Annotated in this window: 62 protein-coding genes (2 of these 62 cut by a window edge); 28 read left to right on the top strand and 34 right to left on the bottom strand. The window is 72.0% G+C overall.

Features of this window, described 5'->3' with window-relative positions; all coding sequences use genetic code 11:
• From ACIOD2_RS45735 to ACIOD2_RS45700, 8 genes are all read right to left on the bottom strand, one after another.
• A protein-coding gene (locus tag ACIOD2_RS45735) for a carbohydrate kinase family protein (RefSeq protein ID WP_400551921.1) crosses the window boundary here: on the bottom strand, window positions 1-55 show its 5' end (the start). The gene continues 884 nt to the left of window position 1, outside the view; only the first 55 of its 939 coding nucleotides appear in the window; the start codon lies at window positions 53-55; its stop codon lies beyond the left edge, outside the window.
• Window positions 56-61: 6 nt separating this feature from the next.
• Entirely contained in the window at window positions 62-934 is an 873-nt protein-coding gene (locus ACIOD2_RS45730) for a carbohydrate ABC transporter permease (RefSeq protein WP_400551920.1), read from the bottom strand.
• On the bottom strand, window positions 931-1,857 hold the full coding sequence (locus ACIOD2_RS45725) for a carbohydrate ABC transporter permease (RefSeq protein WP_400551919.1): 927 nt from the start codon (window positions 1,855-1,857) through the stop codon (window positions 931-933). Before ACIOD2_RS45725 ends, ACIOD2_RS45730 begins: the two co-directional genes overlap by 4 nt.
• A gap of 9 nt (window positions 1,858-1,866) precedes the next feature.
• Window positions 1,867-3,135 (bottom strand): ABC transporter substrate-binding protein, encoded by a 1,269-nt coding sequence (locus tag ACIOD2_RS45720; protein ID WP_400551918.1) that lies wholly within the window; start codon window positions 3,133-3,135, stop codon window positions 1,867-1,869.
• On the bottom strand, window positions 3,135-3,959 hold the full coding sequence (locus ACIOD2_RS45715; RefSeq protein WP_400551917.1) for an endo alpha-1,4 polygalactosaminidase: 825 nt from the start codon (window positions 3,957-3,959) through the stop codon (window positions 3,135-3,137). Before ACIOD2_RS45715 ends, ACIOD2_RS45720 begins: the two co-directional genes overlap by 1 nt.
• Window positions 3,960-4,285: 326 nt before the next feature.
• The gene (locus ACIOD2_RS45710; RefSeq protein WP_400551916.1) at window positions 4,286-4,822 is read right to left on the bottom strand and encodes a TetR/AcrR family transcriptional regulator; all 537 of its coding nucleotides are present in this window, start codon (window positions 4,820-4,822) and stop codon (window positions 4,286-4,288) included.
• A gap of 13 nt (window positions 4,823-4,835) precedes the next feature.
• Entirely contained in the window at window positions 4,836-5,381 is a 546-nt protein-coding gene (locus ACIOD2_RS45705; protein WP_400551915.1) for a pyridoxamine 5'-phosphate oxidase family protein, read from the bottom strand.
• Between the two features lie 30 nt (window positions 5,382-5,411).
• Window positions 5,412-5,912: a winged helix-turn-helix transcriptional regulator gene (locus ACIOD2_RS45700; protein ID WP_400551914.1), complete on the bottom strand. Its 501-nt coding sequence runs from the start codon at window positions 5,910-5,912 to the stop codon at window positions 5,412-5,414.
• Window positions 5,913-6,044: 132 nt separating this feature from the next.
• On the opposite strand from ACIOD2_RS45700, the gene ACIOD2_RS45695 reads away from it, so the two are divergent.
• On the top strand, window positions 6,045-6,650 hold the full coding sequence (locus ACIOD2_RS45695) for a VOC family protein (protein ID WP_400551913.1): 606 nt from the start codon (window positions 6,045-6,047) through the stop codon (window positions 6,648-6,650).
• Window positions 6,643-7,377, top strand: a complete 735-nt coding sequence (locus tag ACIOD2_RS45690) for an SDR family oxidoreductase (protein ID WP_400551912.1) — start codon at window positions 6,643-6,645, stop codon at window positions 7,375-7,377. Before ACIOD2_RS45695 ends, ACIOD2_RS45690 begins: the two co-directional genes overlap by 8 nt.
• Here the strand turns inward: ACIOD2_RS45690 and ACIOD2_RS45685 are convergent.
• On the bottom strand, window positions 7,368-8,501 hold the full coding sequence (locus ACIOD2_RS45685; protein ID WP_400551911.1) for an epoxide hydrolase family protein: 1,134 nt from the start codon (window positions 8,499-8,501) through the stop codon (window positions 7,368-7,370). The genes ACIOD2_RS45690 and ACIOD2_RS45685 overlap by 10 nt on opposite strands.
• Window positions 8,502-8,584: 83 nt before the next feature.
• On the opposite strand from ACIOD2_RS45685, the gene ACIOD2_RS45680 reads away from it, so the two are divergent.
• From ACIOD2_RS45680 to ACIOD2_RS45670, 3 genes are all read left to right on the top strand, one after another.
• Window positions 8,585-9,394: a metalloregulator ArsR/SmtB family transcription factor gene (locus tag ACIOD2_RS45680; protein WP_400551910.1), complete on the top strand. Its 810-nt coding sequence runs from the start codon at window positions 8,585-8,587 to the stop codon at window positions 9,392-9,394.
• Window positions 9,391-9,990, top strand: a complete 600-nt coding sequence (locus ACIOD2_RS45675) for a dihydrofolate reductase family protein (protein ID WP_400551909.1) — start codon at window positions 9,391-9,393, stop codon at window positions 9,988-9,990. The genes ACIOD2_RS45680 and ACIOD2_RS45675 overlap by 4 nt, the downstream gene beginning before the upstream one ends.
• Before the next feature lie 156 nt (window positions 9,991-10,146).
• Entirely contained in the window at window positions 10,147-10,437 is a 291-nt protein-coding gene (locus tag ACIOD2_RS45670; protein WP_400551908.1) for a DUF1540 domain-containing protein, read from the top strand.
• A 42-nt stretch (window positions 10,438-10,479) separates the two neighbouring features.
• Here ACIOD2_RS45670 and ACIOD2_RS45665 read toward each other — a convergent pair whose 3' ends face one another.
• From ACIOD2_RS45665 to ACIOD2_RS45650, 4 genes are all read right to left on the bottom strand, one after another.
• Window positions 10,480-12,213, bottom strand: coding sequence for an L-aspartate oxidase (locus tag ACIOD2_RS45665; protein ID WP_400551907.1), 1,734 nt, complete (start codon window positions 12,211-12,213; stop codon window positions 10,480-10,482).
• Window positions 12,210-12,950 carry an SDR family oxidoreductase gene (locus ACIOD2_RS45660; RefSeq protein WP_400551906.1) on the bottom strand — a complete coding sequence of 247 codons (741 nt, stop codon included), beginning with the start codon at window positions 12,948-12,950 and terminating at the stop codon, window positions 12,210-12,212. Before ACIOD2_RS45660 ends, ACIOD2_RS45665 begins: the two co-directional genes overlap by 4 nt.
• 96 nt (window positions 12,951-13,046) lie before the next feature.
• Window positions 13,047-13,601 (bottom strand): hypothetical protein, encoded by a 555-nt coding sequence (locus ACIOD2_RS45655; protein ID WP_400551905.1) that lies wholly within the window; start codon window positions 13,599-13,601, stop codon window positions 13,047-13,049.
• Window positions 13,598-14,911 carry an NAD(P)/FAD-dependent oxidoreductase gene (locus ACIOD2_RS45650; protein ID WP_400551904.1) on the bottom strand — a complete coding sequence of 438 codons (1,314 nt, stop codon included), beginning with the start codon at window positions 14,909-14,911 and terminating at the stop codon, window positions 13,598-13,600. Before ACIOD2_RS45650 ends, ACIOD2_RS45655 begins: the two co-directional genes overlap by 4 nt.
• Window positions 14,912-15,052: 141 nt before the next feature.
• On the opposite strand from ACIOD2_RS45650, the gene ACIOD2_RS45645 reads away from it, so the two are divergent.
• Both ACIOD2_RS45645 and ACIOD2_RS45640 read left to right on the top strand, forming a co-directional pair.
• Window positions 15,053-15,460 (top strand): cupin domain-containing protein, encoded by a 408-nt coding sequence (locus ACIOD2_RS45645; protein WP_400551903.1) that lies wholly within the window; start codon window positions 15,053-15,055, stop codon window positions 15,458-15,460.
• Between the two features lie 28 nt (window positions 15,461-15,488).
• Window positions 15,489-16,361: an RNA polymerase sigma-70 factor gene (locus ACIOD2_RS45640; RefSeq protein WP_400551902.1), complete on the top strand. Its 873-nt coding sequence runs from the start codon at window positions 15,489-15,491 to the stop codon at window positions 16,359-16,361.
• 130 nt (window positions 16,362-16,491) lie between these two features.
• Here ACIOD2_RS45640 and ACIOD2_RS45635 read toward each other — a convergent pair whose 3' ends face one another.
• Together ACIOD2_RS45635 and ACIOD2_RS45630 are read right to left on the bottom strand one after the other, a co-directional pair.
• Window positions 16,492-17,310 (bottom strand): family 1 encapsulin nanocompartment shell protein, encoded by an 819-nt coding sequence (locus tag ACIOD2_RS45635; RefSeq protein WP_400551901.1) that lies wholly within the window; start codon window positions 17,308-17,310, stop codon window positions 16,492-16,494.
• A gap of 2 nt (window positions 17,311-17,312) precedes the next feature.
• Complete coding sequence (locus ACIOD2_RS45630) at window positions 17,313-17,864, bottom strand: hemerythrin domain-containing protein (protein WP_400551900.1); 552 nt, start codon at window positions 17,862-17,864, stop codon at window positions 17,313-17,315.
• A 243-nt stretch (window positions 17,865-18,107) separates the two neighbouring features.
• On the opposite strand from ACIOD2_RS45630, the gene ACIOD2_RS45625 reads away from it, so the two are divergent.
• On the top strand, window positions 18,108-18,905 hold the full coding sequence (locus tag ACIOD2_RS45625; RefSeq protein ID WP_400551899.1) for an IclR family transcriptional regulator: 798 nt from the start codon (window positions 18,108-18,110) through the stop codon (window positions 18,903-18,905).
• On the opposite strand, the gene ACIOD2_RS45620 is transcribed toward ACIOD2_RS45625, so the two are convergent.
• Window positions 18,869-19,828 (bottom strand): hypothetical protein, encoded by a 960-nt coding sequence (locus ACIOD2_RS45620; protein ID WP_400551898.1) that lies wholly within the window; start codon window positions 19,826-19,828, stop codon window positions 18,869-18,871. The two genes, ACIOD2_RS45625 and ACIOD2_RS45620, sit on opposite strands and share 37 nt — an antisense overlap.
• A gap of 62 nt (window positions 19,829-19,890) precedes the next feature.
• Window positions 19,891-21,258: an MFS transporter gene (locus tag ACIOD2_RS45615; protein WP_400551897.1), complete on the bottom strand. Its 1,368-nt coding sequence runs from the start codon at window positions 21,256-21,258 to the stop codon at window positions 19,891-19,893.
• 320 nt (window positions 21,259-21,578) lie between these two features.
• On the opposite strand from ACIOD2_RS45615, the gene ACIOD2_RS45610 reads away from it, so the two are divergent.
• The 8 genes from ACIOD2_RS45610 (at window position 21,579) to ACIOD2_RS45575 (ending at window position 28,811) form a co-directional block, all read left to right on the top strand.
• Window positions 21,579-22,469 carry a DUF6282 family protein gene (locus ACIOD2_RS45610; RefSeq protein ID WP_400551895.1) on the top strand — a complete coding sequence of 297 codons (891 nt, stop codon included), beginning with the start codon at window positions 21,579-21,581 and terminating at the stop codon, window positions 22,467-22,469.
• A 15-nt stretch (window positions 22,470-22,484) separates the two neighbouring features.
• Window positions 22,485-23,351, top strand: coding sequence for a hypothetical protein (locus tag ACIOD2_RS45605; protein ID WP_400551894.1), 867 nt, complete (start codon window positions 22,485-22,487; stop codon window positions 23,349-23,351).
• Window positions 23,348-24,118, top strand: a complete 771-nt coding sequence (locus ACIOD2_RS45600; protein WP_400551893.1) for an HpcH/HpaI aldolase/citrate lyase family protein — start codon at window positions 23,348-23,350, stop codon at window positions 24,116-24,118. The genes ACIOD2_RS45605 and ACIOD2_RS45600 overlap by 4 nt, the downstream gene beginning before the upstream one ends.
• Complete coding sequence (locus tag ACIOD2_RS45595) at window positions 24,115-24,960, top strand: LLM class flavin-dependent oxidoreductase (RefSeq protein WP_400551892.1); 846 nt, start codon at window positions 24,115-24,117, stop codon at window positions 24,958-24,960. The genes ACIOD2_RS45600 and ACIOD2_RS45595 overlap by 4 nt, the downstream gene beginning before the upstream one ends.
• Entirely contained in the window at window positions 24,960-25,889 is a 930-nt protein-coding gene (locus ACIOD2_RS45590; protein WP_400551891.1) for a 3-keto-5-aminohexanoate cleavage protein, read from the top strand. Before ACIOD2_RS45595 ends, ACIOD2_RS45590 begins: the two co-directional genes overlap by 1 nt.
• Entirely contained in the window at window positions 25,886-26,644 is a 759-nt protein-coding gene (locus ACIOD2_RS45585; protein ID WP_400551890.1) for an SDR family NAD(P)-dependent oxidoreductase, read from the top strand. The genes ACIOD2_RS45590 and ACIOD2_RS45585 overlap by 4 nt, the downstream gene beginning before the upstream one ends.
• A complete protein-coding gene (locus ACIOD2_RS45580; RefSeq protein ID WP_400551889.1) occupies window positions 26,637-27,857 on the top strand; it encodes an iron-containing alcohol dehydrogenase in 1,221 nt (406 codons plus the stop codon). Before ACIOD2_RS45585 ends, ACIOD2_RS45580 begins: the two co-directional genes overlap by 8 nt.
• Window positions 27,858-27,989: 132 nt before the next feature.
• Entirely contained in the window at window positions 27,990-28,811 is an 822-nt protein-coding gene (locus ACIOD2_RS45575; protein WP_400551888.1) for a lysostaphin resistance A-like protein, read from the top strand.
• Here the strand turns inward: ACIOD2_RS45575 and ACIOD2_RS45570 are convergent.
• Window positions 28,795-29,469, bottom strand: coding sequence for a response regulator (locus tag ACIOD2_RS45570; protein ID WP_400551887.1), 675 nt, complete (start codon window positions 29,467-29,469; stop codon window positions 28,795-28,797). The genes ACIOD2_RS45575 and ACIOD2_RS45570 overlap by 17 nt on opposite strands.
• Complete coding sequence (locus tag ACIOD2_RS45565) at window positions 29,466-30,596, bottom strand: sensor histidine kinase (RefSeq protein WP_400551886.1); 1,131 nt, start codon at window positions 30,594-30,596, stop codon at window positions 29,466-29,468. The genes ACIOD2_RS45570 and ACIOD2_RS45565 overlap by 4 nt, the downstream gene beginning before the upstream one ends.
• A gap of 83 nt (window positions 30,597-30,679) precedes the next feature.
• Between ACIOD2_RS45565 and ACIOD2_RS45560 the strand changes: the two genes are divergently transcribed.
• Both ACIOD2_RS45560 and ACIOD2_RS45555 read left to right on the top strand, forming a co-directional pair.
• Entirely contained in the window at window positions 30,680-31,723 is a 1,044-nt protein-coding gene (locus ACIOD2_RS45560; RefSeq protein ID WP_400551884.1) for a methyltransferase, read from the top strand.
• A gap of 166 nt (window positions 31,724-31,889) precedes the next feature.
• Complete coding sequence (locus ACIOD2_RS45555; RefSeq protein ID WP_323326974.1) at window positions 31,890-32,018, top strand: hypothetical protein; 129 nt, start codon at window positions 31,890-31,892, stop codon at window positions 32,016-32,018.
• Here the strand turns inward: ACIOD2_RS45555 and ACIOD2_RS45550 are convergent.
• The 3 genes from ACIOD2_RS45550 to ACIOD2_RS45540 are packed head-to-tail and all read right to left on the bottom strand — an operon-like array spanning window position 32,015 to window position 33,546.
• Window positions 32,015-32,311 (bottom strand): hypothetical protein, encoded by a 297-nt coding sequence (locus ACIOD2_RS45550; protein WP_400551883.1) that lies wholly within the window; start codon window positions 32,309-32,311, stop codon window positions 32,015-32,017. The genes ACIOD2_RS45555 and ACIOD2_RS45550 overlap by 4 nt on opposite strands.
• Window positions 32,283-33,242 carry an alpha/beta hydrolase gene (locus tag ACIOD2_RS45545; protein ID WP_400551882.1) on the bottom strand — a complete coding sequence of 320 codons (960 nt, stop codon included), beginning with the start codon at window positions 33,240-33,242 and terminating at the stop codon, window positions 32,283-32,285. Before ACIOD2_RS45545 ends, ACIOD2_RS45550 begins: the two co-directional genes overlap by 29 nt.
• Before the next feature lie 40 nt (window positions 33,243-33,282).
• Complete coding sequence (locus ACIOD2_RS45540; protein WP_323326970.1) at window positions 33,283-33,546, bottom strand: GlsB/YeaQ/YmgE family stress response membrane protein; 264 nt, start codon at window positions 33,544-33,546, stop codon at window positions 33,283-33,285.
• A 124-nt stretch (window positions 33,547-33,670) separates the two neighbouring features.
• Between ACIOD2_RS45540 and ACIOD2_RS45535 the strand changes: the two genes are divergently transcribed.
• Entirely contained in the window at window positions 33,671-34,387 is a 717-nt protein-coding gene (locus ACIOD2_RS45535; RefSeq protein WP_400551881.1) for a transporter substrate-binding domain-containing protein, read from the top strand.
• A gap of 1 nt (window position 34,388) precedes the next feature.
• Here ACIOD2_RS45535 and sigJ read toward each other — a convergent pair whose 3' ends face one another.
• Complete coding sequence (gene sigJ / locus ACIOD2_RS45530; protein ID WP_400552078.1) at window positions 34,389-35,243, bottom strand: RNA polymerase sigma factor SigJ; 855 nt, start codon at window positions 35,241-35,243, stop codon at window positions 34,389-34,391.
• A gap of 115 nt (window positions 35,244-35,358) precedes the next feature.
• Here sigJ and ACIOD2_RS45525 point away from each other — a divergent pair, with 115 nt between their 5' ends.
• The gene (locus ACIOD2_RS45525) at window positions 35,359-35,964 is read left to right on the top strand and encodes an LUD domain-containing protein (RefSeq protein WP_400551880.1); all 606 of its coding nucleotides are present in this window, start codon (window positions 35,359-35,361) and stop codon (window positions 35,962-35,964) included.
• On the opposite strand, the gene ACIOD2_RS45520 is transcribed toward ACIOD2_RS45525, so the two are convergent.
• Both ACIOD2_RS45520 and ACIOD2_RS45515 read right to left on the bottom strand, forming a co-directional pair.
• Window positions 35,961-36,956, bottom strand: coding sequence for a hypothetical protein (locus tag ACIOD2_RS45520; protein ID WP_400551878.1), 996 nt, complete (start codon window positions 36,954-36,956; stop codon window positions 35,961-35,963). The genes ACIOD2_RS45525 and ACIOD2_RS45520 overlap by 4 nt on opposite strands.
• On the bottom strand, window positions 36,953-37,273 hold the full coding sequence (locus ACIOD2_RS45515) for a hypothetical protein (RefSeq protein ID WP_400551876.1): 321 nt from the start codon (window positions 37,271-37,273) through the stop codon (window positions 36,953-36,955). Before ACIOD2_RS45515 ends, ACIOD2_RS45520 begins: the two co-directional genes overlap by 4 nt.
• A gap of 315 nt (window positions 37,274-37,588) precedes the next feature.
• On the opposite strand from ACIOD2_RS45515, the gene ACIOD2_RS45510 reads away from it, so the two are divergent.
• On the top strand, window positions 37,589-38,722 hold the full coding sequence (locus ACIOD2_RS45510; protein WP_400551874.1) for a S1 family peptidase: 1,134 nt from the start codon (window positions 37,589-37,591) through the stop codon (window positions 38,720-38,722).
• Here ACIOD2_RS45510 and ACIOD2_RS45505 read toward each other — a convergent pair.
• Window positions 38,703-39,818 (bottom strand): Dyp-type peroxidase, encoded by a 1,116-nt coding sequence (locus ACIOD2_RS45505; protein WP_400551872.1) that lies wholly within the window; start codon window positions 39,816-39,818, stop codon window positions 38,703-38,705. The two genes, ACIOD2_RS45510 and ACIOD2_RS45505, sit on opposite strands and share 20 nt — an antisense overlap.
• Window positions 39,819-39,868: 50 nt before the next feature.
• Between ACIOD2_RS45505 and ACIOD2_RS45500 the strand changes: the two genes are divergently transcribed.
• Together ACIOD2_RS45500 and ACIOD2_RS45495 are read left to right on the top strand one after the other, a co-directional pair.
• Window positions 39,869-40,642, top strand: coding sequence for an isocitrate lyase/phosphoenolpyruvate mutase family protein (locus ACIOD2_RS45500; protein WP_400551870.1), 774 nt, complete (start codon window positions 39,869-39,871; stop codon window positions 40,640-40,642).
• 80 nt (window positions 40,643-40,722) lie between these two features.
• The gene (locus ACIOD2_RS45495; protein WP_400551868.1) at window positions 40,723-41,166 is read left to right on the top strand and encodes an SRPBCC domain-containing protein; all 444 of its coding nucleotides are present in this window, start codon (window positions 40,723-40,725) and stop codon (window positions 41,164-41,166) included.
• A gap of 3 nt (window positions 41,167-41,169) precedes the next feature.
• Here the strand turns inward: ACIOD2_RS45495 and ACIOD2_RS45490 are convergent, their stop codons facing one another.
• From ACIOD2_RS45490 to ACIOD2_RS45480, 3 genes are all read right to left on the bottom strand, one after another.
• A complete protein-coding gene (locus tag ACIOD2_RS45490) occupies window positions 41,170-42,339 on the bottom strand; it encodes an LLM class flavin-dependent oxidoreductase (protein WP_400551866.1) in 1,170 nt (389 codons plus the stop codon).
• Between the two features lie 94 nt (window positions 42,340-42,433).
• Entirely contained in the window at window positions 42,434-43,993 is a 1,560-nt protein-coding gene (locus ACIOD2_RS45485; RefSeq protein WP_400551864.1) for a carboxylesterase/lipase family protein, read from the bottom strand.
• Window positions 43,990-44,589: a TetR/AcrR family transcriptional regulator gene (locus ACIOD2_RS45480; RefSeq protein ID WP_400551862.1), complete on the bottom strand. Its 600-nt coding sequence runs from the start codon at window positions 44,587-44,589 to the stop codon at window positions 43,990-43,992. The genes ACIOD2_RS45485 and ACIOD2_RS45480 overlap by 4 nt, the downstream gene beginning before the upstream one ends.
• Window positions 44,590-44,875: 286 nt before the next feature.
• Between ACIOD2_RS45480 and ACIOD2_RS45475 the strand changes: the two genes are divergently transcribed.
• Window positions 44,876-45,181 carry a hypothetical protein gene (locus ACIOD2_RS45475; RefSeq protein WP_400551860.1) on the top strand — a complete coding sequence of 102 codons (306 nt, stop codon included), beginning with the start codon at window positions 44,876-44,878 and terminating at the stop codon, window positions 45,179-45,181.
• A gap of 125 nt (window positions 45,182-45,306) precedes the next feature.
• Here the strand turns inward: ACIOD2_RS45475 and ACIOD2_RS45470 are convergent, their stop codons facing one another.
• From ACIOD2_RS45470 to ACIOD2_RS45455, 4 genes are all read right to left on the bottom strand, one after another.
• Window positions 45,307-45,855, bottom strand: a complete 549-nt coding sequence (locus ACIOD2_RS45470; protein WP_400552077.1) for a hypothetical protein — start codon at window positions 45,853-45,855, stop codon at window positions 45,307-45,309.
• A 92-nt stretch (window positions 45,856-45,947) separates the two neighbouring features.
• Complete coding sequence (locus tag ACIOD2_RS45465; RefSeq protein WP_400551858.1) at window positions 45,948-47,072, bottom strand: hypothetical protein; 1,125 nt, start codon at window positions 47,070-47,072, stop codon at window positions 45,948-45,950.
• Complete coding sequence (locus ACIOD2_RS45460; RefSeq protein ID WP_400551856.1) at window positions 47,069-47,407, bottom strand: hypothetical protein; 339 nt, start codon at window positions 47,405-47,407, stop codon at window positions 47,069-47,071. Before ACIOD2_RS45460 ends, ACIOD2_RS45465 begins: the two co-directional genes overlap by 4 nt.
• Window positions 47,408-47,430: 23 nt before the next feature.
• A complete protein-coding gene (locus tag ACIOD2_RS45455; protein WP_400551854.1) occupies window positions 47,431-47,931 on the bottom strand; it encodes a YbaB/EbfC family nucleoid-associated protein in 501 nt (166 codons plus the stop codon).
• 134 nt (window positions 47,932-48,065) lie between these two features.
• On the opposite strand from ACIOD2_RS45455, the gene ACIOD2_RS45450 reads away from it, so the two are divergent.
• From ACIOD2_RS45450 to ACIOD2_RS45435, 4 genes are all read left to right on the top strand, one after another.
• Window positions 48,066-48,428 (top strand): VOC family protein, encoded by a 363-nt coding sequence (locus tag ACIOD2_RS45450; RefSeq protein WP_400551852.1) that lies wholly within the window; start codon window positions 48,066-48,068, stop codon window positions 48,426-48,428.
• Window positions 48,429-48,494: 66 nt separating this feature from the next.
• Window positions 48,495-48,671, top strand: coding sequence for a CsbD family protein (locus tag ACIOD2_RS45445; protein ID WP_328453738.1), 177 nt, complete (start codon window positions 48,495-48,497; stop codon window positions 48,669-48,671).
• A gap of 179 nt (window positions 48,672-48,850) precedes the next feature.
• Window positions 48,851-50,056: an LLM class flavin-dependent oxidoreductase gene (locus ACIOD2_RS45440; RefSeq protein ID WP_400551849.1), complete on the top strand. Its 1,206-nt coding sequence runs from the start codon at window positions 48,851-48,853 to the stop codon at window positions 50,054-50,056.
• A gap of 11 nt (window positions 50,057-50,067) precedes the next feature.
• Window positions 50,068-51,408, top strand: a complete 1,341-nt coding sequence (locus ACIOD2_RS45435; protein ID WP_400551847.1) for an NtaA/DmoA family FMN-dependent monooxygenase — start codon at window positions 50,068-50,070, stop codon at window positions 51,406-51,408.
• A gap of 42 nt (window positions 51,409-51,450) precedes the next feature.
• On the opposite strand, the gene ACIOD2_RS45430 is transcribed toward ACIOD2_RS45435, so the two are convergent.
• On the bottom strand, window positions 51,451-52,876 hold the 3' portion of the coding sequence (locus ACIOD2_RS45430) for a carboxylesterase/lipase family protein (RefSeq protein WP_400551845.1). It continues 137 nt past the right edge of the window; 1,426 of the gene's 1,563 nt are visible here — the last part of the coding sequence; its start codon lies beyond the right edge, outside the window; the stop codon is at window positions 51,451-51,453.

The following is a 52,876-nucleotide window of genomic DNA, read 5'->3' as shown; positions in this document are numbered from 1 at the left end:
CGACGATGACGTCGGGGTTGGCGTCACCGACCACGAGCAGGTCGAAGTGGGGCATGGCGGCCTAGCCCTTGAGGCCGCTGGAGGTGATGGACTGGATGAACGTCTTCTGCGCGCCGAGGAAGGCGAGCAGCACCGGCAGCACGGTGATCACGTTGCCCGCCATCACCGCGGCCCAGTTCGTGTGGTGCTGGCCCTGGAACGTCGTCAGGCCCAGCTGCAGCGTGTAGACGGTGTCGTGGTTGACCGCGATCAGCGGCCACGTCAGGTCGTTCCACGTGCTCAGGAACGTCAGCACGGCCACCGTGCTCAGCGCGGGCCGCGACAGCGGCAGCACGATCGTGAACAGCACACGCAGCCGCGAGCAGCCGTCGATCCACGCCGCTTCTTCGAGTTCCCGGGGCAGGGAAAGGAAGAACTGGCGCAGCAGGAACACCGCGAACGGCGTCACCAGCGACGGCACGATGAGCGCGCCCAGGGTGTCGATCAGGCCGAGCTTCTTCATCACCAGGAACGTCGGGATCATGGTCAGCTGGAACGGGATCGCCATCGTCGCGATCATCAGCCCGAGCAGCGCCCGCGAGCCGGTGAACCGCATCCGCGCGAACGCGTACCCGCCCAGCGTGCCGAACAGCAGGTTCGACACCACGGTCACCGCCGACACGATCAGCGAGTTCGAGAACCAGCGCACGAAGAGCGCGTTGTCGAGCACGTAGCGGTAGCCCGAGAAGTCCACATGGGACGGCCACAGCGCGGGCGGGAACCGGTTGATCTCGGCGTTGCTCATCACCGAGCTGAGCAGCAGCCACACCAGCGGCGCGGCGAACACGAGCGCCAGCGGCACGAGCAGCAGGTGCCACGGGCTGAACGGCAGCCGCGGGCGGCGCAGCACGGGCAGGACGCGCGGCGCGGGCACGCCGTCGAGCCGGGCCGTCATCGCAGCACCTTCCGGGGACGGCGGAGCAGGCGGACGGCGATCACGAGGACGAGCAGGGCCAGCGCGAGCACGTACGCCGACGCCGCGCCGTAGCCGGCGGTGAAGTTCTTGAACGCCTGCTCCCAGACGAAGTAGACGATCACCGTGGTGGAGCCGAGCGGGCCACCCTTGGTCGTCACGTACACCAGGTCGAACACCTGCAGCGACGTGATCAGCTGCCACACCACCAGGAACGCCGTCACCGGCATGATCGCCGGCAGCGTCACGTGCCGCAGCACCCGCCAAGCGCCCGCGCCGTCCAGCCGCGCGGCCTCGACCAGCGACGGCGGGACGTCCTGCAGCGCGGCGAGGTACACCACGACGCAGAACCCGGTGCCGCTCCACAACGTGATACCCACGAGCACCAGCAACGCCTGCCCGGGATCGGTCAGGAACCCCTGCGGGGACACACCGAGGTGGTGCAGCAGCGAGTTGGCCGCGCCGAACTGCGGGTCGAGGATGAAGGAGAACAGCACACCCTGCGCGGTCGCCGAGAGCACGAACGGCACGAAGACCAGCGTCCGGTAGACGCCGATCAGCCGGATGCGCCGGTTCAGCGCCTGCGCCAGCAGGAAGCCGAACAGGATGCTCAGCGGGACGTAGAGCACCGTGTACAGCACGGTGTTCCCGACCGCCTGGGCGAAGTGCGGGTCCTGGGCGAGCGCCGCGTAGTTGTCCCCGCCGACCCACCGGCTGGGCGTCACCAGGTCGTCGACCTGGAACGACAGCAGCAGCGACCAGGCCACGGGCACCACGCCGAGCCCGAGGATGATGAGCACGGCGGGTGAGACGTAGGCCCACGCGGCCGCGCTCTCACGGCGACGGCGGCTCTTGGCGTGCTGGTGGGCGGGCGGGACGGTGATGGGCCTCGGCAGTCCGGGCATGGCGGCTCCCTATCGCGGAATGATCAGGGCGGCGTTCGCGGCCGCGGCGCAGTCGCGCAGCGCGTCGGCCGGGGACGCCTGGCCGAGCAGCACGGCGACGATCGCGGTGCCCAGCGCCGCCGACACCTGCGGGTAGGCCGGGTGCACCGGCCGGACCCTGGCGTTCTCAAGCGCGTCGACGAACACCGGCAGGCCCGGCGTTTCGGCGGTCTTCTCCTGCCACGCGGGCAGTTGCTGCGTCCCCCGGCTCAGCGGGAGGCTGCCCGCGCCGTCGTCCCAGCGGACGTCCTGGGCCGGGGCCGCCAGCCAGGCCAGGAACGTGCGCGCCGCCCGGACCCGCTCCTCGCCGTTGTCGAAGAGCGTCCAGGTGTCCGGCCCGGAGATCGTCAGCGGACGGCCGCTGAAGCTGGGCAGCGGCACCACGGCGTAGTCGACCCCGGCGTCGGCGATGTCGGGCAGCTGCCACGGCCCGGTGACGACCATGCCGATGTTGCCGCTCTCGAACGCCTGGTACATCTGCTCGCTGCCGGTTTTCGGGTCGAGGTAGACGGCCTTCGCCGCGGCGAGGTCGCGCACGACTTCGAGCGCGCGCACGCCCTGGTCGGCGAACCCGATGCCGCGGCCGCCCGGCCCGATCACGTCACCGCCGAGGTCCCACAGCATCGGCCAGAGCCGCCAGACGGTGTCCTCGTCGCCGGTGGCCGGCCAGGCGGTGCCGAAGACCCCGCCGCCCGGATCGGTGAGTTTCCTTGCGGTGGCGACGAAGTCGGCCCACGTCCAGCCCGCGACGGGCGGCGGGGTGCCGGTCTTCTCGAACAACGCCTTGTTGTAGACGACGGCCAGCGAGTCGAGCAGCGCCGGGACCGCGCGGACGCGGCCGTTCACGGTGACCGCCTCCCGGGCCGGGGCCCAGAAGCCGGGGCCCGCGTCGACGAGGTCGGTGACGTCGACGACGCTCGGGCTGCGCGCGACGCTGGCGAGGTCCGAGCCGAAGACGTAGGCGATGTCGGGGAAGGACCCCGACGCGAGCGCCGCGGTGATCTTCTGCAGCATCGCGTCGGCGAGCACACCGCCGCCGAGGTCGATCCGGATGCCGGGGTGGGTCCGCTGGAAGTCTTCGACGAGGGTGTCGAGGACCTTCTTGCCCGTGTCGGTCTGGCCGTGCCAGACCTCGACCGTCACCGGCCCGCCGCCGCTGTTCGTGGCCGCGCCGCAGCCGGCCAGCGCGGTGCCGACGGTGAGACCGCCGACACCGCGCAGGAAACCCCGCCGGTCCATCAGCAGGTTTTGCGGACGTAGCCGGACTCGCCCTTGGGGACGACGTCGAGGTCACGGCGGACGATGCTCAGCGAGCTCCACCGGCTGCAGGCGGTCTTGAGGCCACCGTCGGTGTACTCGATGACGATCACGTGGTCGCCGAACGCGGGGGTGAACTCGTCGCAGTTCTTCTGCTGCCCGCACTCTTCGGCGATGGCGAAGTCCAGCCCGTTGGCCTGGCGCTGGCCGGCCAGCTCGGAGGTGTTCTTCTGCGCGATCGCCAGGCCCTTCGCGTGGGCGTGGGCGGAAAGCAGGCGGATGTAGGCCTGCGCGTCGCTGTCGGAGAGGAGACCGCGGGAGCGCGTGAAGCTGTCGTAGTTGTCCGGCTCGATCGCCTGGTAGCCCTTGGCCGCGCAGTCGTCGATCCAGGCGTTCACCTTGGCCGCGACGCGCGTGCGCTTGTCCGCGGTGTGCAGGTCGAGCAGGGCCTCGTCCCAGTCCTCGTCGACGACGGCGTTGCCGTTCGCGTCACGCAGCAGCAGGTCGCCCCACTCCCCCTCGGAGCCGGGCTGGGCCTGGAAAGCGTTGACGTAGCAGATGTTGTAGAGCCCGGCGGCCGGGGCGTCGCCGTGGTCGCGGCTGACGACCTGGACGCCCGCGGGCGGGGTGTAGGCGCCGCCGATCTGGTAGTCGAAGCCCGCCTTGACCGGCGGCGGGGTGACGGCGGCCGGGGCCGCCGAAGCCGTGCACGCGGAGCCGCCGAGGACGGCGGCCGCGAGCGCGGCACTGGCGAGGAACCGAACGCGGGAGAAGGGCATCATCGAACTCCGGATGATGGTGGGCACGACCCCGCCTCGGACCACGTGCGCGTCCTGGCGACTCAGTCCGGGCTCGCGGCGGAGGCCGACATACCGGCTGGGCGTACCTCTCACGTCGGGGCGTCCGTTCCGACGTGCCCAGAAGTAAAGCGAGCAAGACCGGGCATGTCAAGTGCTCGATACTGGGGTTTCTTCGTCGTTAATGGACAGTTTCGAGCATTGCTTCAGGCCCCGGTCAGCTGCGTTGGCTGTACGGTCCAGGGAGTCCCCCAAAGTTCGTCGATGGAGGAATCCGGACACTCAGCGGCCCGAATCCTCCATCGACACAGCGATGTCGCCGTTCGAGCATGCCTTCAGGCCGTGCCGACTCCGTGCAGCAGCGTGCCGACCAACAGGTCCGCCGCCTCCGAGGCGCTCGACGGCTGCCGCGACGCCAGGTGCTGCAGCTGGATCAGGAGGTGGTACACCCAGCCCTCCGGGACGTCCGCCCGGAACACGCCCTCCTCGGTGGCGCGCGCGATGAAGGCGTCCACCTCGGCGATCATCCGGCCCCGGCGGTCCTGAATGGACGGTTCGGCGATCATCCGGGTCAGCTCCACCGGCCACTTGCGGTTGACCTCGATGATGCCCTCGGCGTAGCGGTGCAGGGCCACCGGCACCGGCGCTTCCCGCAGCCGCGCGCGGTCGACGGCCTCCTCGACCGCCGACAGCCGGGCGTCGTAGACCGCGGCCAGCAACTCGTCACGCGAGGCGAAGTGCCGGTAGACCGTGCGGCGGTCGACCCCGGCTTCGGCGGCGATCGCGCCGATGCTGGCCGCCGGGTCGGCGGCCAGCATGCGCGCCCCCGTCGTCAGGACGGTTTCGAGGTTGCGCAGCGCGTCGGCTCTCATGCGGCCAAGCTAACTACACCGCCGGCCGCGCGCTGGTGTGGGTGAACTCGACCGTCGACAGCATCGACGTGTCCGAGGCGGCCGTGCGCTGCCGGCCGAACGTCAGCACCTTCGCGGGCTCCACCGCGAAGATCAGCGCGTCGTTGCCGCCCTGCCGCAGACCTTCCTCGCCCACCTCGTACTTCCAGCTGCCGTCCCACTTCTCCAGGTACGCGGCGGCGAGGCGTTCGAGCGTCGGCCGGTCGGTGACGCGCCGCGCCTCCCCCTCGACCATCACGTCGAGGCCGTCGTCCCAGGTGTTGCGGCCGGTGGTCAGCACGACGTTCGGGTTCGCGGTGAGGTTGAGGTACTTCTGTTCCGTGGCACCGGTCCCGAAGTGCAGCTTGCCGTCCAGCCAGATCGCGACCAGCGGCGTGACGTGCGGCCGGCCGTCCGCGCGCACGGTCGTGAGCCAGCTGATCTGGGCGGACTCCAGCACTTCCCGGGTCGTGGCCCAGTCGGTGGGCCGCGTGCCGGGATCGCTGAACCGGTCGTCGAGGTGGATCGTCGGGTCGTTCATCGGTGAACTCCGATCATCAGCGGTAGATCATCAGTGGGTTACGGAAGCGCGGTACGCGGCCTCCAGCTGCGCCGCGACGGTGGGACCGCCGGGCACCGGGCCGCGCCGCGCGCCCGGTCCGAGGTGGGATTCCCGCAGTTCGTCCATGAAGGCCTCCCACAGCGGCGGCCCCCCGGCCGTCAGCACCTCGGCGCGGGCGGCGTACGCGTCGCCCACCGGCAGGTGCCGCACCCCCCAGGCGCTGAGCTGGACCAGCACGGGCACCAGCTCGATCGCCTGCTCGGTGAGGCTGTAGGTGACCTTCTGCTTGTGCGAAGGATCGCCGGCCCTGGTGAGCAGCCCGTGCTCGACGAGCACGGCCAGCCGGTCGGCGAGGACGTTCGACGAGATCCGCTCGGGGCCGCCCAGCAGCTCGCGGAAGTGCCGCGAGCCGCCGAAGACGACGTCACGCAGGACGAGCAGCGTCCAGCGGTCACCGAAGATCTCCAGCGACAGGTTGATCGGACAGCCCGACCTCGTGTCCTTGCGCACTGCTCTCACCTCGAAACCGGTTGCATTACCGCACCAGTATGAGGCACCGCACAAGCGGTAGCAAATCGGCGGCGATGAGGCCATGTTGAAGGTGCGACGCCGGATGGAGCCGCGAGAACCGAAGGAGTCCCGATGACGGACATGAAACTCGAGATCGCCGTGCTCCCCGTCTCCGACGTCGACCGGGCGAAGAACTTCTACAAGGCGCTCGGCTGGCGCGAAGACGCCGACTTCCCGGGCGAAGGCGGGTTCCGGGTGATCCAGCTGACGCCGCCGGGCTCACCCACTTCGGTGATCTTCGGCAGCCGGATCACCGACGCCGTACCAGGTTCCGCCCAGGGCCTGCATCTCGTCGTCACCGACATCGAGGCGGCCAGAGCCGAGATCGCCGCGCAGGGTGTCGAGATCAGCGAGGTGTTCCACGACGCCGGGGGCGTGTTCCACCACGCCGGCACCGAAGGGCGGGTCAGCGGCCCGGACCCGGACCACACCAGCTACGCGTCGTTCGCCTCGTTCAGCGACCCGGACGGCAACGGCTGGGTGCTGCAGGAGATCACCACCCGGCTGCCCGGCCGGGTGACGGACGTGACGTTCTCCTCCGCCCCCGAACTGGCCGACGCGCTGCGCCAGGCCGCGGCCGCGCACGGGGAGCACGAGAAGGAGCTCGGGCACGAGGACGCCGACTGGCCGGCCTGGTACGCCGAGTACATGGTGCAGCACGGCCGTTCGGGTGCGTGACACCGTGGAGCTGAGCGGACAGACCGTCGTCGTGCTCGGCGGCAGCGCGGGCATCGGCCTCGCGACGGCCCACCACGCCCGCGCCGCCGGGGCCGACGTGATCCTGACCGGACGCGACCCCGCGCGTCTCGAAGAAGCCGCGCGGGAAGTCGGCGCACTCCGCACCGCGGCGTTCGACGCCACCGACTTCGGCCGGCTCGAAGGGTTCTTCGCGGAGCTGCCGACCGCGGTCGACCACGTGCTGGTCACCGCGGGCGGCCCGTACTACGCGCCGCTCGCCGAAATCGACTTCGAGCGGGCCCGCTCGCACCTCGACGGGCACCTGTGGCTGGCTTTGCGCGTCGCGCAGCTCGCGGTGGGCAAGGTCCGCCCCGGCGGAACGCTGCTGTTCGTCGGCGGCACCGGCGCCCGCCGCCCGGCCGTCGGTCTCTCGATCACCGCGGCGATGACCGCCGCCCTGCCCGCGCTCGTCGCCAACCTCGCGCTGGAGATCGCCCCGATCCGGGTGAACCTGCTCGCGGCGGGCTTCGTCGACACCCCGCTTTCGGCGTCGCTGCTGGGTGACGACCTCGAAAACCGCCGGGCGCAGCTGCGCGAGACGCTCCCGATCGGGCGTGTGGTGGAGGCCGGCGACGTGGCGTCGCTGGCCGTCCACCTGATGACGAACACGGCGCTGACCGGCGCGACCTATGACGTCGACGGGGGCCAGCAGGTGGTTCAGCGGTAGGGGCGGAAGAACTCGCGCAGCTCGGCCGCGTAGGCCTCCGGCTCTTCGAACGCCGCGAAGTGGCCGCCGCGGAGGTGTTCGGTGACCCGGGCGACGTTCGCCGTGCGGTCCAGCCACGCCCGCGGCGGGCGCAGGATGTCGCCCGGGAACAGGGAAAACCCCGACGGCACCTCGACCCGGCGCTGGAGCTGCTCGACCGGGATCGCCGAGTTCGCGCGGTACATCCGCATCGACGAGCCGATCGTCCCGGTCAGCCAGTAGATCATGACGTTCGTGAGGATCTCGTCCTTCGTGTAACTGCGCTCGATGTCGCCGTCACAATCGCTCCAGGCCCGCATCTTCTCGACGATCCACGCGGCCAGCCCGGCCGGTGAGTCGGTCAGGCCGACCGCGGCCGTCTGCGGTTTCGTGCGGTGCATCGCGGCGTAGGCCCCTTCCGCCGCGCCCCACGTCGCGACGGAGTCGAACCACTCGCGTTCCTCCGGCGCCAGTTCCCGGTCGCCGGGCAGGACCGGGATGCCCGCGTCGGTGCGGTGGACCGCCACCACCCGGTCAGCGTGGTCGAGCCCGAGGTACCGGCTCACGTGGCTGCCGATGTCGCCGCCCGCGGCGCCGAACCGCGGATACCCCAGGACGTTCATCAGCTCGGCCCACAGGCCGGCGACGGCGATCGAGTTCAGCGGCGGACCGGACGGGCGATCCGAGTAGCCGTAGCCCGGCATGTCCGGCACGACCACGTCGAAGGCGTCGGCGGGGTCGGCGCCGTGCGCGCCGGGATCGGTCAGCAGCGGGATCACCTTGGTGTAGCGCCAGAACGAGTCCGGCCAGCCGTGGCTCAGGACCAGGGGCAACGCGCTCCCGGCCGCCGCTTTCGCGTGCACGTAGTGGATCCCGAGCCCGCCGAGCGAGACCCGGAAGCGAAGCAGCTCCCCCAGTTCCGCTTCCCGCGCCGGCCAGTCGAACCCGTCCGCCCAGTAGGCGACGAGCTCGCGCAGGTAACCGACGTCGGTGCCGAGCGACCAGCCGGCGTCCTCGGGCGCGTCCGGCCAGCGCGTCGCGCGCAGCCGCGCACGCAGGTCTTCCAGCACGGCGGGGTCGGTCTTCGGGTGGAACGGCTCAGGCATGCCCGCACCCTACGGCCGGCCACCGACATTCCCGCCAAGATATTCCTTGACACGAATATTCTCAGTGGTGAATACTTCTGCTCATGGACGAGATCGCAGCAGCACTGGGAGACGCGAAGCGGTGGCGCATCGTGGAGCTCCTCGCGGAGCGGCCGCGGTCGGTCGGCGAACTGGCCGAACTCACCGGCCTGCGGCAGCCGCAGACCACCAAGCACCTGCAGACCCTCGCCCGCGCCGGCCTCGTCACCGTTTCCCCGCTGGGGCAGCGCCGGGTCTACGCGATCGAAGCGGGCCCGCTCGCCGCGTTCCGAGAACGACTGGGGGAACTGGTCGGCGCCATCGAGGCGCACGCCGGCGAACGGGACGTCCTGACGCGCTACCAGGCCGCGATCGAGGCGGAGACCGCCGCCGCGAACCGGCGGCAGTGGGCGGACGGGCGCACGTTCACCTTCGAGCGCCTCCTGCCGGTGCCCCCGGACGTCGCCTGGCGGCACTGGGTCGACCCGGACCTGCTCGCGTCGTGGTGGGCCCCGCCGTCGATGCGGATCTCCGAGTGCGTCCTCGAGCCGGAAGCCGGCGGGCGCGTCGTGCTCGAATACCGCGACGCCGAAGGGCTTTACCGCGCCGAAGGACGGGTCCGCACCGCCGAAGAGCCCGGGCACCTCGCCTTCGCGCTCTCGGTGCTCGACGCGGCCGGAGCCGTCTCCTTCACCGGCCACTACGACCTGACCCTGACCCCGGCCCCCGGCGGCACCCGCCTGCGGCTGGACCTGCGCATCACCGACACGACCGTCGAGTCCGCCCCGTTCGTCGCCGGCATCGAAACCGGCTGGGACCAGGTGCTCGACCAGCTCATCGCAACACTCACCCCAGGAAGAGGAACCCCGTCATGACCAGCTCGACCGGCCGCAAGGTCACTGCCAACATCGCCCTCACCCTCGACGGGCACTACAACGGCCCCGCCGGGCCCGCCGACTTCGGCGCCATCGCGCCGTACGTGACCACCGACGTCGCCCGGGACCACATGAGCCGCATCTGGGAGAACGCGACGACCGCGGTGCTCGGCCGCAACAACGCCGAAGGCTTCCTCGGCTTCTGGCCGTCGGTCGCCGGGAACGAGGACGCCGACCCGCGCGACCGCGGCTACGCGAAATGGCTCGTCGACACCGAGAAGGTGGTCCTGTCGACCACGTTGACCGAGGCGCCATGGGAACGCGCCCGCGTCGTGAACGCCCCCGCGGCCGACGTCGTCACCGATCTGAAGGCCACCGGCGAAGGCGAGATCCTCGTCAACAGCAGCGCGAGCGTCATCAAGCCGCTGCTCGCGGCCGACTTGATCGACCGGCTCTACCTGCTGATCTGCCCCGAGATCACCGGTGGCGGCCGCCGCCTGTTCGACGACGGCCTGCCCGCGACCAAGTGGACGCTCACCCGCCAGGAGACCGGGTCGCTGGGCGAGACCGCCCTGATCTACGACCGCGTGCACTGACCCGGCGAAAGCGCTTTGTCGATACCGCCATCTTTCACCCGACCGAGGTCGAAGGCCGGGTGAAAGATCACGGCCCGGATTGCCGGGTTCCGGAGCCGGTGGCAGCGTCGGACGCGCCCGAACGCACACCACCACCACGAAACCCGGGAGCCCGGTATGACGACGACCGAAATGCCCGCCGTCCACGAGTGCACGGTCAGCGGCTGTTCCTACAACGACGACGGCTGCCACGCCTTCGCCATCACCGTCGGCGGCGACAACGGTTCCGCCGACTGCGGCACCTTCGTGCCGCTGAACACCAAGGGCGGCCTCGACCGCGTCACCGCGCAGGTCGGCGCGTGCTCCCGGGCGGACTGCCGGCACAACGCGTCGCTGGAGTGCACGGCGTCGAGCGTCCGGATCGGTGCCGGCGGCGGCACGGCGAACTGCCTGACCTACCAGAAGTAGCCGGGGTCCCCGGGTGGACGCGGGTGTCCACCCGGGACGCCGTCATTCGACCAGCTTCCCGGCCGTGGAGACCTCGCGCATGAGCGCGGCGATGTCCTCGGGCACCGGCGGGATCTCCTCCCGCTCGATCCGGCCGGGCCCGGACCACACCAGGTTCACGCGCAGGCCCGGGTCGAGGTCCGGGAAGTCGGCGCGGTTGTGGCACCCGCGGGTCTCACGGCGTTCGAGCGCCGCCTCGAGCGTGGCGCGAGCCGCGAGCGCCGACGCCTTCAGGTCGAACGCGTGCGCCACGTCCTGGAAACCGGCCAGGTCCGGGTGCACGCCGATCTTCGTCGTCCGCTCGTCGGCTTCGTCCAGTTCGGACAGTCCCGCGCGGAGGCCGGCCTCGTCGCGGACGACCCCCGCGTGCTCGGTCATCGTGTCGCGGATCGTGCGCTGCAGGGCCCGCACGTTCTCCGGGCCGTCGGCGGCCAGCAGGTCGTCCACCTCGCCCCGCGCTTCGGCCAGAGCTTCCGCCGACCGGCGCTGGGCCGGCAGGTCCGCGGAGTAGCGGGCCGCGGCCTCGCCGGCGATCCGGCCGTACACCAGCAGCTCGATCAGCGAGTTGCCGCCGAGCCGGTTGGCGCCGTGCAGGCCGCTGGACGCCTCGCCGATCGCGTAGAGGCCCTCGACGCCGGTCCCGTGGTCGGCGCTGCGGACCCAGACGCCGCCCATCGAGTAGTGCGCGGTCGGCGCGATCTCGATCGGGGACCGCGTGATGTCGAGCATCTGCAGCTCCAGCAGCGTCTGGTAGACCCGCGGCAGGCGGCGCATGATCGTTTCGCGGGGTAGGTGCGAGACGTCCAGCCAGACGCCGCCACGCGGAGTTCCCCGGCCCTCTTTGATCTCCGTGTACGCGGCGAGCGCGACCCGGTCCCGAGTGGACAGTTCACGGCGCCGCGGGTCGTAGCGCTCCATGAACCGCTCCCCCGCGGCGTTGCGCAGGATCCCGCCCTCGCCGCGGGCGGCCTCCGACACCAGCGTCCCGGCCGCGTTCTCCGGCTCCAGCAGCCCGGACGGGTGGAACTGCACCAGCTCCGGGTCCCGGATCCGGCCGCCCGCGAGCACGGCCAGCCGGAACGCGTCGCCGGTGTTCTCGTCGCGGCGCGACGACGTGCGGCGCCAGATCCGCGTGTGCCCGCCGGCGGCGAGGATCACCGCGTCGGCGTGCACGACGTACCGGCTGCCGTCGCCGAGGTCGAATCCGTAGGCGCCGAACACCACGTTGTCGCGCACCAGGATCCTGGTGACGTAACAGGTGTCGAGGATCCGGACGCCCAGCTGCACCGCCCGGTTCACCAGCGTCCGCTGGATCTCCAGGCCGGTGTAGTCGCCCGCGAAGGCGGTCCGCCGGTAGGTGTGCGCGCCGAAGAACCGCTGGGAGATCCGGCCGTCGGCCTCCCGGGCGAACGGCATGCCCCACCGTTCGAGGTCCTCGATCCCGCGCGCCGCGTTCTCGGCGACGGTCCGCACCGTGTCCGGGCGGGCGAGCAGGTAGCTTTCCTTGATCGTGTCGGCCGCGTGCTGCTGCCACGAGTCCTCGACGTCCATCGTGGACAGTGCCGCGTTGATCCCGCCCGCGGCGAGCGTGGTGTGCGCGTCGGCCTTGGCGCGCTTGCCGACGACGAGCACGTCGGCACCGCGCTCGGCCAGCTCGATCGCCGCGCGCAGGCCCGCGCCGCCGGAGCCGATCACCAGCACCGACGTCGCGAGCCGCCGCTCTTGCAGGTGGGTCATCGGGCGAGCCAGTCCGCCAGCCGGGTCTCGGCGAGCCGCGCGCCCGGTCCCGGCAGGAGGCTGTCCTTCGCCAGCAGCGTCCCGAAGTACCGCGCCTGCGGGTCGCTGACGACCTCGCGGGTATCGGATCGCGCGGCCAGCACCGTGCGGATCCACTCGTCGAGGCCGAACACCTCCGGGCCGCCGACCTCGATCGTGCCGCCGGCAGGCTCGCCGGCCGCCGCCCGGCCGACCGCCGCGGCCACCTCGGCGGCCGCGATCGGCTGGACCCCGCCGCTGGGCAGGCGCACGACGCCGTCCGCCGTCGCGGTGTCCGCGATGCCGCCCGCGAACTCGAAGAACTGGGTCGCGCGCACGATCGTGTAGGGCAGGCCGGCGTCCTTGATCAGGGCTTCCTGCGCCACCTTCGCGCGCAGATAACCGGATTCCGGCAGCCGCTCCGAGCCCACCACCGACAGCGCGACGTAGTGCCCGACACCGGCTTCCTTCGCGGCCTCGACGAGGTTTCCGGTGGAGGTGCGGAAGAACGCGAGGACGTCGTCGTCGGCGAACGACGGCGAGTTCGACACGTCCACCAGGACGTCCGCGCCCTGCAGGACTTCCTTCAGTCCTTCGCCGGTCAGGGTGTTCACGCCGGTGCTCGGCGCGGCGGGCACGGCTTCGTGCCCGTGCTCGGTCAGCCGGGCGACAAGGGTCTTGCCGATGAGGCCGGTTCCGCCGATGACGACGATCTTCATGGTCGTTCCTTCCGGTTCGCGCCCCTGCCGGGGCCGCTCTCGTCAGCTAGGACAAGACGGCGGGGAACTCTGTGACAGCCACCGGGGTGTCGCCGGTCACGGACGCCGGAGTCCTTGCAGCTTCGCGGGATTGAGCACCAGCCACAGGTCGGTGATCACCGTGCCGAGCGTGTCGCAGACCACGACGGCCGCGACGCTCCCGGCGACGCGGACGACCAGCGCGAGGCCGCCGTTGACCCGCTCCTCCGTGACCTCGGTGCCCGGCCGGGACGCCAGCAACGGCAGCACCGCGCCGATAACCGCCGTCCGGCCCCGCACCGGCCGGTCCGCCGTGCGCACCTTTCCGCCGCCGTCGAACCACGCCGTCACCTCCGGGGCGAGCACCGCGGCGAGCGCGCCGGGCGACTGCGCCTCGCAGGCCAGCCGGAACCGGCGGACGAGGCCGTGGGTGCGCACCGCCCGGGTCAGCCAGGCGCGCGGCGAAGCCACGCCGGCGCGGTCCGGCGCGGAGAGCTCGTACCACGCGCGATAAGCCGAGTCGACGGCCTCTTCCGCCGCGGGACCGGGGCCGAGCAACCGGCCCGCGACGTCGAGGAGGTGCCGGCGTTCGGCCAGCAGGTCGGCCAGCGCCTCCCCGTCCGGATCTCTCACCTCGGGTCGCCGCCCGAGACGAACGCGTCGCGGGGGTGCTCGACCGAAGCCAGCGAGACGATGTCGCGGCCGAAGACCGTGGCCGTCAGCCACCCGGCCAGGACGCGGACCTTGCGTTCCCAGCTCGGCACGGCCAGCACGTGGTACCCGCGGTGCATCAGCCACGCGGGCAGGCCCTTGATGGTGAGCCACCGGTACTGGAAGATGCCGCGCCCGAGGCCCAGGGTCGCCACCGAGCCGAGGCTGTGGTGCCGGTACGGCCGCACGACCCCGCCGTGCAGGGAGGCGGCGATGTTGCGGGCCAGCAGCTTGCCCTGCCGGACGGCGTGCTGCGCGTTCGGCACGGTGTAGGCGCCCGCCCCGGCGACGAGGTCCGGCACGGCGGCGTCGTCCCCGGCGGCCCAGGCGCCGGGCACGGGCTCGGCGTCGGTGCCGACGCGCAGGTCGGCCCGCACCACGACCAGGCCGCGCTCGTCGTCAGGCAGGTCGGTGTGGTGGTCCACCACCGGGTTCGCCGCGTTGCCCGCCGTCCAGACGATGAGGCCCGAGTCGAACTCCTCGCCGCTCGAGAGCACCACGTGGCCGTCGACGGCCGACGTCACGACGGTGTTCAGGTGCACCCGGGCGCCGCGGTCCTCCAGCGAGCGCACCACCCACCGGCCGGGTCTCGCGGTGACCTCGGGCAGGATGCGGCCGGTCGCCTCGACCAGGTGGAACCGCACGTCGTCCGCCTCGATCCCCGGGTACACCGCGAGCAGCGAGTGCGCCAGGGACAGCAGTTCGCCGAACCCTTCGACGCCGGAGAAGCCGCCGCCCACGAACGTGACGGTGAGCAGCTTCCGGCGCTGCGGCCCCGGCGGCAGGACGGCGGCGCGGTCGAACGCCGTCAGCAGCCGGTCGCGGATGGCCACCGCCTCCTCGACGTGCTTCATCCCGATGGCCTCGTCGGCGATGCCCGGCACCGGGAACTTGCGGGTCACCGCCCCGGCCGTGACGACGATCGTGTCGTAGCCGAGCGCGAACTCCGGGCCGTCGGCGGGCCGCACGGTGACGGAGCGGTGCGCGTGGTCGACGGACGTCACCCAGCCGGCGACGACCCGCGTCCGGCGCAGGTGCCGCCGCAGCGAGACGGCGGCGTGCCGGGCCTCGATCGAGCCGGCCAGCACTTCGGGCAGGAACGGCTGGTAGGTCATGTATGGGCGGGGATCGACCACGGTCAGCTCGGCCTCGTCGCGGCGCAGCCGCTTCTCCAGCCCCCAGGCGGTGTAGAAGCCCGCGTACCCGCCGCCGACGATCAGAATCCGTTGCACGTCGCACCCCGTTCTTCTCGGTTCACCCATCCGGACAAGACAGCCCGGCGAAACGTGACAGCGACCTGCCTCACAGCGCGGGGCCGTCACGAATCACCGTCCCGTCTTGTCCTGGCTGCGGGAAGACCTCGAGGAGGAAACATGGACGTGGAAAACCTTTCCGAGCCGCCGCCGATCCTGGACGTCGTCGCGACGGTGCCGGGTGCACCGCAGATCCACGAGCACGCGGAGGCGATGACGATCCTCGTCACGCTGCCGCCGGGCAGCCCGGGCGCGCCGCCGCACCGGCACTCCGGGCCGGCGTACGGCTACGTGGTGAAGGGCGAGATCGTCTTCGAGCTGGAAGGCGAGCCCGCGCGGGTGGTCAAGGCGGGCGAGGCGTTCTGGGAGCCGGGCGGCGACGTCATCCACTACCAGGACGGCAACCACCTGGCCGGCGCCGAGTCGCAGTTCGTCGTGACGATGTTCTGCGTGCCCGGGCAGCCGATGCTGGTGCCGGTGAGCGCGGCGGAGCTCGAGGAGCGTCGCGACCGGCGCGCGCCCCGCTAGGCTCGAGCCGTTGGGCGGAGGGGGATCCATGGACGAGACCGGCGACCTCGATGCGGCGGCCGCGGTCTTCGCCGAGGTCCGGCCACGGCTGTTCGGCATCGCCTACCGGATGCTGGGCAGCGTGGCCGACGCCGAGGACCTGCTGCAGGAGGTGTGGCTGCGGTGGCAGGCCTGCGACCGGTCGGCCGTCACCCACCCGGGCGCCTACCTCGCGACGACGACCACGCGGCTGGCCATCAACGCGGGCAAGACGGCCCGCGCGCGGCACGAGACCTACGTCGGGCCGTGGCTGCCGGAGCCGGTGGACACCACGGCCGACCCTCAGCTCGGTGCCGAGCGCGCCGCGGCGCTGGAGCTCGCGGTGCTGGTGCTGCTGGAGAGCCTGACCCCGACCGAGCGCGCGGCGTACGTGCTGCGCGAGGCGTTCGACTACCCGTACCGGCAGATCGCCGAGGTCGTCCAGACGACGGAGGCCGCGGCGCGCCAGCTCGTCAGCCGCGCCCGCAAGCACCTGGCGGCCGGCCGTCGCGCCCCGGCGAGCGCCCCCGAGCAGCGGCGGCTGCTGACGGCGTTCGTCGCGGCCGCCCAGGCCGGCGACCTGCCCGCGCTGGAGGGACTCTTCGCGGCGGACGTGGTGAGCTACTCCGACGGCGGCGGCGTGGCCCGCGCTTCGCGCATCCCGGTCCGCGGCGCGGAAACGGTGGCGAAGTACGTCCGGGCGTTCGCCGACCGCTTCTGGGAGGGCGTGCAAGTCGCGCCGGCGGTCGTCAACGGCTTGGACGCGATGGTGCTGCGGCGCGACGGAGTTGCGTTCGCGGTGCTGACCGTCGCGGCGTCGGCCGAGGGCATCGACCAGGTCTTCTGGATGATGAACCCGGCCAAGCTCGCGGCGGCGGTGTAGCTGCCGTGTCGGCCACTCGTGAAGACTGCGAGCAACGGGCCCGCGCACCACGGCCGACATGACGAACCCGGCCACACTCGCGGTGGCGGTTTAGCCGGTCCGTCCATGGAGGACGGACCGGCTACCCCGGTCAGACCGTGAGGGTGATCGCGGCGTCCGGCTCGGAGACCCGGAAGCTGAAGCTTTCCTCCAGGTACAGCGTCACGCTCTCGGCGTCGTGGTGGCTGTAGCCGACGGCCAGGTCCTGGCCCAGCTCGAGGAAGAAGTCGCCGCCGGCCAGGCTCAGGACCATCGCGCCGTCCAGGCCGGGGGCGCGGACGATCTTGCCGCCGCCGAGGACGCGGCGGACGTGGTCGAAGACCAGCTGGCCGCCGTGCTCGGTGCTCTCCACGATCCGGGTGTAGCCGGCCGGGCCGATCGCGAGACCGTACGGGCCGTCGATGCCGGCGCGGCGCAGCGTGTCCACCGCGCGGGCGATCACGCCGGGGTACGCCTCGGCGTTCTCCCCCAGCGACGGCTTGTCGTACGGGCACGTGTCGGCGATGCCGGTCATCCCGGCCGCGGCCCAGCCGTGGAACACCGCGCGGTTCTCGATCATCGCGATCTGCTTCGCGGCCCGGTCCAGGTCGTCGAACTCCAGGTCGTCGGCGCCGCGCTCGGCGTCGTCGAGCTCCTGGCGGGACACCGTGAACGGGACGCGGACCTCGGCCAGCGGCAGGACCCGGCGCTGCCGGACGACGACGCCCTCGTCACCGTCGGGCAGGGAGGACTCCTTGAGCGAGGTCGTGCGGCCCAGGTCGGTGGCCGAGTACTGCCAGCCGTGCGGGCCGGCGACGTCGACCAGGCGCCGGGCGGCGAGGTGCGTGTGCAGCCGTTCGCGCGCCTCGGCGTCGACCTCCTTCCACCCCGCGTCGGAGATCGGGGCCAGACCGCGCATCAGGTGGTTCATGTTCAATCCCGTTCCTTGAGGCTGCCGATACCGAGTGAGCCGTCGCCCGGCCCGGTACCGAGTTCCGCTTCGACGTACCCTTCCGGATCGATGTCGCTGACGTCCAGGTCGCGCGCGCCTTCGTGCTGCCGCTTGAACTCGGTGAACTTGCGGCCGAGCTCTTCGCGCAGGCCGGCGTCGGCGTGGCGCCGGAAGTCGGCCAGTCCCTCGTCCTCCTCCTCGGCCATGTGCTCGCTGTTGGCCATCCTGGCCTTCCGCACCGCGTCGAGCCAGGCCGTGCTGCCGACGGGGTGCAGCGCGGCCTCGTGGACGCCGTCGCGGATGTCGTTGTGGTCGCCGATCGCGTCGAGGGTCTCCTCTTTCGCGTCGTCGCCGCGGCGCAGCAGGTGCGGGTAGAAGATCTCCTCCTCGGCCCGCGCGTGGACGTCGAGGAGGTCGGCCAGCGGCTGCCAGACCGCGCCCAGCTCGGCGGGGTCGGTGATGTCGTCCATGCGCGCGAACTGCCGCCGGAACCAGTCGTGGTCGTCGAGGATGAGGCTGGTGATGTCGGCCATGCGGTCAGCCCCTGACCCGCAGCGTGGTGGAAGTAGCCATGTCCGTCTCTACCCCGTCCCCGGCACCGGAAAACACCGGACCGCCAGTCTCGGGCGCGGCCGCGCCGCCCGCCGCGCCGGGCGCGGGTTTTCACCCTTGTGTGGGTGCCCGTGAACCGGCGCCGCGTCGGGTAGCCTGACGGACGTGTTCACGAAGTGAACAGCGATTTCACGCTCTCGATCACCGCTCGCCGGAGGCTCCCCGTGACCAAACCGACCCGGTCGCCGGAGGCCTCGCGCGCCGATCAGGCGGACATCCAGGCGGTGAGCCGCGTCAGCCAGATCCTGGCCCTGTTCGACCCGGCCACCCCGGAGGTGACGGCCGGCCAGATCGCCGAGCGGCTCGGGCTCAACCGCACCACCGCGTACCGGTACTGCACGTCCCTGGTCGCGGCCGGCCTGCTCGAACGCAGCGCCGAGGGCGGGTACGTGCCCGGTGGCCTGCTGCTGCAGCTGGGCGCGTTCGCCATCGGCCACCGCCGGGTCGTCAACCTCGCCCCGCGGCACATGCAGGCCCTTTCGCGCGCGACGCAGACCAGCGTCGTGCTCAGCCTGTGGGGCCTCACCGGGCCGGTGGTGTCCCGGGTGGAGGAGAACGTCTCGACGATCGTCGTCGTGTCCGTGCGGGTCGGCAGCCACCTGCCGCTGGACACCGCGCAGAGCAAGGTCTTCCTGGCTTACCACGCCGACCAGCTGTCGATGGAACGCCTGATGGCGAACCTGTCCGGCTCGGCGCGCGACGAGCTGCGCGAAGACGTCGAGCGCGTGCGCGAAGTGGGCCACTGTTCCGCGATGAGCACCCCCGGCGTGGTCGCGGTGGCCGCGCCGGTGTTCGACGAGTACGGCATCTGCGCCACGATCGCCATCGTCGGCCCGGACAACACGCTGTCCATGTCGGACGACGCCCCCGAGCTACGCGTGGTGGCCGACACGGCCCGCGAGCTGACCCACGAGCTGGGCGGGGACTACCGGCCGGACGACCTCGGCGCCCGCGCGGTGTAGGGCAACCAGGCGGGCGGGGACACCGGCGGGATGTCCCCGTACTCCCGCGCCCCGGCCAGCGCGCTGCCCACGAACTCCGCCAGGTCCAGCCCGTCGAGCCCGGCGACCAGCTCCGCGATCACCCCCGGCCCCTCGATCCACAACGCCGTGACGACCTCGACGGCCGACGCACCCGAGGCGAGGAACCGCCGTACGTCGGCCGGACTGCGGGCGCCGTTGGTGCCGATCAGGGGCACGTCCGCGCCCAGCGCCAGTCGCGTCTTGCTCACCCAGTACAGGCTCATCGGCAGGCATCCCGGCGCACTCCACGCGCCCCACGAGCCGAGGACCGCGCCGCCGTCCAGATCGGGCAGGAAACCCGGGTAGCGGCCGACCAGCCCGACGGCGTCCGCGCCCGCCGACCGGGCCGCGCGGGCGAGCGCGACGACGTCCGACGCCTGGCCGGGCAGCTTGACGAACAGCGGCACCTCGACAGCGTCCCGCACGGTTCGCACGGCTTCTCCCACCGCGTCCGCTTCGGTCAGCTGACGCACCGCGTGGGCCTCGCGGCCGTGCGGGGCACCGATGTTCAGCTCCACCGCGGGCACCACGGACGCCATCGCCCGGCCGATCCGCGCGGCCGCCGACGGCTCCCCGAGGGTGATGCTGCCGAGCACCGGGCAGCCACGCTTCGCGCCGTACGCAACGGCGTCCGCCAACACAGCGAGCCACTCGTCCAGCTCCACCTGGGCCAGGCCGGAGCGGTTCAGCAGGCCGTCGCCGAGCCGGGCCGTCCCCGGCGGCCGGACGGATCCGTCGCGCGCGACGAACGCGTAGTCCGCGATGTCCAGCTGCCGCCGGGCGGCGGCGCTCTCGTTGACCGACTTCGCCACCACCGCCCCGGCCCCCGCGTCGATGCAGGCGAACAGCCCGTCGCGGGTCATGGTCAGCTCGGACGAGCCGACCCAGACCGGGTTGGCGGTGGCGAGGCCGCCGACCTGTCCGATCAGGACAGTGCCGGGATCGTGCTGTCGTCGCCCATGTCGACGTCCTTGGTCTCCGGGCCGAGGAAGCCGCCGAGGCTGATCAGCACGCCGGCGAGGGCGAGCAGCACGGCCGGGGCGAGGTGCGCAGGCATGACGCCGTCGAACCGCTGCAGGTAGAACTGGTAGAACGCCGGGGCGATGAGCGCGAGGCTGTAGCCGACGCCGTAGCCGGTGGAGCGGATGCTCGCCGGGAACCGCTCGGTCAGGTAGGCCGCGATCGGGCCGAACGTGCCGACGGTGAAGATCCCGATCAGGATGCCCCAGCCGAGCGCCGCGCCGAAGCCGCCGTTCGACGCCATCAGCAGCGTGTACGACCCGGCGCCGATCACCAGCACCGACAGGCCGTACCAGATGTAGAACCGCCTTCGCCCGATGCGCTGGGACAGGATCCCGAACAGCGGGTAGGACAGCGCGGCGGCGGCGTTGATCACGAGCATCGTCATCGTGACCTCCTTGCTGGAGAGCAGGAGGTGCGACTTGAGCTGCGCCGGCGTGACGGCGGCTTCCATGTTGGTCGCCAGCCACGTGCCGGTCATCAGCACGAACACCTGCGCCAGCGCCCGCGGGTACTTCACGAGCAGCCGGACGAACGGCATCTTGTGCTTCTCGCCGGTCAGCTCCGGCGGCGTCTCGTGCACGTTCTTGAGGTAGTAGCGGAACAGCACGGCCGCCAGCGCCGCGCCGACGAAGAACGGGATCCGCCAGCCCCACTGCACGTAGGCGCTGTGCAGGCCGACGGACGGCAGCAGCTGCAGCATCAGCAGCGTGATCGCGGCGATCACGGCGTACGCGGCGGGCGAGGTCGAGGTGATGATCGAGGCGTAGAGGCCGCGTTTGTGCTTCGGGCTCCACTCCATCGCGAGCGGCACCGCGGTCGTGTACTCGCCGCCGAGGAAGATCCCGTCGACGAACCGCAGGCCGATGAGCAGGCCGACCGACCACACCCCGATCGTCTCGTGGCCGGGCAGGCACGCAGTCAGCAGTGTGATGACGCCGAAGCCGCCGACGGCGACCAGGGTCGTGCGCTTGCGCCCGACGGTGTCGGCGAAGTGCCCGAAGATGATCGCGCCGAGCGGGCGGCCGATGAGCGTGGACGCGAACACGAGCGACGCCAGCAGCGCCGTGGTGCTCGCGCTGAGGTTGGCCGCCTGGAAGTACGCCGTCGCCGGCGCGAGCACCACGATCGGCAGGTAGATGTCGAACTGGTCGACGAAGTAGGCGAGGGTCCCGCCGCGGACGGCGGCGCGCACCTTGGCGCTGTCCGGGCCGTGCGGGACGCGGGGACGAGCCGGCGTCTGCGGCTCCACGGTGGGGGGCGGTGTGGACATCGTCGTCCTCCGATGGTTCTGAGGGCTCTGGCTACCCGCAGCTCACGCATCGCGACCATCTGTGCAATCCGAACTGCGTGTTCACGAAGTGAACGTATGACACCGTAAGCATGTGTCCTGCGATGCACAAGAGCGACCTTGCGACCGTCCGCAAGCCGTTGCCTTTCAGGCAGGTCGAAAGCTTGGTCGGTCGAGGCAGGGCGTCCGACAGGACCGGCGGCACCTGATCAGCGGGTCGCCCGGATCCGCCCACGCCCCTAGGGTTGACAGATGGTCTTATAGTGAACTTTGAATTCACAATGCGAACGAAGGGCGGCCTCATGAGCCAGCGTCCCGCCATCACCTCCGTCCTGGACGGCCTGGTCGACATGCACGTCCACTCCGGGCCCAGCCCGTTCCCCCGGCGGTTCGACCACGTCGAGGCCGCGCAGGACGGGGCCCGGATCGGGATGCGCGCGATGGTCGCGAAGTCCCACCACCACAACACCCAGATGGACGTCCTCGCGATGAAGGGCCGCCTCGAAGGCGTCGCCGCGCAGGTCTACGGCGGGATCGCGCTCAACAGCACCGTCGGCGGGCTCAACGTGCACGCCGTGCGCATGTGCCTGCGCATGGGCGGCAAGGTCGTCTGGTTCCCGACGATCTCGTCGGGCCGGCACATCGACTGCCACCCCGAGGACGGCGCCTTCCCGACCACCACCGTGCCGCTGACGCTGGAGCGCATCGACATCGTCGACGAGAGCGGCGAGCTGAAGCCCGCCACGGTCGAGATCCTCGACGAGATCAAGGACCAGGGCGCCGTCCTCAACGGCGGGCACATGTACCCCGAGTACATCAAGACGCTCTTCACCGCGGCGAAGGAACGCGGGATGAAGCGGATGGTGGTCAGCCACCCCGACTTCGTGATCGGCGCCGACCCGGAGCTGTGCCGCGAGCTGATCGAGCTCGGCGCGTTCGTCGAGCACGAGGTCGGCATGTACGACCCCGAGGGCACCCAGAAGTGGGACCCGAAGCAGCTGCTGACCTGGGTCGAGACCCTCGGCCCGGAGCACATCGTGCTGGCCTCGGACTTCGGCCAGAAGGCCAACCCCAAGCCGGTGGACGCCTGGATGCGCGTCGGCGAGGCGCTGCTCGACCTCGGCCTGCCCGAGAAGGACCTGCGGCGCATGGTCCGCGACAACCCGGCCTACCTGCTCGACCTCGACGCCTGAGCGAAAGGACTCCCCGTGTACGAAAAGGACGATCCCCGGTCCGCACTGGCGACCGCGGCGCGACCGGACAACGGCGCCGCGATCACCGCCGCGCAGTACCTCGACCTGCACGAAAACGAGGTCGTGCGCGCGCAGAACGTCATCCTGATCCACACCGAGGCCCACTCCGGCGACGACCTCGACAACGGCTACCTGGAAGGCGAGCTCGCGATCGTCGTGACCGGTGCCTCCCCCGCGTTCACCCTCTTCACCGACGACGGCGCCACCCGGATCGCCGAACCCGGGCTCGTCGTCGCCCCGCCCGGCGCGTCCCGGATCAGCGTCGAGGGGGACGGCCCGCTCGTCCGCCTGGTCGAGGCGACCGAACGCGACTGGCGTGACCGCCCGGCCAACGCCGCCGCCTACGCCGAAAACCACCCGCGTGTCGCGCTGCTGCAGCGGTGGCCGGAGCCGGCCGGCGGCCACCGCGTCCGCTTCTACCCGCTGTCGGAGATCCCGCAGGACCCGAAGCGGTTCGGGCGCATCTTCCGCACCCGGGCGTTCATGGTGAACTTCCTGCCCGAGCAGGACGGCCCGCGCGACCCGCACAAGCTCTCGCCGCACCACCACGACGACTTCGAGCAACTTTCCCTTGCGGTGCAAGGAGAGTACGTCCACCACATCCGCACGCCCTGGCTCAACGACCGCACCACCTGGCGCGAGGACGAGCACGTCCGGATCGGCAGCCCGTCCGTCACGGTCATCCCGCCGCCCACTGTGCACACCTCCGAGGCGAGCGACCCGGGGGTCAACCAGCTGATCGACATCTTCAGCCCGCCGCGGGTGGACTTCTCCGAGAAACCGGGGTGGGTCCTGAACGCCGACGACTACCCGATGCCGTGAGCGGGCGCACCGGTGCCGGGCTGTTCGACCGCCCGGCCACTCCCCTGGGCACCTGGCTGAAGATCGCGTCGGGCGAGCCGGTCGAGATCATGGCGTACGCCGGGTTCGACTTCGTCGTGATCGACCTGGAGCACGCGCCGCTCGACCTGCAGACCGCGTACCGGCTGATCAGCTCGGCCGCCGCGCTCGGCGTGGTGCCGATCGTGCGGGTGCCGGACACGACGGCGTCGACCATCCAGAAGATCCTCGACGCGGGCGCCATGGGCATCCTCGTGCCGCACGTCGACACGGTGGAGCAGGCGGCCGCCGTCGGGCGCGCGTGCCGGTTCCCGCCGCACGGCGTCCGCGGCGCCGGCGGCACCAGCCGCGCCGGGGCGTGGGGCCTGCGCCCGAACGCCGAGTACCTCGCCACCGGCAACGACGACGTCCTCTGCATCCCGCAGCTGGAAAGCGTCGAGGCGATCAAGGCCGCGCCGGAGATCCTGGCCCTGGACACCGTGGACGCGGTGTTCGTCGGCGCCGCGGACCTGTCGATGTCGATGGGGTCGACCCCGGTCTCCCCCGACGTGCTCGACCTGATCCGCTCGGCGATCGAGGCCGCGCACGCGGCGGGCAAACGCTGCGGGCTCGCGTTCGGCGGGGTGCCCGAGCGGGCGGCGCAGGCGGTGCGTGACGGCTGCGACTTCGTGCTGCTCAGCAACGACACGACGATGCTCGCCGAGGCCGCGCGGAACCTGGTGAAGGCGTTCCGGGAAGCCGACGGATGACCCTTTCCTTGCCACGCAACGCATTGTCGATCGCGGAGCTGGACGATCTCGGCCACGACGGCGTGGTCCGGTTCGTGCGCGGCCTCGAAGAAGCCGGGCACCGGATGGTCTGGATCCCCGAGGTCGCTGGGCGTGAGGCGTTCACGACCGCGGCCCTGGTGCTGCAGTCCACCACGGAGCTGATCGTCGGCAACGGCGTCGCGCGGGCTCTCGAACGCGTGCCGAAGTCGGCGGCGTCCGCGGCGCGGGACCTCGCCGGCGGTTATCCCGGCCGGTACGTGCTGGGGCTCGGGGTGAGCGGCGCGGTCCGCGAACGCGGGGTCGGACCGCTGCCGTTCCTCCGCGACTACCTCGACGGGGTCGAGGCGATCCTGCCCCGGGCTGTGCCGCGGGTGCTCGGCGCGTACTCGGAAGGGATCACCCGCCTGGCCGCCGAACGCGCCGACGGCCTGCTCACGTTCCTCGTCACGCCCGAGCACACCCGCTGGGCGCGCGAGACGATCGGGCCGGACCTGTTCCTGTCGGTCGTCCAGTGGGCGGTGGTGGGTCGTTCCCGGGCGGCGGCCCGGGACGTCGCCCGCGAGCGTCTCGCCTACTACCTGACCCTGCCGCACCAGCTCGCCAAGCTGACGCGGCTCGGGTTCACCGACGCCGACCTCACGCCACCGGGGTCCGACCGGCTGCTCGACGCGCTCGTCGCGTACGGCACGCCGGACCAGGTGCGCGAGTCCCTGCGGCAGCAGTACGACGCGGGCGCGACGCAGGTCGCGATCAGCCTGGTCGGCCCGCTGGACGACACGAAACTCGACGCTTACCGAGCCCTCGCCGAACAGGAGAACTGATGCGGGCAGCGGAAAAAGTCATCATCACCACCGCGATCACGGGATCGGTCAACATCCCGTCCCAGAGTCCCTACCTGCCGCTGTCGGCCGCCGAGGTGAGCAAGGCGGCGCTCGAGGCGATCACCGCCGGGTCGGCCGTCGTGCACCTGCACGCCCGGCACCCCGACGGACGGCCCGCGTTCGAGCCCGAAGTCTTCGACGAGATCCTCGAGCCGATCACCGCGGAGACCGACGCCGTCATCAACATCACCACCGGCGGCGCTTCGTCGATGAACATGGACCAGCGGCTCGCGGCGGCCCACCACGTGCGGCCCGAGCTCGCGTCGATGAACATGGGGTCGATGAACTTCGTCTACTCGGGCATCGCCGACAAGGTCACCGAGTGGAAGCACGACTGGGAGAAGCCCTACGTGCTCAACACCTACTCCCACCCGTTCGTGAACACCTTTGACAAGATCGAGCACACCCTGCGCACGCTCGGCGCGGCCGGCACCCGGTTCGAGTACGAGTGTTACGACATCGGGCACCTGTACTCGCTCGCCCACTTCGTCGAGAAGGGCCTGGCGAAGCCGCCGTTGCTGATCCAGGGTGTGTTCGGCGTCCTCGGCGGCATCGGCGCCGACCACGCGAACCTGGAGCACATGGTGCGGATCGCCGACAAGCTCTTCGGCGACGACTACCAGTTCTCGGCGTTCGCGGCCGGACGTGACCAGCTGGCGTTCGGCACGCACAGCGCGTGGCTCGGCGGGCACGTGCGCGTCGGTCTCGAGGACAGCCTGTGGATCGGCAAGGGCCGGCTCGCGGAGAGCAACGCCCAGCAGGTGCGGAAGATCCGGGCCGTCGTCGAGGACATGGGCAAGCAGATCGCCACCCCGGACGAGGCGCGGGCGATGCTCGCGCTTCGCGGTGCCACCAAGGAGAACTCATGAGCACCCCCCTGCTCGCGGGCAAGGTCGTCCTCGTCGTCGGCGCCAGCTCGGGCATCGGCGCGGAGGCCGCGCGCGTCTTCGCGGAGGACGGCGCGTCGGTGATGCTCGTCGCCCGCACCGAGGAACCGCTTGCGGCGCTGGCGAAAACCCTCGACGCGGCCGGGCACGACGTCGCGTACACGACCGGCGACGTCGCGGACGCGGCGAGCGTCGCCGCCTTCGTCGACGCGACAGTCGCCCAGTTCGGCCGCCTCGACGGGGCGTACAACAACGCCGCGATGGGCCAGGGCGGCCGGCTCGACGCCGTGTCCGAGGCGGACTTCGACCGGGTCATGGCGGTGAACGTCAAGGGCACCTGGCTGTGCCTGCGCGAAGAGATCCGCGTGATGGAGGCGCAGGGCTTCGGCGCGATCGTCAACGTGAGCAGCATCGGCGGCCTGCGCGGCAGCTCCGGCATGGGCGCCTACCAGGCCAGCAAGCACGCGGTCATCGGCCTGACCCGCACCGCGGCGCACGACTTCGGCCCACTCGGGATCCGCGTGAACGTCATCGCCCCCGGCCCGACCGAGTCGCCGATGCTGGACGAGCTGCGCCGCACCATCCCGGGCGGGGTGGAGGCCCGGATCGCCGCGACGCCGTTGCGCAAGGCGGGTACCGGTGCGGAGGCCGGTGCCACGGCGGCGTTCCTGCTCAGCGACCGGGCGAGCCACCTCAGCGGCGTCGTCCTCCCGGTGGACGGGGGGTTCCTTGCCTGAGCTGCCTGGCACCCTGCGGCTGCCCGCGCGGGTGCACTTCGGGTACGGCGCCCGCGCCCAGCTGCCCGAGGTCGTGGCCGGGCACGGCACGCGGGTGCTCGCCGTCGTCGACCCGTTCCTCGAAACCACCCCGCACTTCGCCGCCGTCCTCGGCGCCCTGGCCACCGCCGGGCTCGACGTGCGGACGTACTCCGCCATCACCCCGGAGCTGCCCGTCGGCACGCTGACCTCGGGCGCCGAGGTCGCGCGGGACCACGGGGCGGAGGTCGTCCTCGCGATCGGCGGCGGCAGCGCGCTCGACGCGGCCAAGCTGATCGCGATGCTCGCGGTGCACGACGGCCCGCTCGCCCGGTTCTACGGCGAGAACCTCGTGCCCGGCCCGGTCGTCCCGGTCGTCGCGGTGCCGACGACGGCGGGCACCGGGTCGGAGGTGACGCCGGTGGCCGTGGTGTCCGACCCGGACCGCGAGCTGAAGGTCGGCATCTCCAGCCCGTTCCTGGTGCCGGCCGCCGCGGTCGTCGACCCGGAGCTGACGCTGGGCGCGCCGGCGAGCGTCACGGCGTTCTCCGGCATCGACGCGCTCGTGCACGCGGCCGAGTCGTACACCGCCCGGCCGCTGCCCCTCGACTGGTCCGCGCCGCTCCCGGTGTTCACCGGGCGCAACGCCCTCACCGAGCCGATCGCCTTGCAGGCGGCGGAAAAGCTGGGCCCGTGGCTGCCGACCGCCGTCCGATCACCCGGCGATCGAGACGCCCGGCGCGAGGTCGCGCTGGGCGCGCTGCTGGCCGGGATCGCGTTCGGCTCGACGGGGACGCACCTGTGCCACGCGATCCAGTACCCGATCGGCGCGCTGACCAAGACCCCGCACGGCCTGGGCACCGGCTTGCTGCTCCCGTACGCGCTCGACGTCCTCCGCACCGAAGTGGCCGAACGCATCGCGCGGCTCGGCGCCGCGCTGGAAGGGATCCCGGAGCGGGACGCCTCGGCCGAGCGGACGATCGCCCGCGTCGCCGCGATCAACCGGGCGATCGGCGTGCCCGCGACGCTCGCCGAGATCGGCATCGGCCGCGACCAGCTGCCGCAGATCGCCGAGCTGGCCCTGAAGTCGGCGCGGCTGCTGGCGATCGCCCCGGTCGAGCCGACGCGGGAGCTGCTGCTCGACATCCTCCGGCGCGCGCACGCCGGCGCCCTCGGCGACCGGAACGCGGCGTGAAATCGCCGGTCAAGGCCCTCTTGTCCCTCTGAGGAGCTACCGCGGATGTCCGTCACGGAGTGATGTGGCACCGCCCGCCGCGCTCGTAATCTCGCCGTACTCCCCAACGAAGTCCGGCGAGAGGAACCCCCGATGACCACCCCCACCGAGCGGAAGCCCCGGCTGCAGCGCTTCCGGTTCCCCGTCCTGCTCGTCGCCACCGCCGTGCTGCTGATCGCGGCCCGCGGGCTGGACGCGCTCGTGTCGGGCGTGCCGATCCTGCGCCTGCTGGTCGGGATCGGCGCGGCCGCCGGGGCCGTCGTCGCCTACAAGTGGGTGACCCGGCGGGTCGAGAACCGGGACGAGATCACGGAACTGGCCACCACCGGGCGCTGGGCCGGGCTCGGCCGTGGCGCGCTCATCGGCGGCGCCGCGTTCGTCGCGACCATGCTGCTCTCGATCGTCTTCACCCACGCCGACATCGGCGGCGGCTCGTTCTGGGCCTGCCTGGGTGTCGCCGGCTCGATGGCTTCCGTCGCGGTGACCGAAGAACTGCTGTTCCGCGGGGTGCTCCACCGCATCCTCGAACAGCGCGCGGGCAGCGTCATCGCGATCGTCGTGTCGTCGCTGCTCTTCGGCCTGACGCACCTGATCAACGGCAACGCCACGCTCTGGGGCACCCTGGCCATCGCCGTCGAGGGCGGCACGATGCTGGCCGTCGCCTACACCGCCACGCGGTCGCTGTGGGTGCCGATCGGCCTGCACTTCGCCTGGAACTGGCTGCAGGGCGGCGTGTTCGGCACCGCGGTCTCCGGCGCCGAGAGCGAACCCGGCCTGCTGCGCACCGTCCTTTCCGGACCGGACGCGCTCACCGGCGGTTCGTTCGGCCCGGAAGCCGGCCTGTTCGCGCTGGTGTGCTGCCTGGCGGTGACGGCCCTGCTGCTCCGCCGCGCCAAGCTCATCCCCCGGCGCTGACCAGCCCGCTCCGGTAGGCCAGCACCACGGCCTGCACCCGGTCCCGCAGGTCGAGCTTGGTCAGGATCCGCGAGACGTACGTCTTCACCGTCTCCACGCTGAGCACCAGCTCGGCCGCGATCTCGGCGTTCGACAGCCCGCCGGCGATCAGCTTCAGCACCTCCAGCTCCCGTCGCGCGAGCCCTTCCAAGGGGCCGTCGGCGGGAGCTGCCGGTTTGATCCGGTCGGCGTACCGGCCGATCAGCGTCCGGGTCACCGCCGGCGCGAGCAGCGACTCGCCGCGCGCGATCGTGCGGACGCCTTCGACCAGCTCGTCCAGGGGCGCGTCCTTGAGCAGGAACCCGCTCGCCCCGGCCCGCAGCGCGTCGTAGACGTACTGGTCGACGTTGAACGTGGTGACCACCAGGACCTTCGCCGGGTTCTCGGCGCCGGGGCCGGCGACGCGGCGGGTCACCTCGATCCCGTCCAGCAGCGGCATCTGGATGTCCATCACGACGACGTCCGGGCGCAGCCGCCCGACCTCGGCGAGGGCCTCGTGGCCGTTCGCGGCCTGGCCCACCACCTCGAGGTCCGGCTGGGCGCCGAGCACCGTCACGTACCCCGCGCGGATCAGCTCCTGGTCCTCGCAGATCAGGACCCGGATCGGGCCGTCGGTCATCCGTCGCTCCTCAGGGGAATCTCTGCGCTGACAAGGAAACGGTCCCCCGACGGGCCCGCGGTGAACCGGCCGCCGAGCGCGTCGACCCGGTCGCGCAGCCCGCCCAGCCCGCGTCCCCCGGAGCCGAGCGCGCCGGCCTCGGTCGCCGGGCCCTCGGTGGCCACCTCGATTTCGAGGAGGTCGCCGCGGTAGCCGACCCGCACCGCCGCGGGCCGCCCGGCGGCGTACTTGGCCGCGTTGGTCAGCGCCTCCTGGACGATCCGATACGCGGTGAGCTCGGTTTCCGCCGGCAGCGCCGGGCGTTCGCCCTCCTCGACCAGCTCGATCACCCGGCCCGGCTGCTCGACGAGGTTCCGCAGCGCGGCCAGGCCCGGCGTGCGCGCGCCGGTCGCTTCGAGGACCCCGAGCAGGAACCGCAGTTCGGTGAGGGCGTCACGGCCCGAGCCGGTGATGGTGGTGAGCACTTCGGGCACGCGCTCGGCCGGCAGGTACCGGGCGGCGTCGGCCTGCACGACCATGGCCGTCACGTGGTGGGTCACGACGTCGTGCAGCTCGCGGGCCAGCCGCGCCCGCTCGTCCGCCGCCGCGGCCCGGGCGGTGAGCCGCCGTCGCTCGGCCTCCTGGCGCCGCCGTTGCCGCACCATCGAGCCCAGCAGCCAGAACAGGACCAGCACCACGTAGTAGACGAGGTAGACCGGCAACTCCGACGGCGATCCGCGCAAGGCCAGCAGAACCGCGAAAACGACGTACCCGATCGACGCCGTCGCGGGCAGCGCCCGGCGCCACCGTTCTTCGTGTGCTCCGGCCGAATAGAGCGCGAAATACACGGCGAGACTGCCGATCGACGGCGGATACGCGAGTACTTCGTGGGCCGCGAAACAGATCCCGCTGACCGCAAGCGCCGCCGCGGGCCACCGGCTGCGCACCGCCAGCGGGAGCGTCTGCCCGAGCACCAGCAGGACCGCGGCGACACCGCCGTCGTGCCTCGGCAGGTCGCCGAACTGGGCACCCAGCATCCCGAGCCCCGGCACGAACGCGGCGGCCGTGACGGCCAGAGCGAGCCCGCCGTCCCGGACCTGCAGGGTGACACCCGCCCACAGGTCCCGGAGACGCCCCAGCTTCGGCATGGCGGGGAGCCTAGCGAGGCCCGGCTTTCCTTCGGCGGCCCCGGCCGGAAAGGTGGGCACCGACGACGACAGAGGGAGGGCGCATGACCGGCACCCCGTCCGCCTGGCAGCTCCTGGCGCCGGTGATCGACCTGGTCACCCCGCTGGCCGTCCGGGCGGCGGCGAGTCTCGGCGTGGCCGACCACCTGGCGGACGGCCCGGTCCCCGTCGGCGAGCTGGCCCGCCGCTGCGAAGCCGATCCCGACGCCCTCGACCGGCTGCTGCGGCACCTCGTCTGCCACGGCGTGTTCACCGAGCCGTCGCCCGGCACCTTCGGCACGAACGAGCTCGCGTCGCTGCTGCGGTCCGACCACCCGTCCGGGATGCGCGTCGGCCTGGACCTGGCGGGCTTCGGCGGGCAGATGGACCTGGCGTTCACCGGCCTGCTGCACACGCTGCGCACCGGCGGGCCCGCCTGGGAGACGGTCTTCGGCACCCCGTTCTGGGAGTACCTGGCCGCGAACCCGGCGATGGGTGCCTCGTTCGACGCGACCATGGCCGCGGGCACGGACTACGCGGCCGACCTGGCCGCGGGGTACGACTGGTCCGGCGCCCGGCACGTCGTCGACGTCGGCGGCGGCACCGGCGAGCTGCTGGCCGCCGTGCTGGCGGCGCACCCCGGGCTGCGCGGCACGCTGGTCGACCTCCCCGAAACCGTGCGGCGCGGCCGGGACCACCTGGCCGCCCGGGGCCTCGGCGACCGCTGCGACGTCGCGGGCCAGAGCTTCTTCGACCCGCTGCCGGCCGGCGGAGACGTCTACGTGCTCAGCAGCGTGCTGCACGACTGGGCCGACCAGGACGCGACCAAGATCCTGCGCCGGTGCGCCGAAGCGGCCGGGCACGACGGCCGGGTGCTGCTCACCCAGGAGCACGGCACCGAAGGCGCCGACCGGGCGGAGATGGACCTGCGGATGCTCGTGCTGTGCGGCGGCCGCGAGCGCGGCCTCGACGACTACACGACGCTCGCGGCCGAAGCCGGGCTGACCGTGGCCGCCGTCCACACGACCCCGCTGGGACAGGTCCTCATCGAATGCGCCCCGATCCCCCGACCGAGTGACCGACCGGCCCCCAGGACGCATCTTTCCTAGCGAAAGCTCCGCCTCGGGCGGCCGAGAGCGTCACTTTCGCCGGGAAAGAGGCGTCTCTCGCTGATGGTCTTCACCCGGTCGGGGGACCTGCGTTTTGCCAGGCCACGGGCCGGGTAGCCACGCCTCGGCCGGACGCGGAACGCGTCCCCCGGTGAAGGAGCGGTTCGTGGTCGTTCTCGGCATCACCCTCGGCGCGGGCGGACTGGTCCTCGGGGTCGGCGTGCTCTTCCTGCTCGGCCTCGTGCTCCTCGTCGCCGGGCTGATGTTCCGCCTGCTCGCCAAAGAGGCGTTCTAGCCGTCCCAGGGCCGTCCCGCGAGCAGGTTCGTCACCCAGCGCACCGCTAGACGGCAGAGCGCGGCTTCCGGACCACGCCGATGGGCCACCACGACGTCGTCGTGCCAGAGCATCAGCGCGGTCGCGCCGCCCGCGGTCGGCGTCAGCCCGATCACCCAGCGCCGTCCGTGCGCCTCGACCGTGCGCTCGGCGGTGGTCCACCGCTTCCGCACCACGGTGACCGTCCAGGCCCGCATCGTCGCGAGCTCGGCCACCGAGGCCGGTTCACGCCGTTCCGCGGTTCGTTCGTCCACACTGGTCACTCTCGCACACCACGCCCCGGTTTCCGGCCGCGAACGCCTTCCGCAGGTGCACGGCCACCGCGTCGAGCGCGGCGATCGCGACTTCGATCGGCTTGCCGTGGGTGAAACCGTGGTCGACGCCGTCGAAGCGTTCGTGCGTCACGGGGACGCCCGCCCGCGCCAGCCGGGCGGCGAACCGCTCGCTCTCGGCGGCCATCGTGTCCAGCTCCGCGGTCATCACGAGGGACGGCGGGAACCCGGCCAGATCGTCGTCGAGCGCCGGTGACGCGAGCGGCTCACTCCGGCGTCCGGCGTCGGCGAAGTACGTCCGGTACATCAGGTTAAGCAACCAGGGCGCGACCGCCGGGTGCTTCGCGGGCGACGTCCGGTCGCCCGGTGCCAGGGTCAGGTCCGTCGCCCCGTAGCCGCTCACCAGCGCGACCGGCCGGAAGGCCTCGCTGTCGCGCGCCTGCTGGCAGACGTTGACCGCGAGCTTGGCACCCGCGCTCATCCCGCCGACGGCGAGCCGCCCGCCGTCCCAGCCGTGCTCGGCGCCGTGGGCGGCGACCCACTCGGCGACGTCGTAGGCCTGCTCCTCGGCCACCGGGTACCGCACCCGCGGCGCCGTGTCGTAGTCGACGCTCACCACCACCGCGCCGGTCCGGGCGGCGACGTGGCGGCAGAGGTGGTCGTCCTGTTCCGGCGCGCGGACGATGAAGGCCCCGCCGTGGAACTCCAGGTACACCGGCGGCGTCCCCGGGCCGGGCTCCGGCCGGTAGACGAGGCAGCGGACGGCGCCGTGCCGGGTCGGCACCCGGATCTCGGCCGGGTCCGCGATCCCGGGGCCGAGGTTCCGCAGCTCCTTCGGCACCGAGCCGATCAACGGGAACGAGGCCTGCAGCAGCCGGGCGCCGAGGCGCGCACCGAACGGGAGAGTGGTCATGCAGAAAAGGTAAGTGAGTTACCTTCGCGCGTCAAGCACCTCAGTCTCGGCGGCCGCCGGTGATCAGGCGGTAGCCGACCAGGAGGATCAGCGAGCCGAGAATGGCCAGGCCCCACGTCCGCAGGTCGAAGAACGTGCCCAGCTCGGTGTGGAAGAGGGTCTTGCCGACCCAGCCGCCGACGAACGCGCCGGCGACGCCGAGCAGGATCGTGATGATGCAGCCGCCGGGGTCCTTGCCCGGCATGAGGATCTTCGCGATCACGCCGGCGATGAGCCCCAGCACGATCCAGCCGATGATGCCCACGGCCTCCGCCTTTCCTCGACGCTTCACCCAGCCGGGACAGGATGGCAGCCGGGCGCCGGGGTGGCGCGCCGAGCGAGGTCGACGTGACCTGGATCTCATCCGGCCCGCCGCTAGGGTCGTGATCATGGGTACGCCGATCACCGAAGACCTCGCCCCGGCCGGCGTCCTGCGCGCCTCGATCAACCTCGGCAACGCCGTGCTCGCGCAGGGCACCCCGGACGCGCCCACCGGCGTCACCGTGGACATTTCGCGGGAGGTCGCCGCCCGGCTGGGCGTCCCGGTGGAGTTCGCCTGCTTCGACGCCGCGCGGAAGTCGTTCGAGGCCCTGACGTCCGGCGCCGCCGACCTCTGCTTCCTCGCGATCGACCCGGCCCGTGCGGCCGAAGTCGCTTTCACCGCACCGTATGTCGTCATCGAAGGCGTGTACGTGGTGCCGCGCGACGCGTCGTTCACCACCCCGGCCGACGTCGACCGGCCGGACGTCCGGATCGGCGTCAAGCAGGGCTCCGCCTACGACCTGTTCCTCTCGCGCACCTTGCGGCACGCCACCGTCGTGCGCGGGGACGACGGCGTCACGACGTTCGAGACCCAGGGCCTCGAGGCGGCGGCCGGCATCCGGCAGCCGATGGCCGCCTACGCCGCCGCGCACACGGGCGTCCGCGTGATCCCCGAACGCTTCATGGAGATCCAGCAGGCCGTCGGCACGGCGAAGGACCGCCGTCCCGAGACCGTCGCGTTCCTGCACGACCTCGTCGAGGAGCTGAAAGCGAGCGGTTTCGTCGCCGATTCGCTGCGCCGGGCGGACCAGCCGGACGCGGCGGTCGCTCCCCCGGCTCGGTGACTCAGTCCGCCGTCCAGGAGCGGAGCTTCTCGGGGTTGCGCACCGCCCAGAGGTGCTTGATGCGGTCACCCTCGACGTGGAACGCGATCACCGTCTCGATGACGCCGTCGCGTTGCGTCAGCAGGCCGGGCCGTCCGTTGACCGTGGTCTCCCGGAAGGTCGCACCGGACAGCACGCCCAGGATCCGGACGCAGGCCAGCGCCACGGCCTCCCCGCCGCGCATCGGCTCGAGACGGGCGTTCACCAGGCCACCGCCGTCGGCGGTCGCGGTGACATCGGGGTCGAGCAGGCCGACGAGGGCGGCGATGTCCTGGGCCTCCCACGCCGCCTTGAAGTCCCGGACGATGCCCGCCTGCCGGGCCGTCGGCGTCACGACGGGCGCCCGCGACGCCTGGATCCGGCGGCGCGCCGAGGTGGCCAGCTGACGGCAGGCCGCCGTCGTGCGGCCGACGATCCCGGCCACTTCGGCGAACGGGTAGCGGTAGACGTCGTGCAGGACGAACGCCACCCGCTCGGCCGGGGTCATCGCCTCGAGCACCACGAGGAAGGCCATGTCGACCGACTCGTCGAGGGTGACCCGGTCGGCCGGATCGGCGCCCTCGGTCGTCCCGGGCAGCGGCTCCGGGATCCACTCCCCCACGTACGACTCCCGCCGCACCCGCGCCGAGCCGAGCTGGGTGAGGCAGATCCGGCTGGCGACCGTCGTCAGCCAGGCCCCGGGTGACTCGATCGCGTCCCGGCCCGCCGCGGACAGGGCGTACCAGCGGGCGTAGGTCTCTTGAACGACGTCCTCGGCGTCGGTCAGCGAGCCCAGCAGCCGGTAGGCGAGGTTGGTCAGCTGACGCCGTTCGCTCATGATCGCGCTCAGGCTCGGGTCGGATCGGGTCACGCTGCCGCCTCACATTCCACGGTGCCGTTCGGTCGAACCTCTGACGAACGCACCGGCCCCGGTGTGACGGACAGGAGGAACCATGACCGAGTTCACCGACGCGGCTCCGGCGGAAAACCTGGAGCGGGCGGCCACCGCGCTGAAGGAGCACGGCTTCGGCGTCGAGATCCTCGACGACGTCGCGGCCGCGCGCGACCGGGTCGGCGAGCTGATCCCGGACGGCGCGAGCGTGTTCACCTCGGCCAGCGAGACGACCCGGCTCTCCGGCATCGAGGAGGACCTCAACGGCGGGCGGTACGAGGCCGTCAAACCGCGCGTCCTGGCGATGGACCGCGCCACGCAGGCCGACGACATCCGGCGGCTGGTCACCACCCCCGACTTCGTGGTGGGCAGCGTCGCGGCGGTCACCGAGACCGGCTCCCTGGTGGTCGCCTCGGGCAGCGGCAGCCAGATTCCCGCCTACGGCGGCGGCGCGGGCCGCGCGATCTGGGTCGTCGGGGCGCAGAAGGTGGTGCCGGACACGGCCACGGCGTTGCGCCGCCTCGAAGAGCACGCCCTGCCGCTGGAAAGCGCCCGCGCCCAGGCGGTCTACGGCCAGCCGAGCGCGATCAACCGCCTGCTCGTGCTGAACGCGGAGGCACCCGGCCGGGTCACCGTCCTGCTGCTGCGCGAGGCCATCGGCTTCTAGCCGCCGAGCGACGTGCTGCCGTCCGGGCCGGTCACCACGACGCGGAGGGTCACCGTGCCCGCGATCGGGACCGCGGTGACCTGCCACGTCTGCGGGGTGCCGACGTCCGCGGCGCTCCGGGCCTTCGCCACCAGGCCCGTGACCCGGTCGACGGGCAGAGCGCGCAGGTCGAACGCCGGCGCCGTGACGCCGGTCGGCGCGAACACCACCGAGAGGCGGTGTTCCTCGACGACCACGGTGAGCACCTTCGAGACGTCCGCGCGCGGCGCCAGTCCGTCGATGGCCCGGCGCAGCTCCCCGGCGTCCGCCAGGGACTGTCCCGGGCCGACGGTGACCGTGGCCGAGCCCGAGGAGGACGTGACCGACGTGGGTTCGGCGGCTTCCTCGAAGGGCTCGGCCGTCTCGGAGGGGCTGAACAGCTCGGCGCGGAACTGCAGGACGACCGCGGCCGCGCCGAGCAGGATCGCGAGGAGCACGAGAAAGCCGTGCCCGGAGCCCGCCGACGGTGCCCGGACCACAGTGGACTCGGGCGCCGACACGAGGGTCGCCCCGGCCGCCCGCCGCGCCCACTCCGCGTCCGGCGTCACGATCCGGGCCTTCCACGGCCGGTCCGGCGGGTACGCGACGACCAGGACGTCACCCGGGCGGTAGCTCGGCAGGTCGACCAGGTTGACGTCGAGGCGGACCTTGGCGCGAAAGGACGGCTCGCCGTGCGGGGCGACGGTGAGGACGAACCGGACCGGCACGTCACCCGTTTCCGTGCCGCTGGCGCGCAGGCTCTCGATCTTGGCGAGCGCCATGCGCGGCACGACCGCCGCTTCCCGCACCCGCCGCGGCATCCCGGCGACGAACAGGAGAAGGCCGTAGGCGGGCGGAAGTCCCACCGCCGTCAGGATCAGCGGGACGTTCTCGAGGACGATGCCGACGACGAAGGCGCCCAGCGTCACCCCGATGACGGCGCCGGTCAGGAACCCGCGGACGAGCCTGGTCATGACGTACTCCGGGTGCTCGAAGGGACGCATGCGGCCGGCAGCCAGCCGGCGGGCGCGGGGTGGCGCCGCAGGGCGACGAAGATCGGCTTCTCGTCCCCGGGCGGCTCCGGGTCGAACGGTACGTCCGCGCCGCACACGTCGGTTTCCCGGTTGCTGCGGGTCACCCGGCGGCGGACACCGGCGAGCCCGAGCCCGGCCAATCCGCCCAGGAACACGGTGGCGGCCGAAGCGACGACCGCGGCACCGAGCACTCCCGGGTGCCCGCACCACCACTCGAGACGTTCGTGCCGGGACTGCGCCTGATCCTTCGTGTTCACCACACCACCTCCGCTCACCGGGGACGTGCCCAGCCAACCCCGGGCCGGCTGCTACCGAACCCAGGTTTCGGCCCCGATCAGGTGAGAACCCGCCGGTTGACCGAAAAGAAACCAATCACGGATGCCGCGAAAACCGTCGCGGATTGTCGTGCACCGAGCGACCAGGCGGGGCGTCGCCACGGGCGTTGATCACTCACAGGAGTGAGGATCCGCGGCACGGCAACGGGTTCCGTTGAGCCGGAAAGGGGAATAACCAGCCCTACTCAAATGGCAGCTATCGGATCTTCGGATCCCTGCCGTAGCGTCGATTCACGGATGCGGCTCTCGCACCAGGAACTCCGGGAGGTTCTCGTGTTTTGTCGACCCCTGCGCACCGTGGCCGCGATCGTCGGTGCCGCGGCCGCCGCCACCACGTTCGCGACTCCGGCCTCGGCGGCCGCCGCACCGTTGACCGAAGCCGCCGGCCCGGCCGCGCTGGCCGCCGCGCAGCACACGCTCGGCAGCGCCCTGGGCAGCACCTTCGGGCTGTCCTGGCTGGACACCACCACGGGCGGACTGGTCGTCGGCACCACCGACGCGGCCCGTTCGGCGCAGATCCGCGCCGCCGGGGCGACGCCGAAAGTGGTGCGCCACAGCGCGTCCGAGCTGAAGAACGTCCAGTCCACGCTGGATCGCAGAGCAGCCGGCGTGCCTGCCTCGGTCGCCGGCTGGTACGTCGACGCGCCGGCCAACGAGGTCGTCGTGAGCGTCGTGGGCGGCGATCCCGCCGGCGTCGCGTGGGCCACCGCGGGCGGTGCGCCGGTCCGGGTCGAGCGCGTCGCCCACGCGCCGCGGCCGTTGTGGGACGCCGTCGGCGGGCAGGGGCTCTACTTCAGCGGCGGCGCGTGTTCCGTCGGGTTCACCGCCTTCAACGACGACGACGTCCACTTCGTCATCACCGCGGGCCACTGCACGAACATCGGCGGCGCGGTGAGCGGCGTCGGCGGCCCGATCGGCAAGGTCGCGAAGTCGTCGTTCCCCGACAACGACTACGGCACCGTCAAGGTGACCAGCGACGCCGTCTCGACCCCGCCGCGGGTGGACCGCTACGAGGCCGGAACGGACGTGCGGATCGACGGCACGGACGTAGTCCCGGTCGGCGGCCGGATCTGCCGGTCCGGCATCACCACCCACTGGCAGTGCGGCCGCGTGATCGCCTTGGACCAGGCCGTGAACTACGGCAACGGCAACCTCGTGTACGGGCTCACCCAGACCGACGCCTGCGCCGAACCCGGTGACTCGGGCGGCTCCTTCGTCAGCCGTCCCACCGCCGGCTCGGGCACCAAACTGGTGCAGGCACAGGGAATGACGTCCGGTGGGTCCGGCGACTGCGAGGACGGCGGCGACACCTTCTTCCAGCCCGTGCAGGAGGTGCTGGACCGCTACGGCCTCACCCTCGAAACCAACTGACGCCCGCCGCCGGCTCGACGGCTTCGGTGGTCTCGGTGGTCTCAAAGGCCTCGGTGGTCTCCCGCAGGCCGCCGATGCCGAGCGAGTCGTCGGGCTCGGCCGCCGGCTCCGGCACTTCCTCCGCCGGGGCCGGCTCTTCCTCGGTCGCCGGGACCTCCTCGGGCGGGTCCTCCAGGAAGTCCGCCGTCGGCACGTAGAACAGCGCGCCGGTGTGGGGCGTCGAGAAGTCCAGGATGCGGTCGTGGTTCCCGGGCGGCGACCCGACGAACATGTTCTCCAGCATCCGCTCGATCACCACGGGCGACTTCGCGTAGCCGATGAAGTACGTGCCGAACTCGCCGTACGCCGGGCGGCCGAAGGGCATGTTGTCCCGCACGATGTCGAGCTCGTTGCCCTCGTCGTCGGTGATGACGTTGAGCGCGATGTGGGAGTCGGCGGGCTTTTCCGCGTCCGGAAGCTCCACATCGGACAGTTTGCGCCGCCCGATCACCAGCTCCTGCTCCTCGGTGGACAGCGCGTTCCACGCCGTCATGTCGTGCAGGTACTTCTGGACGACGACGTAGCTGCCGCCGTCGAAGGCACCGTCGTCGTCGACGTACACGGCTTCACGCGCGGCGTTGCCGGTCGGGTTCTCGGTGCCGTCGACGAAGCCCAGCACGTCACGCGCGTCGAAGTAACGGAAGCCCTGCACCTCGTCGACGACGGTGACCGCGCCGGCGAGCCGCGCCATGATCAGCGTCTCCAGCTCGAAGCACAGGTCCATCCGGTCGGCGCGGATGTGGAACAGCAGGTCGGCCTCGGTCGTCACGCTTTCGTGGCGGTCGCCCTTGAACACCGGCAGCTCGTGCAGCTCGGCCGGGCGCGGGCCGCCGTAGATCCGGTCCCACGCGGCCGAGCCGATGCCGACGAGACACGAAAGGCCGCCGGTGAGCGACCGGAACCCGACGGAACGCCGCAGTCCGGGCAGGTCCGGCAGGAAGTCCGCGACGACGCCCTCGGCGCCGCCGTCGATCCGCACGAGCAGGAAGGTCGCGGCGCGGGTGAGCGGTCCGGCGATCTCGTCGGGGTCACCCGGCGAGGCGGCTTTCGAAGGCATTCGCGACGATAGCATTCGCCCGGCAGGCGCCCGTTCCCTAGATTGGGGACATGACTTCCACCGCCGACAAGGCCAAGCGCCTGCAGGAGCTGCACGCCGCTCCGGAACTGCTGCTCGTCGTCAACGTCTGGGACGCGATCACCGCGAAGGTCGTCGCCGAGACGGCGGGCACCCAGGCCCTCGCCACCCCCAGCCACGGCATCGCCGCCTCCCGCGGCTACCCGGACGGCGAAAAGATCCCGCGCGACGAGATGATCGCCGAGGTCGCCCTGATCGTGCGGAACGCGGGCGACCTGCCGGTCACCGCCGACCTCGAGGCCGGTTACGGCGACCCGGGCGGCACCGTCGCCCGCGCCATCGAGGCCGGCGCCGTCGGCTGCAACCTCGAAGACCAGATGAAGCCGCTCGCCGACTCGGTCAAGGCGGTCGAAGCCGCCGTCGCGGCCGCGCAGTCGGTGGGCGTCGACTTCGTGCTCAACGCCCGCACCGACGCCTTCATCAAGATCGCCGACCAGGAGGAGGCCCTGAACGAGGCGATCACCCGCGGCCGCGCCTACCTCGAGGCGGGCGCGTCCAACTTCTTCGCCCCGGGCAAGCTCGACGAGACCCAGGTCGGCCGCCTGGTCGAGGCGCTCGGCGAGCGCAAGGTCAACATCATCGGCATCCCCGGCTCGATCCCGCTGGCCGCCGCCCAGAAGCTCGGCGTCTCCCGGGTTTCGTACGGCCCGTGGAGCCAGAACGTCGCCCTGACCGCGCTGGCCAAGCTGGCCGAGGACGTCTACGCCGGCGGCGGCCTGCCCGCCGACACCCGCAAGCTGAACTGACGCCGGCGCCACACACAATCTCTCGTTGTTTACAGTCACTGAAGTGATACGGTGACTGTAAACAACGAGAGGACGCTGCCGTGAGCGAGTTCGAGATCGTCCAGGAGTACCCGCACCCCCGCGACCGCGTGTGGCGGGCGCTGACCGACCCGGCGCTGGTCCCCCGGTGGACCTCCACCGGGCAGGGCGGCCGCCCCGAAGGGTTCGTCCCCGAGGCCGGCACGCGGTTCCGGTTCGTCGGCAAGCCCGTCCCGGGCTGGGACGGCGTCGTCCGCTGCGAGGTCCTCGCCGCCGACGCGCCCTCCCTGCTGCGCTTCACCTGGCGCAACAAGGAAACCGACGAACCGAGCTTCGTCACCTACCGCCTCGAGGACACCGCCGCGGGCACCCGCTTCACCTACTCGCACACCGGTTTCCGCGGGGTCGGCGGGCTGGTCATGTCCCGCCTGCTGCAGCGCGTCCGCCGCCGGATGCTGGCCGACGGCCTGCCGCCGGTGCTCGACGACCTCGGCGCCGCCGCCTGAGGCTCACGCCAGGTCCGGGATCAGGTCGCCGACCAGCCGGATGCTCTTCAGCACCTTGTCGTGCGGGATGCCGCCGATCTGCTGCAGGCACATCATCCGGTCGATGCCCAGGTCGGCGTAGGCGCGCAGCTTCTTGCGGCAGGTCTCCGGGCTGCCGACGATCAGCGAGTCCTGCGCGCTCAGCACCGTGAAGATCTCGTCGTCCGGCACGGACTCCCCCTGCAGGATCCGGGCGATCAGCAGGTTCGCCTCGGTCGGGCCGTCCTGCGCCTCGCCGCGCAGGAAGTCACCCGTGAGACCGCCGCCGTCCGGGGCCGCGACGAGCTCCTCCTGACGGGCGTTCAGGCGGACGAACTCGCTCGCCGCCTCGAAGAACGTCAACGCCGTCACGGTGTACCAGGCCGCGGCCGCGGCGGCGCCGTTGCGCATCGCCTCCTCGTCGGTGTCCGCGCAGTGAACGAAGGTGAAGAACCCGACCTGGTCGTTGACGAACGCGCCGGCCGGGTCGGTGCACCGCGCGGCCGCCGCCCGGTAGAGCTCGATCAGCCGGCCGGCGCGCTCCAGCGACTGCCACATCGTCGTGCCCAGCACCCCGACGCCGCGGCGCCCGGCCTCCTCGAACGACGCCGGGCTCGCGGCGGCCTGCCACAGCGGCGGATGGGGCCGCTGCAGGGGTTTCGGCCCGATCGCGACGTCGTCGACGCGGTAGGCAGCACCCTCGTGGGAGAACCGGTCGGAGGTCCACATCCGCGGCACCATCTCGAACGCCTCCTGCGTCTGGGCGCGGGCCTCGTCCGGCTCGATGCCGAACAATCGCCATTCCGGGATCGTCGAGCGGGTCAGCCCGAGCTCGACGCGGCCGCCGCTGAGGTGGTCGAGCGTCGCGGCGCGCTCGGCGACGCGGATCGGGTGGTTGAACCGGCCCGGCGCGAGCACCGCGGCGTGCCCGAGCCGGATCCGGCTGGTGCGCTGGGAAAGCGCCGCCAGCATCAGCTCCGGCGCGGACGACAGGCTGAACTCGCCCGCGCCGTGGTGCTCGACCTGCCACCAGCACCCGTAGCCCAGTTCGTCGGCGAGGACGGCCTGGTCGATCGCCTGGCGGAACCTGAGCTGCTCGTGGCCTTCGGGCCACGGCCGGGGGTTCTGGATCTCGTTGAACAGGTCGATCTGCATCCACGGCCTCCGTCGGGTCGGCTCCTCGAAGCACTGAGAAGTCAGTCCCGCAGAGCGACCGGGTCGTTACGCAGGTCGCACGTTCGGCGCAACGCTACGGGTTCCGCAGCCAGAACCCGCAGCGGTGGTCGGATCCGGTGTCGACGGGCGTGCTGCCCGCGGCGGTCAGGCTCAGGACCGTCGTCGACGTGGCGGTCCCGGGGACGCCACCCGGCGGGGTCCCGGTCCGGGCGAAGCCGCTCCAATAGCCGATCATCCGGTCGCCGAGCCCGGCCTGCGCGGCGTCGCCGAGCAGGTTCTTGCCGCCCAGGTCGAACAGGTAGGGCGTGTCGGTGGCGTGCGCGGCGCCCTGGGCCATGCCGGGCACGGTGACCTGGCTGACGTTGGGCGGGTGGGTCTCGGCGAACTCGTACGGGAACACCTTCGTCGAGCGGGCGAGAGCCTGGTTGCCCGCCAGGGTGGGACAGCTCCACGCCGAGTCGGTGACCACGGTCGACCACGCCTCGACGGCCGTCGGGTAGCGCTGGACCGGGTACTCCTGGAGGACGTTCACGGCGGCCGGGTCGCCGTAGGCCGTCCGCAGGAGGCCGGTGTAGGTCGCCTCGGTGATCGCGGACGGGTCGGCCATCGCCGCGCCGCCCAGGAACGACCGGGCCTCGTCGTGGTTGCCGCCCGAAAGCACCGGGACGCGGGCGATCCGGCCGGCGCGGACCGCGTCCGGCGGGTTTTCCGGCAGCAGATCGGTGCCGTAGGCCAGGTGGTCGGAGAACGCCGCGTTCACCGGCAGCAGCTTGTCGGCGGGCAGCTTTCGCAGGCAGGACAAGACATCCGCGCCGGTGCACCCGAGCTGGTTCGCGGCGGCGACGCCGTCGGCCTGGTCGGTGGCGAGCGACGTGTAGGGCGTCTGCGCCGACGTGCCGGGGAACAGCCCGCCCGCCGGCCAGTTCAGGAAGCAGGATCCGGACGAGATCGCGACACGCTCGACGAGCCCGGCGGCGCGCGGCGACGTCAGCAGCGCGCACGCCGACATGCCGCCCGCGGACTCGCCGAAAACGGTGAGGTTGCCCGGGTCGCCGCCGAAGGCCGCGGCGTTGTCCTTCGCCCACTTCGTGGCGGCGAGCTGGTCGGCGAAGCCGAAGTTCCCCGAGCCGGCGAGGCCGGGCAGCCCGAGGTAACCGAAGACGCCGAGGCGGTAGTTGACGGTCACCACGACGACGCGCCCGCGGGAGGCCAGGCGCTGGGCGTCGTAGTCGGCGCCGGATCCGCTGGTGTAGCCGCCGCCGTGCCACCACACCATGACCGGCAGCCGCTCGCCCGGCCGCTGGTCGCGCGGGGTCGTCACGTTGAGGAACAGGCAGTCCTCGGAGGTCCCGGCGGTCTGCGTGCCCTGGGAGCACCGGGCGCCCGGGTGGGTCGCGTCGGCGACGCCGTCCTGGGCCGGCGCGGGCTGCGGGGCACTCCAGCGCCGCTCCCCCGTCGGCGCGAGCGCGTACCGGACGCCGAGGAACTCCCGCGCCGAGGCGGTGGCCAGGCCGTGCACCTGGCCGCTGGTCGTGCCGACGGTCAGCGCCGGCTCTTCGGGTGCCGGGCTCGAACAAGCGGCCAGCACCAGCAGCGCGGCCAGGCCGCCGGCGATCCGGGTCAGGGCGGTCATCCGGTCTCCTTTCGGGTCGCCGCGTCGAACGTGCGGACCAGTTCGTCCCGTACCCGCGCGGCGGTTGCGGGCGTGCGGTCGGCGGTGACGCGGACCAGGGCGGCGTCGAGCGCGGCGCGGATGGTGCCGGCCATGATTTCGACGTCGAGGTCCCGGAACTCGCCGGCTTCGACGCCGGCGCGCAGCAGCGCACCGACGTCGTCCATCTCGGTGCGGTGGTGCGGTGTGCCGTCGCGCGCCTGCGCGGAGAAGACGGAGCTCAGCGCGGCGAAGTGCCGCGGGTAGGCGGCGTAGAACTCGACGCTGCCGCCGATGAAGGCGAGCAGGCTCGCCCTCGGCGACCCGGCTTCGACGACCCGCGGCCCCAGCTCGGCCCCGGCGAGCGTGCAGACCGTCCGGACGACCTCGGCGATCAGGTCCGCCCGGTCCCGGAAGTGGTAGGTGAGCACCCCGCGGCTGACGCCGGCCGCCCGCGCGATCCGGACGGTGGACGCGGCGGCGTACCCGTCACGGGCGAGCACGTCGATCGCCGCGTCCACCAGCTGCGCCCGGCGCGCGGTGTGAACGGCCGACTCGCTGCTCCGTTCGGGGGCCACACCGGGTGGTTGCCCGTGACGGCGGCTTTTAAACAGTCCTGTTCAGAGTGACGGCCTTCCGGCGCGAAATCCGTAGACCATCACCCGTTACGGTGAAAAATCCCAACACGCACCTCGTCTGATTGCGCAATGAGCCAGGACCTGTACCGCCTACTGGGCGACGGCGACAGTCTTTCGGGTACACCACGCCGCGGACTGATCATCCGAACGCCCTCGTCTGCGACACTTTGGAGCTAATGGCGGGGACGCAGCGTAGCGACCGCCGGAGGCGCAGGGTGGAGGACGGATGACCACGCACCACCGGCAAACGGGCTTGCGGACATGGACCCACCGCCCGCGGCACGCCCGCCGCTCGACGTTCGGCATCTCGCCGGTCCTGGTCGTCGCCGCGACGGTGCTGCTGCTCGCCGACACCGCCCTCGGCGTCACCGTGGTGATCCTCGCGTTCGCGACGCTGGGCGTGCTGTGGACGCTGCGGCTGCCGTTGCGCCGGGCGGCCCGCGACCTGGACGCGATCCTCACCGAAGAGCTGGGACCCCGGCACCGCCGCGGCGCGGTGTCGTTCGGCGAACTCGCTCCCGAGCCCCGCTGAGACTCGCGGTCCCCGCCTACCCTGGACGCCCGTTCCGGTGCACGACGCACACCGGCTCGACGAACTTCCGCAACGCCGCGGCGCCGTCCAGTTCGGCGAAGCCGCTTCCACGCCCCGCTGAACAGCTACCCCGGGCGCCCGTTCCAGTGCACGACACCCACCGGCTCGACGAACTTCCGCAGGTGCTGATCCTCGCCGCGCCCGTGCAGCGTGAACCGGAACACCGAACCGTCCGGCCAGGTCAGCGTCCGCTTCGCGAACCTCACCTCCGGCGCCTGCGGTTGCCTGGCCTGCCAGACGATCCGCGGCGGGGGCGCGTCGGCCGGGTCGACGAACGTCGAGCCCGTGTCCACCACCGCGACACCCCCCGGTGAGAACACGATCCACGGGCCCCTCAGCGACCGCAGGCTGTCGGCCGGTTCGAGGGCCAGCGCGTTCGCCGGGCCCGACACGGTGACCTCCCGCTGGAACGGCCGCCCGGCGGCGCCGCCGTTGGCCAGGAGGAAGACGTACATCACCGCGCGGCCGATGCCGCGCAGGATCGTCCAGAAGAACCGGCGGACGCGCCGCGTTCCCTCGACCGTGCCGTCCTCGCGCCGCCCCGGCACGTCGTAACCGAGGTCGGTGTCCCCGAGCCGCAGCACGATCACCGGCTCACGCCACTGGTCGCGCATCAGCGCCTCGACCCGTTCCCGGAACCCGGGACGCACCTGGGCGTCGGCCGACCAGCGCTCGACGCGGTCGCCGAACGCGGCCGCCCGCTCGTCTAGATGTCGAGGTCCTTGCGGGTGTCCTCCGGACTCCGGTCCCCGCCGATCTCGCTCTTGTCGAACCACGGTTCGTCCCCCTCGGGCGTGACAGCTTCCTTGCCTTCGGCGAAGGCACCCTTCGCCGCGCCGATGCCCGCCTTGACGCCCGCTCCGGCGAGCAGCGGGCCGGCGCCGGCCGCGCCGCCGAACATCGTCGTGAGCACCCGGTTGCTGGGCTGGAAGCCCTGGGCGACCGCGCCGAACCCGAACTTGGTCTGACCGGGCATCACGCCGATCCGCAGCTTGGTGGTGAAGTCCACGAGCTTCGTCGAGTACTTCGCCATGAACTCGATGAAGGTGTCGAGCAGCTTGCCGAACTTGCCCAGGTAACCGGTGACCTTCTTCAGGACGCTGGCGGCCTTGGCGATCGACGCGGTCATCGCGGCGGCGACCGAGCTGCCGAAGCTGATCACCGACGCGGCCAGCGCGGGCAGCCAGAGCGTGATCAGCCAGGACACCAGCTCGGTGATGATCCCCTTGATCACCTCTTCGATGACGACCATGACCATCGACCACATCTGCAGCACCTCGGCCACCGAACCGGCGGCCGAGCCGACACCGCGGATGCCCGAGGAGAAGTCGCCGAGCGCTTCCTTGGCGGCGTTGCCGGCGTCGTCCACCCACTCGGCCAGCGCCGTGTCGCCGGTCTTCTCGAAGTCCTCGGCGAGCGCGACGAAGCCCTGCGCGATGGTGACGAAGTTCTCCGACGCGTGCCCGATGGCCGGGCCGTCGCCGGTGACCTGGTGCAGCGCGTCCTGCAGCGGCTGGACCAGCTCGAGCAGCATGTTGAGGCCGTGGCTGACGAGCCAGCCGATCGGGTCCATGGCGAAGGTGACCATGTCGCCGGCGGCGGCCCCGACGAACTTCGCGCCGTCGCCGACCAGCGCGCCGCCCGCGGCGGCCAGCTCACCGACGTTGTCGGCCTGGGCCGCCTGCTGGGCGTGCTCGCCGATGGACTTGCCCGCCTTGTAGGCCGTGCCCGCCACCGGCACGTACCCGGCCGCGCGGTCGAGGTTCGCGCCCGTGCTTTCGTCGTAGGCCTGGACGTCCAGCGCGTCGGCGATGCTCTTGTGCTCGGTCATTTGCCCTGCTCCCCGACCGCGTCGATCTCCGCCTCGTACCGGCCGAACGTGATCACACCGGCGTCTTCCATGCCCTGGTACATCTCCGCGGCCTTGGTCAGCTTGGTGGTGAACCCGTCCACGCCGTCCTTCAGGTCGGTCAGCAGCGAGCGCAGTTCGCCGAGGCGGTCGGTGTAGCCCTGCTTCGCGAACAGGCCGATGAGCCCCCAGGCCTCGTCGGTCACGTCGGCGGCGTCGATCTTGGCACCGAACTTGTCCGCTTCCTGCTCGTAGAACGGCAGTTGCTTGGCGTACGCGGAGATCGCGCCGATGTTCGTCTGGATTCCTTCTGGCATCGCGGGAGCTCTCTCGGTCGGGGTCAGTCGCGGCGGAGGATCGTGTTCTCTTCGAAGTAGTCGTCGTCGCGCGGTGCGGGCCGGCGCCGGGGTGCGGGCTGGCTCGCCGGCGGCGCTTGCGGCTCCGACGCAGGGGGCTCGGCGACGGTTCCGAACGCTTCGGCCTGGGCCTCGCGCACCTGCTCCTGCGTGTTGACGCCCAGCGTGTCGCCGAAGGCGTCGTCCACGATCCCGGCCTGCTGCTGGACGGCCCCGGCCACGGCCTGGCGCAGCGTGGTCATGATGATCGTGGACAGGCGGCCCGCTTCGATGTGCATGGCGCCGGCGGCCAGCCGCAGGTCGGTGATCGCCCCGCCGGCCCCGGCCACGACGGTGACGTTGCCGTCCGGCGAGGTCACGGTGGTCTCGAGCTGGGCGATCCGCTCCTGCATGTCGCCGACCCCGGCGAACCGGGTCTCGGCCTGGCGGACCTTCGCCTGGAAGTTCTGGAACTGGGCGATCAGCTCGTCCATGTGCGCGGACATCGTGTCTCCCTTGCGCGGTCTGGTGACATCCGGACGCATGATGTCAGATCCGCGTCCGTTCTGAGCGGTTTTCGGAAGATCGCGCCCGGGTATCCGCCGGCTGCGGACCGTTCCGACGAGGAGGTACCGAGCCGATGTCCACCCGCATCATCGCGGTCACCATCGACTGCCACGACACCGAAGCGCTGGCCGCCTTCTGGCGCCACGCGCTCGGCTACCCGGAGACCGAGCACTGGCACGACGGCCACGGCCGCGTGTACGTCGAACTCCGCCGCGGAGACGAGGTCCCGGTGCTGTTCCAGCCCGTCGGCGAGGGCAAGCAGGTGAAGAACCGGGTGCACCTGGACATCGCGCCCACGGTCCGGGACCAGAAGGCCGAGATCGAACGGTTGGTGGAACTCGGCGCGCGAGTGCTGACGGACGACCCGGCGGAACGCTTCGTGGTCCTGGCCGATCCGGAGGGCAACGAGTTCTGCGTCCTGCCGCCGCGACCCTGATTTCCGCTGCGATGTGTAGCCGCCTCAGCACCGGGTAGCCGTAGAGCACCCCAGGAAAGGTGGACGATGAACGACAAGGCGGAACACAAGGCCGAAGAGCTCAAGGGCCGGGCCAAGGAAACGGTCGGCGACGCCACCGGGAACGAGCAGTGGCAGGCCGAGGGCAAGGCCGAGCAGGGCAAGGGTGCCCTCAAGCAGGCCGCCGACAAGGTCAAGGACGCCGTGACGGGTCACAAGGACTGATTTCACCGGGCCGAGGCCCGCGACGGCCGCCGCACTCCGGAGTGCGGCGGCCGTTTCACGTCCGGGTTATTCCCGGCGAGCACGGAAACTTCCCACTTTCCCACCCCCTGGCCACTCCGGCCCGGCCACCGGGAACCGGCGCACACTGGGGGTCACGGGCCAAGGGAAGGAAAGCCGGGATGGCAGCAGGAAACGGACCACGGATCGCCGTCGCGCTGGACGGTGCCGGGTGGCACCCCGCCGCGTGGCGGGAGCCGGACGCGCGGCCGGGCGAGCTGCTCACCGCCGGGTACTGGGCCGATCTGGTCCGCGAGGCCGAGACGGGCAAGCTGGACTTCGTCACCTTCGAGGACTCGCTCGCCCTGCAGACCGAGCAGTACCTCGACCGGCCCGGCGAGCGCACCGACATCGTCCAGGGCCGCCTCGACGCCGTGCTGATCGCCGCCCGCGTCGCGCCGCTGACCTCGCGCATCGGGCTCGTGCCGACCGCCGTCGTCACCCACACCGAGCCGTTCCACCTCTCCAAGGCGATCGCCACGCTCGACTACGTCAGCACCGGCCGCGCCGGCGTCCGCGTCCAGGTGGCCGGGCGGCCCGCCGACAACCGGCACTTCGGCCGGCGCGAGTTCGGCGAGTTCCGGCTCGAGGACTCGGCCACCCCGGACGTGCCGAGCCCGCTGTCCGACCTGTTCGACGAGGCCGCCGACTACGTCGAGGTGCTGCGCCGCCTCTGGGACAGCTGGGAGGACGACGCCGAGATCCGCGACGTCGCGACCGGCCGGTTCGTCGACCGGGAGAAGCTGCACTACATCGACTTCGAGGGCCGCTGGTTCAAGGTCAAGGGCCCGTCGATCACCCCGCGCCCGCCGCAGGGCCAGCCGCTGGTCACCGCGCTGGCGCACGCCGCGGTCCCCTACCGGCTCGCCGCCCGCTCGGCCGACGTCGTCTACGTGACGCCCTTCGACCGCACCCAGGCCGGAGAGATCGTCACCGCCGTCCGCGACGAGCAGGACCGGGCCGGGCGCGCCGGCGAGACGCTGCACGTGTTCGGTGACGTCGTCGTGTTCCTCGACGAGACCGAGCAGGCCGCGGCCGACCGCAAGGCGCGGCTCGACGAGCTGTCCGGCGCCGAATACACCTCGGACGCCCAGGTCTTCACCGGCACCCCCGCCGGCCTCGCCGACCTGCTGCTGGACTGGCAGGCGGCCGGGCTGTCGGGGTTCCGGCTGCGCCCGGGCGCGGTGCCGCACGACCTGACCGCGATCACCCGCGGCCTGGTCCCCGAACTGCAGGCCCGCGGCGCGTTCCGCACCGAGTACGAGGCGGGCACCCTGCGCGGGCTGCTCGGCCTCGCGAAGCCCGCCAACCGGTACGCGACCGCCTGAGGAGGCCCGCGATGTCCCAGCCCCGCAAGCAGATCCACCTCGCGGCGCACTTCCCCGGCGTGAACAACACGACCGTGTGGAGCGACCCCGAAGCCGGCAGCCACATCGAGTTCAGCTCCTTCGTCAAGCTCGCGCAGACGGCCGAACGCGCGAAGTTCGACTTCTTCTTCCTCGCCGAGGGCCTCCGCCTGCGCGAGCAGAACGGGGTGATCTACGACCTCGACGTCGTCGGCCGCCCCGACACCTTCACCGTGCTGTCCGCGCTGGCGGCGGTCACCGAGCGGCTCGGCCTGGCCGGCACCATCAACTCGACGTTCAACGAGCCGTTCGAGGTGGCCCGCCAGTTCGCCTCGCTCGACCACCTCTCCGCCGGGCGCGCCGCCTGGAACGTCGTCACGTCGTGGGACGCCTTCACCGGCGAAAACTTCCGCCGTGCCGGCTTCCTCCCGCAGGACCAGCGCTACTCCCGCGCCGAGACGTTCCTGCGCACCGCCTGGGAGCTGTTCGACTCCTGGCGCGGTGACGAGATCGCCGCCGACGCCGGCAGCGGCGTCTTCCTCCGGGACGCGAACGCGGGTGCCTTCGCCCACCACGACGAGCACTTCGACATCGAGGGCCGCTTCCCGGTGCCGCACAGCCCGCAGGGCCGTCCGGTGATCATCCAGGCCGGCGACTCCGACGAGGGCCGCGAGTTCGCCGCGTCCACCGCCGACGCGATCTTCAGCCGCTACGGCACGCTCGAAGCCGGGCAGGCGTTCTACACCGACGTCAAGGGCCGGCTGGCGAAGTACGGCCGGACGTCCGAGCAGCTGGTGATCCTGCCCGCGGCGACGTTCGTGCTCGGCGACACCGACGCCGACGCCCACGAGCGGGCCCACGCCGTCCGGTTGCAGCAGGTCAGCGGGCAGACCGCGATCAACTTCCTGGAACAGCTGTGGAACACCGACCTGTCCGGTCACGACCCGGACGGCCCGCTGCCCCGGACCGACCCGGTGCTCGGGGAGAACACGATCTCCCGCGGCCGCGCCAGCGTCCGGATGTACCGCGACCCGCTGGCCACGGCGAACGAGTGGCGGCAGCTCGCCGAGGCGAAGAACCTGTCCACCCGGGAGCTGATCATCGAGGTCACCGGACGGCAGACGTTCATCGGCTCCCCCGCGACCGTCGCCGCCACGATCGACGAGCTGGTCCAGGCCGACGCGAGCGACGGGTTCATCCTCGTCCCGCACGTCACGCCGGGCGGGCTCGACGAGTTCGCCGACAAGGTGGTGCCGCTGCTGCAGGAACGCGGCTCGTTCCGCACCGAGTACACGGGGACGACGCTGCGGGAGCACCTCGGCCTGGACGCCTGAACGGGGGGCGGGGTTCTCGCGAACCCCGCCCCCGTCCGGGAATCAGAGACCTGCCCAGAAGGCGCAGTTGTGCTCGGCGGCCAGGTCCACCGTCCGCGGGGCGCCCGGGACCAGCGACAACGTGCTCGCGCCGCCGCCGAAGCGCGGCCAGGTCGGCGCACCCGGCGCGTTGGGGTTGCCGGTGCGGGCGAAGGTCGTCCAGTAGCGGATCATCCGGTCGGCCAGCGCCTGCTGCCCGGCGTTCAGCGGGGTGGGAACGCCGTTGAGATCGAACAGGTACGCCATCTCGGCGCCGTGGTAAGCGCCCGACGGCAGGCCTTCGGGAAACGGGAACTGCGCGGGCGCGGTCCGGTCCGCGAACTCGTAGGCGTACGCCGGCGCGGAGCGGGCGAACGTGCGCTGGTCGATCACCTGCGTGCAGGACCAGACGCGGTCGGTCGCCACCGTGGCCCAGGCGACGGCCGGGGACCCGTACGCGCTCGACGGGTACTTCGCGGCGACGGCGGGTGCCTTGGTGCCGAACGCGTCGACGAGCAGCTGCTGGTAACCGTCCTCGGTGAAGGCCTGGGGCAGGAACGCCGTCGCGAGGCGCTGTTCGTCGAGGTTGGTCCCGGAGATCACCGGGATCTTCGCGTAGCGGCCTTCGGCCAGCGCCCGGTCGGGACGCGACGGGAGCACCCGGTTGCCGTACGCCACCGCCGGCAGCGCGGCACTCTGCGATGCGGACAGCAGCTGGGGCACCGGGATCCGGCGCAGGCAGTCCACTTGCGACGGTCCGGCCGGGCAGCCGAGCGACGCGGCGAGCGTGGCGCCCTGGGCGTCCACTGAGGACTGTTCCTGCCACGGTGAGCCGGCCGGGATGCCGGGGTTGACGCCGTTGCGCGGCCAGGTCATCGAGCACGAACCGCTCTCCATGATCGCCCGCTGGAACAGTCCCCGGGCCGACGGCGAGGTGAGCTGCGCGCAGATGTCGTACGAACCGGCCGACTGGCCGAAGAGCGTGACGTTGCCCGGGTTCCCGCCGAACGCGGCCGCGTTGCGCTGCACCCAGCGCAGCGCCGCCTGCTGGTCCTGCATCCCGAACGTGCCGGCGCCGTCGAGCCGGGGCAGGCCGAGGAACCCGAACACGCCGAGGCGGTAGTTGACCGTGACGACCACGACGTCACCGCCGACGGCCAGGCGCCGCGCGTCGTAGTCGCTGCCCGCACCGAAGGCGTTGCCACCGCCGTGCAGCCAGACCATCACCGGCTTGAGGCCGCCGGTGCGCGGGGTCGTGACGTTCAGGTAGAGGCAGTCCTCCGACTCGCTCGCCGGCCCGATGTTCTGCGGCTGGGCGCACCGCGACGCCGGGGTGGTGGCGTCCCTCGGCACGGTCCAGCGTCGCGGTGGCTGCGGTGCTCTCCAGCGCAGCTCACCGACGGGCGGCGCCGCATACGGCACCCCCTGGAACGTCTTGCTGTCCGCCGTG

The sequence above is a fragment of the Amycolatopsis sp. NPDC088138 genome, from assembly GCF_044741685.1.
In the GTDB taxonomy this organism is placed as follows: domain Bacteria; phylum Actinomycetota; class Actinomycetes; order Mycobacteriales; family Pseudonocardiaceae; genus Amycolatopsis.
Note: the sequence above shows the minus strand (reverse complement) of the source record. Positions and strands in the feature narration are given on the sequence as shown.

Excerpts from the sequence above, each read along its gene's own strand:
- ACIOD2_RS45560 (WP_400551884.1), top strand. The coding sequence starts at position 30,680 with ATGACCGGCACCCCGTCCGCCTGGCAGCTCCTGGCGCCGGTGATCGAC.
- ACIOD2_RS45535 (WP_400551881.1), top strand. The coding sequence starts at position 33,671 with ATGGGTACGCCGATCACCGAAGACCTCGCCCCGGCCGGCGTCCTGCGC.
- ACIOD2_RS45520 (WP_400551878.1), bottom strand. The coding sequence starts at position 36,956 with ATGACCAGGCTCGTCCGCGGGTTCCTGACCGGCGCCGTCATCGGGGTG.
- ACIOD2_RS45590 (WP_400551891.1), top strand. The coding sequence starts at position 24,960 with ATGCGGGCAGCGGAAAAAGTCATCATCACCACCGCGATCACGGGATCG.
- ACIOD2_RS45595 (WP_400551892.1), top strand. The coding sequence starts at position 24,115 with ATGACCCTTTCCTTGCCACGCAACGCATTGTCGATCGCGGAGCTGGAC.
- ACIOD2_RS45675 (WP_400551909.1), top strand. The coding sequence starts at position 9,391 with ATGACCAGCTCGACCGGCCGCAAGGTCACTGCCAACATCGCCCTCACC.
- ACIOD2_RS45640 (WP_400551902.1), top strand. The coding sequence starts at position 15,489 with ATGGACGAGACCGGCGACCTCGATGCGGCGGCCGCGGTCTTCGCCGAG.
- ACIOD2_RS45445 (WP_328453738.1), top strand. The coding sequence starts at position 48,495 with ATGAACGACAAGGCGGAACACAAGGCCGAAGAGCTCAAGGGCCGGGCC.
- ACIOD2_RS45525 (WP_400551880.1), top strand. The coding sequence starts at position 35,359 with ATGACCGAGTTCACCGACGCGGCTCCGGCGGAAAACCTGGAGCGGGCG.
- ACIOD2_RS45575 (WP_400551888.1), top strand. The coding sequence starts at position 27,990 with ATGACCACCCCCACCGAGCGGAAGCCCCGGCTGCAGCGCTTCCGGTTC.
- ACIOD2_RS45635 (WP_400551901.1), bottom strand. The coding sequence starts at position 17,310 with ATGAACCACCTGATGCGCGGTCTGGCCCCGATCTCCGACGCGGGGTGG.
- ACIOD2_RS45585 (WP_400551890.1), top strand. The coding sequence starts at position 25,886 with ATGAGCACCCCCCTGCTCGCGGGCAAGGTCGTCCTCGTCGTCGGCGCC.
- ACIOD2_RS45685 (WP_400551911.1), bottom strand. The coding sequence starts at position 8,501 with ATGCCTGAGCCGTTCCACCCGAAGACCGACCCCGCCGTGCTGGAAGAC.
- ACIOD2_RS45435 (WP_400551847.1), top strand. The coding sequence starts at position 50,068 with ATGTCCCAGCCCCGCAAGCAGATCCACCTCGCGGCGCACTTCCCCGGC.
- ACIOD2_RS45670 (WP_400551908.1), top strand. The coding sequence starts at position 10,147 with ATGACGACGACCGAAATGCCCGCCGTCCACGAGTGCACGGTCAGCGGC.
- ACIOD2_RS45500 (WP_400551870.1), top strand. The coding sequence starts at position 39,869 with ATGACTTCCACCGCCGACAAGGCCAAGCGCCTGCAGGAGCTGCACGCC.
- ACIOD2_RS45510 (WP_400551874.1), top strand. The coding sequence starts at position 37,589 with ATGCGGCTCTCGCACCAGGAACTCCGGGAGGTTCTCGTGTTTTGTCGA.
- ACIOD2_RS45490 (WP_400551866.1), bottom strand. The coding sequence starts at position 42,339 with ATGCAGATCGACCTGTTCAACGAGATCCAGAACCCCCGGCCGTGGCCC.
- ACIOD2_RS45440 (WP_400551849.1), top strand. The coding sequence starts at position 48,851 with ATGGCAGCAGGAAACGGACCACGGATCGCCGTCGCGCTGGACGGTGCC.
- ACIOD2_RS45465 (WP_400551858.1), bottom strand. The coding sequence starts at position 47,072 with ATGACCGAGCACAAGAGCATCGCCGACGCGCTGGACGTCCAGGCCTAC.
- ACIOD2_RS45470 (WP_400552077.1), bottom strand. The coding sequence starts at position 45,855 with ATGCGCGACCAGTGGCGTGAGCCGGTGATCGTGCTGCGGCTCGGGGAC.
- sigJ (WP_400552078.1), bottom strand. The coding sequence starts at position 35,243 with ATGAGCGAACGGCGTCAGCTGACCAACCTCGCCTACCGGCTGCTGGGC.
- ACIOD2_RS45695 (WP_400551913.1), top strand. The coding sequence starts at position 6,045 with ATGACGGACATGAAACTCGAGATCGCCGTGCTCCCCGTCTCCGACGTC.
- ACIOD2_RS45545 (WP_400551882.1), bottom strand. The coding sequence starts at position 33,242 with ATGACCACTCTCCCGTTCGGTGCGCGCCTCGGCGCCCGGCTGCTGCAG.
- ACIOD2_RS45565 (WP_400551886.1), bottom strand. The coding sequence starts at position 30,596 with ATGCCGAAGCTGGGGCGTCTCCGGGACCTGTGGGCGGGTGTCACCCTG.
- ACIOD2_RS45570 (WP_400551887.1), bottom strand. The coding sequence starts at position 29,469 with ATGACCGACGGCCCGATCCGGGTCCTGATCTGCGAGGACCAGGAGCTG.
- ACIOD2_RS45720 (WP_400551918.1), bottom strand. The coding sequence starts at position 3,135 with ATGGACCGGCGGGGTTTCCTGCGCGGTGTCGGCGGTCTCACCGTCGGC.
- ACIOD2_RS45455 (WP_400551854.1), bottom strand. The coding sequence starts at position 47,931 with ATGTCCGCGCACATGGACGAGCTGATCGCCCAGTTCCAGAACTTCCAG.
- ACIOD2_RS45450 (WP_400551852.1), top strand. The coding sequence starts at position 48,066 with ATGTCCACCCGCATCATCGCGGTCACCATCGACTGCCACGACACCGAA.
- ACIOD2_RS45620 (WP_400551898.1), bottom strand. The coding sequence starts at position 19,828 with ATGACCCGCGACGGGCTGTTCGCCTGCATCGACGCGGGGGCCGGGGCG.
- ACIOD2_RS45665 (WP_400551907.1), bottom strand. The coding sequence starts at position 12,213 with ATGACCCACCTGCAAGAGCGGCGGCTCGCGACGTCGGTGCTGGTGATC.
- ACIOD2_RS45660 (WP_400551906.1), bottom strand. The coding sequence starts at position 12,950 with ATGAAGATCGTCGTCATCGGCGGAACCGGCCTCATCGGCAAGACCCTT.
- ACIOD2_RS45610 (WP_400551895.1), top strand. The coding sequence starts at position 21,579 with ATGAGCCAGCGTCCCGCCATCACCTCCGTCCTGGACGGCCTGGTCGAC.
- ACIOD2_RS45645 (WP_400551903.1), top strand. The coding sequence starts at position 15,053 with ATGGACGTGGAAAACCTTTCCGAGCCGCCGCCGATCCTGGACGTCGTC.
- ACIOD2_RS45475 (WP_400551860.1), top strand. The coding sequence starts at position 44,876 with ATGACCACGCACCACCGGCAAACGGGCTTGCGGACATGGACCCACCGC.
- ACIOD2_RS45460 (WP_400551856.1), bottom strand. The coding sequence starts at position 47,407 with ATGCCAGAAGGAATCCAGACGAACATCGGCGCGATCTCCGCGTACGCC.
- ACIOD2_RS45730 (WP_400551920.1), bottom strand. The coding sequence starts at position 934 with ATGACGGCCCGGCTCGACGGCGTGCCCGCGCCGCGCGTCCTGCCCGTG.
- ACIOD2_RS45505 (WP_400551872.1), bottom strand. The coding sequence starts at position 39,818 with ATGCCTTCGAAAGCCGCCTCGCCGGGTGACCCCGACGAGATCGCCGGA.
- ACIOD2_RS45710 (WP_400551916.1), bottom strand. The coding sequence starts at position 4,822 with ATGAGAGCCGACGCGCTGCGCAACCTCGAAACCGTCCTGACGACGGGG.
- ACIOD2_RS45485 (WP_400551864.1), bottom strand. The coding sequence starts at position 43,993 with ATGACCGCCCTGACCCGGATCGCCGGCGGCCTGGCCGCGCTGCTGGTG.
- ACIOD2_RS45725 (WP_400551919.1), bottom strand. The coding sequence starts at position 1,857 with ATGCCCGGACTGCCGAGGCCCATCACCGTCCCGCCCGCCCACCAGCAC.
- ACIOD2_RS45680 (WP_400551910.1), top strand. The coding sequence starts at position 8,585 with ATGGACGAGATCGCAGCAGCACTGGGAGACGCGAAGCGGTGGCGCATC.
- ACIOD2_RS45630 (WP_400551900.1), bottom strand. The coding sequence starts at position 17,864 with ATGGCCGACATCACCAGCCTCATCCTCGACGACCACGACTGGTTCCGG.
- ACIOD2_RS45705 (WP_400551915.1), bottom strand. The coding sequence starts at position 5,381 with ATGAACGACCCGACGATCCACCTCGACGACCGGTTCAGCGATCCCGGC.
- ACIOD2_RS45615 (WP_400551897.1), bottom strand. The coding sequence starts at position 21,258 with ATGTCCACACCGCCCCCCACCGTGGAGCCGCAGACGCCGGCTCGTCCC.